This window comes from Rhizobium sp. GN54 (genome assembly GCF_021026345.1).
In the GTDB taxonomy this organism is placed as follows: Bacteria; Pseudomonadota; Alphaproteobacteria; order Rhizobiales; family Rhizobiaceae; genus Mycoplana.
The window spans coordinates 337,208-393,801 of sequence record NZ_JAJNCZ010000001.1 but is presented as its reverse complement, the minus strand read 5'-3'; the positions used below and the strand labels follow the sequence as shown (position 1 = coordinate 393,801).

Genomic DNA, 56,594 nt, shown 5'->3' with positions numbered 1-56,594 from the left:
GGGGAGGACGACCTGTGCGTCGGTGAAGACGTATTGCGCCGTGCCTTCCGGCGGGATCGTCACGCTGAACTTGCTGAGGTTGGAATAGAGCGTCTTGCTGCCGTCGGTGGCGGCGACGCGGATGGGCAGCGTGACGGCGCCGGAGGCGCCTGCGGGACCGGAAACGACGCGGCCCTGCGCCATGACGGTGACCGTCAGGTTGCTCTCGTTCTGCACGCACTGGCGCGTGGTGGCGGACAGCGTCGCCTGGTAGAGCAGCTTTTGCGGATCGTCCTTCGCGCCGCGGGCATAGGCCCGGTGCACGGCGGTGCCTTCGCGCAGGTAGACCTGCGGGCAGGCACCCTGGATGACCGACGGCTGCGAGGCCTGCTGTCCGATGCCGCCGGCGACGCCCATTTCGCCCGGCTTGTCGGTCTGGCTGCACCCTGCGGCGATGGCGAGTAGAGAGATGCCGAGAAGGCGGCGTGTCTTACCAATCACGTGTGTCTCACCCCTGCATTCGGACTTCTGGCGCCCGCTACAACTTATAAAAAACGGGCCTTTCTCGACCCTCGCGGATGCTCTATAGCAGCGGTGCGGCAAAAAATCGATTGTCCAAAACCGGCCTTCCACTTTTTGCTGCATCGGTCCGCATGGCAGGATTCCCCTTGGAGAAACATGCGACGGAGAAGGCTTCGGGCGAGCGGCTTTGCCATCGTCCGCCGCAACGGGAACCGCGCATGCCGCCCGGTTCGGATATGTCCAGAGGGCGCGGCAGGGACCGCGACCGAACAGAAGGATGTTTCGTGACCACCGTCCTGCACAGACCGGCTCCGCCGCCCGCCATGCCCGCCCTCCAGAAGCCTGCCCATCGCAGGCCTGTCGCTCACTTTCAGGGATGATCACGTGAAGTACATTTCGACGCGGGGCGAGGCCCCTACCCTCGGCTTCTGCGATGCGCTGCTGGCGGGACTTGCCAGCGACGGCGGGCTCTACGTGCCGAAGGAATGGCCCTCGTTCTCGAAGAAGGAGATCAGGGCGATGCGCGGCATGAGCTACCAGGAGGTCGCCTTCGCCGTGCTTTCGCCCTTCGTCGGCGGCGAGATCGAAGACGAGACGCTCAAGGCGATGATCGCCGAGGCCTATGCCACCTTCCGCCATCCGGCCGTGGCGCCGCTGGTGCAGACCGGGTCGAACGACTTCATCCTCGAACTCTTCCACGGCACCACGCTCGCCTTCAAGGACGTGGCGATGCAGTTGCTGGCACGGCTTATGGACCATGTGCTGGCCGAGCGCGGCGAGCGCGCCACGATCGTCGGCGCCACCTCGGGCGATACCGGCGGGGCCGCCATCGACGCCTTTGCGGGACGCGAGCGCACCGACATCTTCATTCTCTTCCCGCACGGAAAGGTCTCGCCGGTGCAGCAGCGGCAGATGACCACGTCGAGTGCCGGCAACGTGCATGCGATCGCGGTCAACGGCAACTTCGACGACTGCCAGAACCTCGTCAAGGCGATGTTCAACGACCGGGCGTTCCGCGAGAAGATGCAGCTTTCCGGCGTCAACTCGATCAACTGGGCGCGCATCATGGCCCAGATCGTCTACTATTTCACGAGTGCCGTCGCACTCGGCGCACCGGACCGGAAGATCTCCTTCACAGTTCCCACGGGCAATTTCGGCGACATCTTCGCCGGCTTCGTCGCCAAGCGCATGGGCCTTCCCGTCGACCGGCTGGTGATCGCCACCAACGACAACGACATCCTGGCGCGCACGCTCAAGACCGGGCGCTACGAGATGCGCGGCGTCATCGCCACCACCTCGCCGTCGATGGACATCCAGATCTCGTCGAACTTCGAGCGGCTTTTGTTCGAGGCCCATGGCCGCGATCCGCAGGCGGTCCGCTCCGCGATGGACAGGCTCAAGCAATCGGGCGCCTTCGAGATCGGCGAGAAGGCGCTGAAGACGATCCGCAAGGAATTCCGCGCCGGCCGCGCGACGCAGAAGCAGGTCGCCGCGACGATCGCCGAAACGCTTGAAAAGACCGGCTACCTGCTCGATCCGCACACGGCGACCGGCGTCTTCGTGGCGGCGAAGAACGCCCGCGCGGCGAGCCCGATGGTCACGCTTTCGACCGCCCATCCGGCCAAATTCCCCGCCGCGGTAAAATCGGCCAGCGGTATTGACCCGGCGCTTCCGTCGTGGCTTGCTGGCATGATGCAAAGGGAGGAGCGGTTCGAAATCCTGGATCCGGAACTGGATACCGTTGAAGCCTTCATCGGCAGACACTCCCGAATTCGGGCTTAGCGATCGCGGAAAGTCGGAACATGAAAGTTGAGTGCACCAGGCTGCCGTCAGGTCTGACGGTCGTCACCGAGACCATGCCGCATCTGGAGAGCGTCGCCCTCGGCGTGTGGATCAAGTCCGGCTCCCGAAACGAGACCACCGACGAGCACGGCATCGCCCACCTGCTCGAGCACATGGCCTTCAAGGGCACGGCGCGCCGCACTGCCCGCGAGATCGCCGAGGAGATCGAGAACGTCGGCGGCGAGGTCAATGCCGCCACCTCCACCGAGACCACCTCCTACTACGCCCGCGTGCTCAAGGACCACGTGCCGCTCGCCACCGACATCCTCGCCGACATCCTGACGGAATCGGAATTCGACGAGGAGGAACTGTCGCGGGAAAAGCACGTCATCCTGCAGGAGATCGGGGCGGCCAACGACACGCCTGATGACGTGATCTTTGACAAGTTCTCCGAGGTCGCCTATCGCGACCAGACGATCGGCCGGGCGATCCTCGGCACGCCGGAGACGGTGCTCTCCTTTCAGCCGGCGCAGATCCGCAACTATCTCGGCCGCAACTACACGACCGACCGCATGTTCGTGGTCGCCGCCGGCGCGGTCGAGCACGACAGCTTCGTCAAGGACGTCGAGAAACGCTTCGCGGCGCTGCCGCAGACCCCATCCGCGCCGCCGGTGCTCGAGGAAGCCCACTATACCGGTGGCGACGTGCGCGAGACGCGCGACCTGATGGACGCGCAGGTGCTGCTCGGTTTCGAGGGCAAGGCCTATCATGCGCGCGACTTCTACTGTTCGCAGATCCTGGCCAACATCCTCGGCGGCGGCATGTCCTCGCGGCTGTTCCAGGAGGTGCGCGAGCATCGCGGGCTTTGCTATTCCGTCTATGCCTTCCACTGGGGCTTTTCCGACACCGGCATCTTCGGCATCCATGCGGCGACCGGCGGCGAGAACCTGCCGGAACTGGTGCCGGTGATCGTCGAGGAACTGCGCAAGTCGGCCGACCGGATCGACCAGCAGGAGATCGACCGGGCCCGCGCCCAGATCCGCGCGCAGCTTTTGATGGGCCAGGAAAGCCCGGCGGCCCGCGCCGGCCAGATCGCGCGGCAGATGATGCTCTACGGCCGGCCGATCCCGAACGACGAACTGATGGAGCGCCTCGAAGGCATCACCGTCGATCGGCTGACCGACCTCGCCGGCCGGCTGTTCTTCGACACCCACCCCACCCTTTCGGCCATCGGCCCGCTGGAGCAGCTCGCTTCCGCCAGCGACATCATCGGCTCGCTGACCCGCAGCGCCCTGCCGCAGCGCGCCGCAGGCTGAGGCGCCGCCTCCGGGCCGGCAGTCGTCACGACAGGACCTGAGAGGACCGTCGCGGATCACCCCGCGACGGTCCTTTGACGTCATGCGCCGGCGACCGCCTACGGGAGGCCGTGCCCAAACGAACGACGGCGAGGGCGCAGGGCAACATCCGGTTTGACGGGATCGCCGGCATTGTCCTAGTGTTGGACACAAGGCGGCGCGGTCGGCGCAACGGAGAGAATGCATGGCACGATCGGTCTTTCGGTTCCTGTCGCGGCAGTCCGACACCGTGACGCTCGAAAGCGAAACGCATTTCCTGCGCCTTCCGCGATTTGCCGATTATCGCCAGTGGTATCCGCTTCGCTCCGAAAGCAGGCGTTTTCTCGAGCCCTGGGAGCCGACCTGGCGCAACGACGAGCTTTCCGAGAGTTCCTTCCGTGCCCGCGTCGTGCGCAACGAGCAGGAATTCGCCAGCGGCCAGGCGCTGCCGCTGTTTCTCTTCCTCAAGGCCGAAGAGCAGCAACTGCTTCTGGGCGGCCTGACGATCGGCTACATCCGCCGCGGCGCCTCGCAATGCTGCATGGTGGGCTACTGGATGGGCGAGCGCCATGCCGGCTGCGGCCACATGCTTTCCGCCCTGAAACTGGCCATCCCCTATATCTTTGGGGAGCTTCAGTTGCACCGTATCGAGGCAGCCTGTATTCCTGACAACGAGCGGAGCATCCGCCTCCTTGAAAAGGCCGGCTTTCAGCGCGAAGGCTACCTGAGGGAATATTTGAAGATAAACGGGGAGTGGCGCGACCACGTGATGTATTCGCTGCTGGCAGGGGACAGGGCCCAGCCGCGAATTCTGGCCGCGCCGGAGAGAGGGCTGCTGGACCCGCAGACGACAGGAAATTAGCGTTCCAATGACAATCCGTTTCGTGCCGACACTGCTGTTCGTCAGCCGGGTGCTCGCCCTTACCCTTCTGGCGGCGCTCTCGCTGGTCGGCCCGCTCGTGTCGACCGCGCAGGCGGTCGAGCCGGTGCAGATCTCCCGCGACGACACGGCACTCGACCTGACGGCGACGACGGAGATCTATACCGGGCGCGGCGACGCCTTCCAGGTCTCCACGGCGCCGGGCACAGACGGCATCGTGCGCCGCATCGAGGTGCGGGCGAGCAACCCCTCGCACGAGGGCGACTGGGCGGTGTTCGCGCTCGCCAACATCTCCGAGGAGCAGATCGACCGCGTGATCGTCGCGCCGCATTTCCGGCTGGTGCGCTCCAAGCTGTTCTGGCCCGACCTCGGCTCGCAGCGCATTCTCTCCATTACGCCCAGCGAAGGCTTCGCCCTCGACCGCCAGCAGAGCGAGGAGGCGGACGTGTTCCGCATCACGCTGAACCCGGGCACGGTCGTCACCTTCGTGGCGGAACTGGCGACGCCGGACCTTCCGCAGATCTACCTGTGGGAACCGGACGCCTACAAGGACACGGTCAACGCCTTCACGCTCTATCGCGGCATCGTGCTCGGGATCGCCGGCCTGCTCGCGGTGTTTCTCACCATCCTGTTCGTCGTCAAGGGCACCTCGATGCTGCCGGCGACGGCCGCCCTCGCCTGGGCGGTGCTCGGCTATATCTGCGTCGATTTCGGCTTCCTGTCGAAGCTCATCAGCATCACCGCCGGCGACGAGCGGATATGGCGGGCGGGGACGGAGGTTTCGCTCGCCGTCGGCCTCGTCGTGTTCCTGTTCACCTACCTGAACCTGAACCGCTGGCACGCCCACCTCTCCTACGCCACGCTCGCCTGGATCCTCGGCCTCGGGCTGCTGTTTGGGGTGGCTGTGTACGACCCGCCGATCGCCGCCGGCATCGCGCGTCTTTCGTTCGCGCTGACGGCTTCCGCCGGCATCATCCTGATCGCCTATCTCGGCTTCAACCGCTACGACCGGGCGATCCTGCTCGTGCCTGCCTGGGCGCTGATCCTCGTCTGGCTGTTCGGCGCGTGGATGACGGTGACCGGGCGGCTCGACAACGACATCATCCAGCCCGCACTCGGCGGCGGCCTGGTGCTGATCGTGCTCCTGATGGGGTTCACGGTGATGCAGCACGCCTTTGCCGGCGGCGCCTACCAGCAGGGCCTGTTCTCCGACCTCGAGCGCCAGTCGCTGGCGCTGACCGGTTCGGGCGACACGGTGTGGGACTGGGACGTGGCGCGCGACCGCGTCGTCACCATTCCCGACATTTCCGCCCAGCTCGGCCTTTCGCCCGGCGTCATGCACGGGGCCGCCCGCAACTGGCTGCCGCGGCTGCACCCCGACGACCGCGACCGTTTCCGCGCCACGCTCGACGTGCTCCTGGAGCACCGCCGCGGCCGGCTGAACCACCAGTTCCGAGTCCGCGCCGAGGACGGCCACTACCACTGGCTGGCGATCCGCGCCCGGCCGGTGCTGGGCGCCAATGGCGAGATCATCCGCTGCGTCGGCACGATCGTCGACATCACCGAGCAGCGCAATTCCGTCGACCGGTTGCTGCAGGACGCGCTGCACGACAACCTGACCGGCCTGCCCAACCGCCAGGTGTTCCTCGACCGGCTGCAATCGGTTCTGTCGATCGCGGGTTCCGGCGAGGCGGTACGCCCGACGGTGCTGGCGATCGACATCGACCGCTACAAGCAGGTGAACGACGCGCTCGGGATCGCCGCCGGCGACAACATCCTGGTAGCGCTGTCGCGGCGCCTGCGCCGGCTCCTGAAGCCGCAGGACACGCTATCGCGGCTTTCCGGCGACCAGTTCGGCCTGATCCTGCTTTCGGAGCGCGATCCGGCCAAGGTCGCCGATTTCGCCGATGCGGTCTCCAAGGCGATCACCGTGCCGATCAACTTCGCCAACCGCGAGATCATCCTGACCGCCTCGATCGGCCTCGTCTCCTGGCTCGATCAGCAACAGGACGCGGCAAGCCTGCTCAACGACGCCGAGCTTGCCATGTACCGGGCGAAGAAGGCCGGCGGCAACCGCGTCGAGCCGTTCCGCCCGGCCTTCCGCACCATGGGCACGGACCGGCTGCAGATGGAGACGGACCTGCGCCGCGCGATCGAGCGCAAGGAGCTTTCCCTCGTCTACCAGCCGATCGTGCGGCTGTCGGATGCGGAGGTCGCTGGTTTCGAGGCGCTGATGCGCTGGGAGCATCCCAAGCGCGGCAGCATCTCGCCGGAGGAATTCATCCCCGTCGCCGAGCAGTCCGACCTGATCAGCCAGCTCGGCGCATTCGCCTTCGACAAGGCGGCAAGCGACCTTATGGACTGGCAGTTGCAGACCGGCGACCTGCCGATCTTCGTCTCAGTCAATCTTTCGAGCGCGCAGCTCCTGAACAACGAGCTCTACAACGACGTCCGCGCCGTGCTGTCCAAGACGCGCTGCGAGCCGCACAAGCTGAAGTTCGAGCTGACGGAATCGGTCGTCATGGAAAACGCCGAGCAGGCGCGGCTCGTGCTCAACAAGCTGCGCGAGGCCGGGCTCGGGCTGGCGCTCGACGACTTCGGCACCGGCTATTCCTCGCTCGCCTATCTCACCCGCTTCCCCTTCGATACGATCAAGATCGACAAGGCGCTGGTGCGCGACAGTTCCGACAAGCGGACCGTCCTGCTGCGCTCGGTGATCTCGATGGCGCGGGAGATGGAGATGCAGGTCGTCGCCGAAGGCATCGAGACCGAGGAGGACGCGATCGAACTCGGGCGGATGGGCTGCGAATACGGCCAGAGCTACCTGTTCGGCCCGCCGATCAACTACGATTCGGTGCTGCGGCTTTTGAAGGAACGATTTCCCCTGATGAAGCGCGCCTGAGCGCGCTCACGCCCTGCCCCTCGCAGTCCGCCTCGTGCTGCGGTCAGCGGTGCGCCCTGGCGACGATGCCGCGGATGAATTCCAGCTTCTCGACCACCGGCTGGGAGAGAACGAAGGGATAGCTGTCCGGCTGTCCCATGGAGCGCTGGATCTCGTTGACGGCGACGCTGAGCGGGATCCAGGCATCGACCAGCCGGTCGGCGCTGATGACGCGATAGGGGTCGAAATCGACCGTCGCCTCCAGTTCGTCGTTCCCTCCCCGCGGATCCGTATTGAGCCCGAAGGCGCGGGCCGTCTCCAGCGTATCGACGATGTGCAGATAGTGCGCCCAGCATTCGGCGAAGTCTTCCGCCGCATGCGCGCTGGCATAGGTGCTGATGAAGCGCTGCTGCCAGTCGGGCGGCGGGCCGGCCTGGTAATGACGCTCGAGTGCCGCGCCATAGTCCTCGCGCTCGTCGCCGAAGAGTTCGCGGGCGCGCGCGAGGTCGGCCTCGTCGGCAAGAAGCTGGCCCCAGTAGAAATGGCCGATCTCGTGTCGCAGATGGCCGAGCAGCGAACGGTAGCGCTCGTCCATGGCGACGCGCACGGCTTCGCGCACGTCGTCGTCGGCCTCCGCCGCCCTGAGGCTGATCAGTCCGTCCTCGTGGCCGGTCATCGCCGGCACGACATTGCCGTTCGCATCGACATCGTCGGCGAGGAAGTCGAAGACCAGCCCGCCGTCGGGCTGCTGCTCGCGGGTCGGATGCGGCAGGTTCCAGCGCAGCAGCGAATAGAACAGGTGGTGCTGTGCGGCCGAGATCCGCCGCCAGCGCTCCAGCCCGACCGGATCGGTGGTCGGCACGATGCGGTTATGGATGCAGACGGCGCAGAAGGCGTCGCCGCTCTCGACCGGCACCAGCCAGTTGCAGACGTCGATTGCGGCATTGTCGCAGAAGCGGAAGCCCTGGCCCGCGCGGCCCTCGATCTCCCATGTCCCCTCCTCCGCCATCGGCGCCAGCGCATGGAGGCGCATGTCGCCGACATCGAAGCCGAGCCGGGAGCCGCAGCGCACGCAGGCGCGATTGCCGAAATGCAGGGTCTGCCCGCAGGATTCACATTGGAAGAGACGCATGGCGACCTCCGGGCACGATTGCTGTCGGAAAGGGTCCGCGCACAGCGCCCATCGACCGGACAGGTTCCGCCGCGGCGAACCGGGAACGCCTTGGGAGCCCGGAGGCGCGCAAGACGCTCAGGCGTGCCCGGCTTCCATGGACAGCATGGCCGGGGTGACGCCCATCAGCGCGAGCGCACGGTCGTACTTCGCCTCGACCGGCGTGTCGAAGATCAGGTCTTCGGATGCCGGGCAGGTCAGCCAGCCGTTGGAGACGATCTCGTTCTCCAGCTGCCCGGCGCCCCAGCCGGCATAGCCGAGCATCAGCAGCCCGCGTTTCGGCCCCTCGCCGCGCGAAATGGCGCGGACGATGTCGAGGGTGGCCGTCAGGCTCATATCGTCGCTGACCGGGATGCTGGATTCGGACGAATAGTCGTCTGAGTGGAGCACGAAGCCCCTGCCGCTCTCGACCGGGCCGCCGGAGCGGATTGGGAAATCGATGGTGCGTGACGGCAGGCGGATCACCTCGTCCTCCTCGACCAGCTGGAGGTGCAGCAGGACGTCGGTGAAGCTCATCTGCTGCGGGCGGTTGATGACGAAGCCCATGGCCCCGTCGTCGGAATGGGCGCAGATATAGACGACGGTGCGCTCGAAATTCTTGTCGAGCATGCCCGGCATGGCGATCAGGAATTGACCGTCAAGAAAGCCCCGTTCTCGTCTGTTTTTCAGGACCGACATCGCCATAATGCAAACAGCCTATCAATTCGCACCGAAATGAAAAGCGCCTTCTGGTCGCTCCGACGCTTTTGTTCGACGCTGCGGGAGGAACATTGTAAAGAACTGGGACAGCGGCTTCACCATTCAAGTGAGCATCTTCGAAAAGGCCGGCCGGAGCCACGCAATCGCCGCCGTGAACGCATAGATCGTGATCCCATGACAGGTTTTCAGACAGGCTTTCGCTTCCCTCTCCTTGCCCTCGCGCTGCTGGCGATCTCGCCGGGGGCGGGCTCGGCTGCAACCTCACCCTGGGCGGAGACGGAGGGCGGCCGCGTCAGGCTGATCGTGCTGCCGGAGGAGGCGGACGGGCGCATTCCCGCCCTCCTCGACATCGAGCTGCAGCCGGGCTGGAAGACCTACTGGCGCGATCCGGGCGAGAGCGGGATCTCGCCGACGGTCACGATGGCGCCGGAGAGCGGGCTGGTCGTGGAGGCGATCCGCTTTCCCCTGCCCAAGCGCTTTTCCGACGGCTTCACCGCCTATACCGGCTACGACCGCTCGCTCGCCCTGCCGCTGACGCTGAAGCGGCAGCAGGCGACGCAGGGCGATCGCATCACGGCCTCGGTCTTCCTCGGCGTCTGCGAGAACATCTGCATCCCGCTGCAGGCGGAGCTTTCGGTGGACATGGCCAAGGTGTCCGTCGCCAACCCGATCGAGGCCGCGATGGCGGCGGCTGCCGAGGCTGCCCTGCCGGCGGCTGCCTCGCCCGACTTCGCCGTCACAGAGGCCCGCTGGAACACCGAGGGCAGCGCCCTTTCCGTCACCTTCACCGCGCCGGAGCCTTCGGCGGAGAAGCCGCTGCAGGTGTTCGTTTCCGGGCCGGAGGGCTTCCAGTTCGAGACCGGGGCGGCACCGGTGCGCAGCGGCGAGTCCTACCGCGTTGACGTCCCGCTGCGGCACAAGCCGAAGGCGGCCAGCCTCGATGACGCTGCCCTTCTCTTCACCGCCGAGAGCGGCGGCCGGGCGATGGAAATGCCGCTTGTCATCGACTGACCAGCGCCTATTATCCGCGGCCGACCGCCGGCGCAATTCGCGCGGCGAAGACAAGCCAAGGAGAACGATCGTGACGATTGCCGTAGGAGAGAAACTGCCCGACCTGAAGCTCAAGGAACCGACCGCGGACGGCCCGGCGGAGGTCTCGACCGGCGATCTGTTCAAGGGCAAGCGCGTCGTGCTCTTCGCCGTTCCCGGCGCGTTCACGCCGACCTGCTCGCTGAACCACCTGCCCGGCTATCTGGAGAACCGCGACGCGATCCTCGCCAAGGGCGTAGACGAGATCGCCGTCATCGCCGTCAACGACCCGTTCGTCATGACCGCATGGGCCAAGGAGACCGGCGGCCTCGGCAAGATCCGCTTCCTCGCCGACGGCAGCGCCCAGTTCGCCAAGGCTGTCGGCCTCGACATCGACCTCACCCCCAACGGCCTCGGCGTGCGCTCCAAGCGCTACTCGATGCTGGTCGAGGACGGCGTGGTCAAGACGCTCAACATCGAGGAAAGCCCCGGCCAGGCGACCGTCTCGGCGGCGGCGGCGATGATCGGGCAGCTCTAAAAACCGAGCTCATCTGGCGGTAAAATTCCTCCTGCCGCGAAAGACGCAAGATGCGTCACGCGGCGGGAGCGACCGGTCCCCCATTCTCGTTTCGACCGTTAGGCAATATGCGAAAGCGCCGCCCGGTAGTCTTCTTCGCGATTGCACCAGATGACGGCGAAACAGGACGTCCAGCCCTTCAACTTCATCGCGGCATGGCGGTGGTTTCCGTCGCGGACAAGAAGACGCCCCCCTTGCCATTCGACGATCAGGGGCGGCAAGCTTTCCGCATCGACGAGGCCGTCGGAAATGACGTCGATCCGCTCGCTCCACACATCGCCGGGGACACGATAGGCCATTCCGGCCTCCGGTCCGCAACAGCGCTCCAGCCGTGAAAGCTCCAGGGAGACGGGACCGATCCAATGGCGCTCCTGAAGCAGGAGCCCGTCGCGAAGCCCATGGTTCGCCCAGTAGCCGCTTGCAAGATAGTCCAGCACCCAACACTGCAGCCGGCCTGACCGGGCACTCTCCGCGCATGCTTCGAGGTCAAACATCGTGCGCTCTCACCGCTTCTTGAACGGCTCCATGCCCATGCGCGCGAGTTCGTCGGCCCGTTCGTTTTCCGGGTGGCCGGCGTGGCCCTTGACCCAGTGCAGCGTCACCTTGTGGCGGCGGCGGGCTTCGTCGAGGGCCTGCCAGAGCTCGCCGTTCTTGACCGGCTTCTTGTCGGCTGTCTTCCAGCCGTTCTTCTTCCAGCCGTGGATCCACTTCTCGATGCCGTCCATGACGTATTTGGAGTCCGTGTAGAGATCGACCTCGCAGGGCGCCTTGAGAGCGTCGAGCGCGGAGATCGCGGCCAGAAGCTCCATGCGGTTGTTGGTCGTCTGCGGCTCGCCGCCGGAGAGCTCCTTCTCGACCTCGCCATAGCGCAGCACCGCACCCCAGCCGCCCGGCCCCGGATTGCCCGAGCAGGCCCCGTCGGTGAAAATATCGACATGCTTCATCTGTGCACCGTCATCGCACAAGGCCGTATTCTTCCGCCGACTTCACCTGGCGATGGAAGCGCAGCTTCCTCAGGTATTCGAGCGGATCCTTCTTCACGACGAGCGCGCCCGGCGGTGTCGTCAGCCAGTCGTAGAGGCGCGTGAGGAAGAAGCGCAGCGCCGAGCCGCGGGCGAGCAGCGGCAGCGAGCGCAGTTCTGCGCCGTTCAGCGGCCGCACCTGCTCGTAGCCATCCAGCAGCGCCATGCCCTTGGTCAGGTTGAACGAGCCGTCCTTCTCGAAGCACCAGGCGTTGAGGCAGATGGAGACGTCATAGGCAAAGGTGTCGTTGCAGGCGAAGTAGAAATCGATCAGGCCGGAGAGCTGATCGCCGATGAAGAAGACGTTGTCGGGGAAGAGATCGGCATGGATGACGCCGTGGGGCAGCGTCTTCGGCCAGTGGCTTTCGAGGAAGGCCAGTTCCTCGGCAATCTCGTCCTGCAGGCCTGGCTCGACCTCGTCGGCGCGGGCGGCGGACTTGTCCCAGAGCGGCCGCCAGCCGTCGACGGAGAGCGCATTCCTGCGGGTGAGCTGGAAGCCCGCGCCCGCGACATGCATCTCCGCCAGCGCCCGGCCGACCTCGCGGCAGTGCTTCGCCGCCGGCTTGCGCAGCCACATGCCCTCGAGAAAGGTGATCATGGCGGCGGGCCGGCCGGAAAGCTCGCCCAGCAACGCGCCGTCCTTGCGCGACAGCGGCAGCGGGCAGCTCAGGCCGCGATCGGCCAGATGATGCATCAGGCCGAGGAAGAACGGCAGGTCCTTCGGATCGACGCGCTTTTCGTAGAGCGTCAGGATGAAGGCGCCCTTGGTCGTGTGCAGCAGGAAATTGGAATTCTCGACGCCCTCGGCGATGCCCTTGTACGAGAGCAGCGTCCCCACCTCGTAGTCGGTCAGGAAGCGGGCGAGGTCGTCCTCGGTGATATCGGTATAGACTGCCAACGAGCCATTTCCCTTTACATTCCAGGCAAGTCACCGGCCAGTGACATTGCCAAATTTCCTATCGGCTGATTGCGCAAGCAAACGCTTGGAATCGTGAGCAGCACCCTACCTTTCCAATAAGACCGAGATGAAGACTACGGCTATGAAGTAGAAGAAGCATGCAAAGAAAAATTTCCAAGCTGTCCAGATTCGCTTTCGAGCCGTCGCCGTCTGCGCGTCGATGAGCGGACTGAACGTCGCCTCCAGTTTCTGTGCCTCGCTCTCCCCCCAGCGTTGTGTTGATCCGCCGGCCATGAAGCGTCGAACCAAGCCTTTGAAGAACAGATACTGAGTGCCACCGATCGCGACGACAAACGCGCATGTCATGACCAGAGCCACAGTTGCGTTGGCGAGGAAGAGCATCCATTGCCAAGACGTGAAGTCAGAATCAGCTCCCACTAACCCCATCCTATTCGCCGTTGACGAAGGCCATGTCGGCCGTCGTCAGTTCGACGTTGCGCAGTTCGCGGTTCACGAGGAAATTCTCCGTCTCCTCCACCGTGTCGGCCAGTTCGACCGTGGTGTCGTAGCGGGCGCGGAAGGCCTCGATGATCTCGTCGACGATAACTTCGGGGGCCGAAGCACCCGCCGACAGGCCAACGGTACGGATTTCGCCCAGCCCGTTCCAGTCGATTTCGGACGCGCGCTGGACAAGCAACGACTTTCTGGCCCCTGCCCTGAGTGCGACCTCGACGAGGCGCTTGGAATTGGACGAATTCGGTGCGCCGACGATGAGGAAGAGGTCGCAGCCGGGGGCTGCCTGCTTGACCGCCTCCTGCCGGTTGGTGGTGGCGTAGCAGATCGAATCGGCCGCCGGCGCCGTCAGGTTGGGAAAGCGCTCCTTCAGCCGCGCGATCACGCCGGCCGTGTCGTCCACCGACAGGGTGGTCTGGGTGACGAAGCCGAGATTGTCGGGATCGGCCGGCACGTAGACGTCGGCATCCTCGATCGTCTCGACGAGCGAGACGGTGCCTTCCGGCAGTTGCCCCATCGTGCCGATCACCTCGGGATGGCCGGCATGGCCGATCAGGATGACATGGCGACCGAGGCGCTGGTGGCGCATGGCCTGCTTGTGCACCTTGGAGACCAGCGGGCAGGTGGCGTCGAGGTAGAAAAGATTGCGGGAGACGGCATCCTCGGGCACCGATTTCGGCACGCCATGGGCGGAGAAGACGACCGGCTGGGCGCGGTGCTCCTCGGGGATCTCGTCCAGTTCCTCGACAAAGATCGCGCCCTTCGCCTCCAGCCCCTCGACGACGTAGCGGTTGTGCACGATCTCGTGGCGGACATAGACCGGCGCCCCATAGGCCTTCAGCGCCAGCACGACGATCTGGATCGCCCGGTCGACGCCGGCGCAGAAGCCGCGCGGGCCGCACAGGCGGATCGTCAGGGGAGAGAGGGCAGTCGAAGAAGCCATGTCAGGATGTCACCGGTGTCTGATTGATGTAGGTGCCCGCGGGCCTTGCCGCCAGCCGTCATTCGCATCTTTGCGAAGCCACTGGCATTTATCACAAATTGACGTCGATGAAAGCGCCAAGCCGCCACCCGGCCCCTCAGCGCCGCGACCGCCAGGCATAGAGCCCCGCGACCCCCACCAGCGCCAATGCCAGTCCGTACCACGTCAATGCGTATTGCAGATGATTGTTGGGCAGGTCGAACTGGGTCACCCCGCCCATGGGAAAGCCGCCCGGATTGGGCGTGGCGTCGGCATCGACGAAGAAGGGCACGAGGGTTTCGGGCGCGACACCCGCGCTCGCCGCCATGGCGTCGAGGTCCTTCCAGTAGAACACGTTCTTGGCAAGATCGTTGTCGGGGACGAGCGAGGACGGCTTGCCTACCAACCTGTCGCGGGCAAGCCCGGTGACGGTCCGCTCGCCCGCCGCCTGCCCGTCCGGCCGCGTCGCGGGCGCCTTCAGGTCATAGGGAACGAAGCCGCGGTTGACGAAGACGGCGCGGCCGTCGGCAAGGCGCAGCGGCGTGTAGACGTGATAGCCGGATCGCCCTTCGTGTGTCGCCAGGAAATGGCGTTCCCGGTCGTTCTCGAAGGTGCCGGTCACGGTCACGGGGCGGTATTCGATATCGGCGCCGCCTGCCTTCATCGCCTCGATGGCAGAGAGCGGAACGGCGGCCTCGGTGCGCCGCTCGGCGATGTCGGCGAGCAGCTTCTCCTTCCAGGCGAGCCGCTGCATCTGCCAGGTGCCGAGCGACAGGAGCACGGCGAGCGCGGCCAGAAGGACGAGGCCGGAAAGGACCGCCTGGAGCGGGCGGCGGCCGGGCTGCCGCACCGGCTCAGCCACGGTCGCCCTCGTGATCGGTTCGGCGGTCGATCTCGCCGGGGCGGGCGTTGTTCCTGTACTGCAGCGCGATCAGCACGCCCTTGAGCATGCGCGTCAGCGCCAGACCGAAAGCGATGGCGAGCGGGATCCACAGGATGAAATGCAGCCAGAGCGGCGGGCTGTAGCTGACCTCCATCCACAGTGCCGTGCCGACGACGACGAAGCCGACGATCAAGAGCACGAACACGACAGGCCCGTCGCCGGCATCGATGAAGGAATAGTCCAGCCCGCAGGCGGCGCATCGCGGCTTCAGCTTCAGATAGCCGTCGAAGAGCTTGCCCTGCCCGCACCGGGGGCAATGGCCGCGCAGTCCGGTCGAAACCGGGTCGACGGGCGGATAGAGGGCCTTGTCTTCATTCATGTCACGCTCCATTGCGGTCGTCTGTCAACGGTCCGCGAATACGAAAACGGCCGCATTGCTGCGGCCGTCACGTTCGATCGCATCACGCCCTCACATATGGGCGACCGGTGCGCCCCATCCGCCCCAGATGTAGATGGCGAAGAAGAGGAAGAGCCAGACCACGTCGACGAAATGCCAGTACCAAGCGGCGGCTTCGAGGCCGAAATGCTGCTTGGGCGTAAACGCACCGTTGATGGCGCGAAGCAGGCAGACCAGCAGGAAGACCGTGCCGACGAAGACGTGGAAGCCGTGGAAGCCGGTCGCCATGAAGAATGTCGCGCCGTAGATCGAATCCTTGAAGGCGAACGGCGCGTGCATGTATTCGTAGATCTGCACGAAGGAGAAGAGCAGGCCGAGCAGCACGGTCAGCGTCAGGCCGTTGACCAGGCCCTTGCGGTCGTTGTGCAGGATCGCGTGGTGCGCCCAGGTCACGCAGGTGCCCGAGAGCAGCAGGATGACGGTGTTGTAGAGCGGCAGGTGCCAGGGATCGAGGACCTCGATGCCCTGCGGCGGCCAGACGCCGCCGGTGTGCTCCACGCGGGTCGCCTGGATGGCTTCGCCGGGGAACAGGCTGGCGTCGAAGAAGGCCCAGAACCAGGCCACGAAGAACATCACCTCCGAGGCGATGAACATGATCATGCCGTAGCGCAGGTGCAGGGAGACGACACGGGTGTGGTGACCCTCGTTGCCTTCCTTGATCGTGTCCGCCCACCAGCCGAACATGGCATAGAGCGTGATCGCCAGCCCGATGATCATGATCCAGGGGTTGGCCATCTCGATGCCGAACAGCTTCAGCGAACCGCCGGCGTGATAGCGCATGTAGACGATGCCGCCGAGCGCAAGCACGAAGGCGCCGATCGACGACAGGAGCGGCCACGGGCTCGGATCTATGATGTGGTAGTCGTGATTCTTCTGATGCGCATCCGCCATGTCAGTCATCCCCGAATGTCTCCATTGTCGCTTCCGGCGTTGCCGCCGGAAACGCTTGTCTCCTAGAGCTTGTCCGTATCCTTGCCGCCCGCATCCGTCACCGAAGCCACGGGCTTCGTCCTCTCATGCGGGAAGAAGGTATAGGAAAGCGTTATCGTGTGGACGTTCTTCGTCTCCACCGGCTCGACGATCGCCGGATCGACGAAGAAGAGGACCGGCATTTCCATCTCCTCGCCGGGCTCCAGCGTCGTCTCGGTGAAGCAGAAGCACTGCACCTTGTTGAAATAGGCGCCGGTCGCCTCAGGCGTGACGTTGAAGGTCGCCTGCCCGGTCGTCGCGACCGTCGAATTGTTGCGGGCACGGTAGTTCACCATGACCGTCTCGCCGATCTTCAGCTCGATCTCGCGCTGCACCGGCTCGAAGGCCCAGGGCAGGCCCGGGCCGGTATTGGCGTCGAAGCGGACCTTGATCGTCTTGTCCAGGATGACGGAGGAGGCCTGCTCGACGCGCTGCGTCGTGCCGCCATAACCCGTCACCTTGCAGAACATCTCGTAGAGCGGCACGGCGGCATAGGCCATGCCGAGCATGCCGACGACGAAGGTCAGGCACACCGCGACGACCGTCCCGTTGCCCGACTTCTTCGTCCCGCCCGTCTCGTTGCTTGCCATGTCTCAGCCCACCATTCCGCCGGCGATCTTCACCAGCGTGATGACGTAGAAGAGTGCGACCAGAGCCGCGAGCACGACGGCAAGCGCGATGTTGCGGCCGCGCCGCGACTTCTTCTGCTTGTCGCTCAGGGTGACCATTTCCATCAGAGGCTCCATCCTGCGGCCATCAGGGCGCGATCGATCATCAGGCCGGCGAAGATGGCGAAGAGGTAGAAGATCGAATAGGCGAAGAGCTTCTTCGCCGGGACCATGGCGCGGTCGCCCTCCGGCATGCGCAGCACGCCGACCGAGTACCAGACGAAGGCGGCGCCCATGGCGGCGGCGAAGATCCCGTAGCCGAGGCTGGCAAAGCCAAGACAGCTCGGCACGACGGAGATGATCGCCGTCAGCACGGCATAGATCATGATCTGGTGCTTGGTCGTCTTCTCGCCGGCGACGTTGGGCAGCATCGGCACGCCGACGTCGGCATAGTCCTTCATCTTGAACAGCGCCAGCGCCCAGAAATGGGCCGGCGTCCAGAGGAAGGTGATCAGGAACAGGACGATGCTCTCGACCGAGACGCCGCCGGTGACGCAGGCCCAGCCGATCATCGGCGGGAAGGCGCCGGCGGCTCCGCCGATGACAATGTTCTGCGGCGTCGAGCGCTTCAGCCACATCGTGTAGATGACGGCGTAGAAGAAGATGGTGAAGGCGAGAAGGCCGGCCGACAGCCAGTTCACCGCAAGCCCGAGGATCGCGACAGAGAAGGCCGACAGCGTCAGCCCGAAGGCGAGCGCCTCGCGCGGACGGATCCGGCCGGAGGGAATGGGGCGCTTGGCGGTGCGCGACATGACCGCGTCGATGTCGGCGTCGTACCACATGTTCAGCGCACCGGAAGCACCGGCGCCGACGGCGATGCAGAGCAGGGCAATCACCCCGATGATCGGGTTGATGTGGCCGGGCGCCAGCACCAGGCCGGCAAGGGCGGTGAAGACGACGAGCGACATGACGCGCGGCTTCAGGAGCTCGAAATAATCGCGCGCAGTCGCCTCGGAGAGGACAAGGTCCCCGCCGTCGACAGCCGCTTCGTGATGATCGATGATTGCCATTTGCCTGTCGCTTTTCCTGGCCGGGTCATCCGGCCCCCAAGGTGCGAGGCCGCCGCGGGACGGCGGCCTCTTTGTTCGATCCGGATCCTACTTGATCTTCGGAAGCTGTTCCCACTGGTGGAACGGCGGCGGCGAGGACAGCTGCCATTCCAGCGTGTTCGCACCTTCGCCCCAGGGGTTGTCACCGGCGAGACGCTTCATGGCGAAGGCGTCGAAGACGCCGTAGAGGAAGATCAGGACGCCGATGCCCGAGATATAGGAGCCGTAGGACGATACCATGTTCCAGCCGGCGAAGGCATCCGGATAGTCGATGTAGCGGCGCGGCATGCCGGCGAGGCCGAGGAAATGCTGCGGGAAGAACACCAGGTTCACGCCGATGAACATGACCCAGAAGTGCAGCTTGCCGAGGAACTCGGAATACATGTAGCCGGTCATCTTCGGGAACCAGTAGTACCAGGCGGCGAAGATGGCGAAGACGGCGCCGAGCGACAGCACGTAGTGGAAGTGGGCGACCACGTAGTAGGTGTCGTGCAGCGAACGGTCGAGGCCGGCATTGGCGAGCTGGACGCCGGTGACGCCGCCGACGGTGAACAGGAAGATGAAGCCGATCGCCCAGACCATCGGCGTGGTGAAGCGGATCGAGCCGCCCCACATCGTCGCGATCCACGAGAAGATCTTGATGCCGGTCGGAATGGCGATGACCATCGTGGCGAAGACGAAGTAGCGCTGCGTGTCGAGCGACAGGCCGACCGTGTACATGTGGTGCGCCCAGACGATGAAGCCGACGGCGCCGATCGCCACCATGGCGTAGGCCATGCCGAGATAGCCGAAGATCGGCTTGCGCGAGAAGGTCGAGACGATGTGGCTGACGATGCCGAAGCCCGGCAGGATCAGGATGTACACTTCCGGGTGACCGAAGAACCAGAACAGGTGCTGGAACAGGATCGGGTCGCCGCCGCCTTCAGGCGCGAAGAATGCCGTGCCGAAGTTGCGGTCGGTGAGCAGCATGGTGATGCCGCCTGCCAGAACCGGCAGCGAGAGCAGAAGCAGGAAGGCGGTGATCAGAACCGACCAGGCGAACAGCGGCATCTTGTGCAGCGTCATGCCGGGAGCGCGCATGTTCAGGATCGTGGTGATGAAGTTGATCGCGCCGAGGATCGACGAGGCGCCGGCGATGTGCAGGCCGAGGATGACGAAGTCCATCGCGGGACCGGGCATGCCTGATGTCGAGAACGGCGGATAGATCGTCCAGCCGCCACCCGCACCGTAGGCGCCTGCCGGACCTTCGACGAACATCGACAGGAACACCAGCAGGAAGGCCGGCGGCAGCAGCCAGAAGGAGATGTTGTTCATGCGCGGGAAGGCCATGTCCGGCGCGCCGATCATGATCGGCACCATCCAGTTGGCAAAGCCGCCGATCAGCGCCGGCATGACCATGAAGAAGATCATGATGAGGGCGTGCGCGGTGGTGAACACGTTGAACATGTGCTTGCCGCCGTCGATGGCGGCATCGCCTTCGAAGCCGTAGACCATCTGGGCCAGACCGTGGAAGATCTGGATTCCCGGCTCCTGCAGCTCGGCGCGCATGGCGATCGAGAGCGCGCCGCCGATGATGCCGGCGATGATCGCGAAGATCAGATAGAGCGTCCCGATGTCCTTGTGGTTCGTGGAGAGGAACCAGCGGACGAAGAACGAGGGCTTGTGGTCGTGATGACCGTGGTGGTCATCGTGGGCAGCGGTTGTTCCGGCCATGGAAGGCTCTCCCTTGAATTACTGCGCGGCGTTCTGGGCGACGTCGACGGACTTCTTTTCTCCGTCGATGGATGCCATCAGAGCCTTGTTGGCCTCGCCGACATTGGTGGCCGCGGCAGCGAGCCAGGTGTCGAACTTCTCCTGCGAGACGACGCGGATCGCGATCGGCATGTAGGCATGGTCCTTGCCGCACAGCTCGGAACACTGGCCGTAGAACAGGCCTTCGCGGTCGGCCTTGAACCAGGTCTCGTTCATGCGGCCCGGGATGGCGTCGATCTTGACGCCGAAGGACGGCATGGCGAAGGCGTGGATCACGTCGGCGCCGGTGACGAGAAGACGAACGTGCTTGCCGACGGGAACGACGACTTCGTTGTCGACGGCGAGCAGCCGCGGATAGGTGGCGCGGTCTTCCTTGCCGAGTGCGGCGCGGTCGCCGTCCTGCAGCAGCAGGCTGTCGAACGAGACCGGGGCTTCGCCGACCTGGTACTCGTAACCCCAGTACCACTGGTAGCCGGTGGCCTTGACGGTCAGTTCCGGTTCACCGGTCGGGGCGAGCTGCCGGGTCAGGAGCTGGAACGAGGGAACGGCCAGAAGCAGCAGGATGATGACCGGGCCGATGGTCCAGATCACCTCGATTGTTGTGTTATGGCTGGTGCGCGAGGGAACCGGATTGGCACGCTCGCGGAACTTGACCACGATAATGATAAGGAGAACGAGGACGAAGAGCGTGATCGGAACGATGAACCACAGGGTATACTGCTCGAACCAGCGAATTTCCTCCATGATGGAGGTGGCTGCGGGCTGCAGTCCCCTCTGCCAGTCGACCGGCTGGTCGGCGAGGGCGCCCGAGCCAAACAGCAGACAGCTCAAAGCCGCCAGCGCTGCAAAAACCTTGTTTATCACGTCATATCTCCCCAAAGCGTTTGATAGGGATCAAACGATTGCCGCAGAATCCCCGCTATGCTGACTGCTTAAAATCATAGTTTCCGGTTTGCCGCAACAGCGACAGGACTTTGCGCATGCGGCATTTTTGCGCAAAATCAAGTCTGCGGCGCAGCCATTCGGATTTTTGCCGGATTGTCTCTTAAAACGCGCGCGACCGATGCAGGAACACCCCTGCACGCACGCCCGTGGCGGTGCGGACGGGCGGAACCGATGGCAAAGGCGCCGGAAAGCATGTGGGCGTCCAATTTCCGCCGTATAGACTGGAAAAGACGGCGGAGGGCTTTTCATTTTCGCCGGCGCTATTCAAGAATGGCGCGTGTGATTCGAGATTTCGAGGTATTCATGGGTTCCCGCTCCCCTTCGCGTCTGGCACGGGCGGTCCGCGCAATCGCCGCACTCGCCATCCTGGCGACCGGCACGCCGGCCCTGTCGCAGGCGCCCCAGCAGCCGGGCACGGTGAAGGCCAACCATGGCGCATGGTCGATCGTCTGCGACCAGCCGGCCGGTGCTTCGGGCGAGCAGTGCGCACTGATGCAGAACGTCATCGCCGAGGACCGTCCCGAGGTCGGGCTCTCCGTCGTCATCCTCAAGACGGCCGACCGCAAGGCGAAGATCCTGCGCGTGCTGGCCCCGCTCGGCGTGCTGTTGCCCAACGGGCTCGGCCTGAACGTCGACGGCAAGGACATCGGCCGCGCCTACTTCGTGCGCTGCTTCTCCGACGGCTGCTATGCCGAAGTGGTGCTCGAGGACGAACTCCTGAAGACCTTCCGCTCCGGCGCCACCGCCACCTTCATCGTCTTCCAGACGCCGGAGGAAGGCATCGGCATCCCCGTCGACCTAAAGGGCTTCGGCGAAGGCTACGACGCGCTGCCGTAAGCGGCGGCGACGAGGCAGGAAAAATCAAAGCGCGGCCTAACCGGCCGCGCTTTTTGTTATCGAAGCCGGCGCAACTGTCAGCGCACCGGAGCGATCGGCCAGTCGGTCAGGTCGGCCTTGCCGCCTGCGAGCACGCCGCGCGTCTTGCCGACGACATCGAAGGGGAAACCCAGCGGGATGTCGCTTGCCGCATCCAGGCGGGCGATCTGCGCCTCCGTCAGCCGGACGCCGAGGGCTGCGAGGTTGTCCTCCAGTTGCTCCGGCGTGCGCGGACCGATGATCGGCAGCGTCGCGCCTTTTGCCAGCACCCAGGCGATCGCGACCTGGCCGGCAGGCAGGCCGGTCTCCTCGGCAACGGCAAGGACCGCATCGAGGGTTGCGGTCTTGCGCGCGTCGCTCTCGGCATGGATGACGGCACCGAGGCCCTGCGCCCTGCCCTGCTCACCCTTGCGATACTTTCCGGTCAGAAGCCCGCCGCCGAGCGGCGACCAGCTGACGGTGCCGAGCCCGAAGGCAGATGCCATCGGCAGAAGCTCGCGCTCGACGGTGCGCTCGACGAGGCTGTATTCCACCTGCAGGGCGGCAACCGCTGCCCAGCCGCGCAGTTCGGCGATCGTCGCCGCCGTCGCCACGCGCCAGGCAGGGAAGTCCGACAGGCCGGCATAGAGGATCTTGCCGCTACGGACGAGATCGTCGAGACCGCGGGCGATCTCGTCGATCGGGGTGACGTCGTCGGGCATGTGCACCCAGAGGAGATCGATGCGGTCGGTGCCCAGACGCTTTAAGCTGGCCTCGACCGACTGGACCATCGCCTTGCGGCTGTTGCCGGTGCGCTGCAGGCCGGCGCCGTGGCTGTCGCCGAGCGAGAACTTGGTGGCGAGCACCACGTCGTCGCGCTCTGAGGCGATGAAGTCGCCGGTCAGCGTCTCCGACTGGCCGAACTGGTACTGGTCGGCGGTGTCGATGAAGTTGCCGCCGGCGGTCCGATAGCCGTCGTAGATGGCCCTTGCCGCGTCGCGGTCGGCACCATAGCCCCAGCCGGTACCGAAGTTGCCGGTGCCCAGTGCCAATTGCGAAACGCGAAGGCCGGTGCGGCCAAATATCCGATAGCGCATGCTCATGTCCGTGATCCTTCCTGACGGTTGCGATTTTAAATGACGATCGTCATGTATTGATTATGAATGACGGTCGTCATATAATTTGTCAAGCGCAATCTCAGAGGACGATGACATGCGGCCAACCAAGGAGCAGGCGAAGGAGAACAGGAAGCGGATCCTGGAGACGGCAGCGAGGCTGTTCCGCGAGAACGGAATCCACGCCGTCGGCGTCGATGCGGTGATGAGCGGCGCCGGGCTGACGCATGGCGGCTTCTACGGTCATTTCAAGTCGAAGAGCGAGCTGGCCGACCAGGCGCTTGCGGATGCGATGCAGGGTGCACTCGCCGCCGAACCGGACACGCTGACCCTCTCCGATTTCACCGGAACCTATCTTTCCCCTGAACATCGCGACCACGCCGGCGCCGGCTGCGCGATCGCAGCGCTCGGCCCGGAAATGGCGCGGCTGCCGGAGAAGGAGCGGCAGGCGGCCACTGACTACATCCGCGCCCGGATCGCCCGGATGGAGGATCTGCAGCAGCGGCAAGGAGACGCGCCGGACCGCAAAAAGGCAATCGCCGATCTCACCAGCCTGGTCGGGGCCCTCGTCATGGCTCGCCTCGTCAACGACGAAGCATTGTCGGACGAGATCCTGGCGGCCGCGCGGGAGACGGTGACGGCGGCCTGAGGCCACCGCTCCGCCTCCGCCCCTCCTCTCCTTCTTCCGCCCTGCCCCGCAGACCCGCATCGCTTGCCCTGCGGTGGTCGAGCCTCTACATAAGCTGCCAATTGCCAATCCAGGAGCAGCCCATGAACACCGACCTGACCTCCCTGTTCGATGCCGACGAGGCGGCAGTGCGGGCGGTGCTCGCGCAGACGGTGAAGAACGCGGACGACGGCGAGCTCTATCTGGAGCACGCGCAGGCGGAATCGCTGACCTTCGACAACGGGCGCCTGAAGGGCGGCAGCTTCAACACCGACCAGGGCTTCGGCCTGCGCGCCGTCGCCGGCGAGGCCGTGGGCTACGCCCATTCCGGCGAGATGTCGCTTGCGGCGCTGAAGCGCGCCTCGGAGGCCGCCGGTGCGGTCACCCGCGGCTATGCCGGCAGCTATGCCGCCGCACCACAGGGTACGAACCGCAGGCTCTACGGCCCAGAAAACCCGATCGGCAGCCCCGGCTTCGAGGAAAAGGTCGCGCTGCTGCAGGATATCGACGCCTATCTGCGCGGCAAGGACGCCAAGGTCCGGCAGGTGACGGCATCGATCTCCGCCAGCTGGCAGGTGGTCAACATCCTGCGCGCCGACGGTCACCGGGTCACCGACGTCCGGCCGATGACGCGCGTCAGCATCTCCGTCGTGGTCGGTGAAGGCGACCGGCAGGAAAGCGGCTCCTTCGGCATGGGCGGGCGGCGCGGCTTCGGCGAGTTCCTGACGACCGAGAGCTGGCAGCAGGGCGCCGACGAGGCGCTGCGCCAGGCGCTCGTCAACCTCGAGGCGATCGAGGCGCCGGCAGGCACCATGGACGTGGTGCTGTCCTCCGGCTGGCCCGGCGTGATGCTGCACGAGGCGGTCGGCCACGGGCTGGAGGGCGACTTCAACCGGAAGAAGACCTCGGCCTTTTCGGGCCTGCTCGGCCAGCAGGTGGCCGCCAGGGGCGTCACCGTGGTCGACGACGGCACGATCGAGAGCCGGCGCGGCTCGCTGACCGTCGACGACGAGGGCACGCCGTCCGGCTACAACGTGCTGATCGAGGACGGCAAGCTCGTCGGCTACATGCAGGACCGGCAGAACGCCCGGCTGATGGGCATGGAAGCGACCGGCAACGGCCGCCGCCAGTCCTATGCCCACACGCCGATGCCGCGCATGACCAACACCTACATGCTCTCCGGCGACAAGACGCCGGACGAGATCATCGCCTCGGTGAAGAACGGCATCTACGCCGTCTCCTTCGGCGGCGGCCAGGTGGACATCACCTCCGGCAAGTTCGTGTTCGGCTGCACCGAGGCCTACCTGATCGAGAACGGCAAGGTCGGCGCGCCGGTCAAGGGCGCGATGATCATCGGCAACGGGCCCGACGCGATGCGCCGGGTGACCATGGTCGGCAACGACACGAAGCTCGACACCGGCATCGGCATGTGCGGCAAGGCCGGCCAGAGCGTCCCCGTCGGCGTCGGCCAGCCGCACCTGCGCATGGACCAGATCACGGTGGGCGGCACCAAGGCGTGAGCGGGTCCGCATGAGGCGCCGGAGGCCGCAACGAAGCGTTAACGGTCCGGATACCATGATGCTCCATAAAGGCGGCTGGGAGATCTGCCTACGGGAGCGCCGATGCCGACATTGAAAAATGTTATGCGCCGCAGCCTCAAGCATGCGGCCATAGCCGGTGGACTGGAACTGTCGAGCCTGGCCGGGCGGGCCGGGCTGATGTCGTCGGCGCGCGGGCGCGGCGCGATCTTCACGCTGCACCACGTCCGCCCGAAGACCGAACAGGCCTTCGATCCGAACGCCCACCTCGAAATCACCCCCGAATTCCTCGACGAGACGCTGACGCTGCTGGCCGCCGAGGGCTACCAGTTCGTGCCGCTGCACCACATGGAAGCGCGGATGGCGATCGCCCGGCCGGAGGAGCGCTTCGCCGCCTTCACGCTCGACGACGGCTACCGCAACAACGCCGTCCATGCCCAGCCGGTCTTCACCGAGCACCGCGTTCCCTTCACCGTCTTCGTCACCGGCGGCTTCTGCTGCCGGACGCACAGCATCTGGTGGGAGACGCTGACCGATCTCTTGCGGGCGCTGCCGCATATCGAGTTCGACTTCGGCTCCGGCCCGGTAACCCTGCCGCTGGCGACGATCTGGCAGAAGGACGCGGCCTTCAAACGCTTTGCCGCCTTCATCCAGTCCGGCGACGAGACGAGCCGCGTGGCGAGCCTCGACAAGGCGGCCAGGGCGCACGGGATCGATCCGCTGCTGATCACCGAACGGCTGATCATGCGCGAGCCGGAACTGAAGAGCCTGGTACTGAACCCGCTCGCCAAGCTCGGCGCGCACACGATCAGTCACCGGGCGCTTGCAAGGCTGGAAGAGCACGAGGCGCTGGAGGAGATGCAGGCCTCGGCCGAGCGCATCGAATGCATCACCGGCGTGCGTCCCCTCACCTTCGCCTTCCCCTATGGCTTCGGCGGCACGGTGACGCCGCGCGAATACAGGCTGGCGGCCGAGGCGGGCTTCAAGCTGGCGGTGACCACCATGCCCGGCACGCTGAGCCATCGCAGCTTCGACACGCCGACGGCGCTGCCGCGCATCTCGGTGAACGGGCTCTATCAGAAGCGCAAGTATGTCGCAGCGCTGGCGTCGGGCATCCCCTTCCGGCTGATGGGCCGCTAATACCAACCTGCACTGATATTGACCGATTGCGCCGGAGCCGCCGTCCGCAGGCGGTCCCACGCAATCGGTCAATATCAGTGCAGGTTGGTATGAGGCGGGCGGGCGCCGGCCCGCGCGCCTGCATCCGCCCGGCTCTCGTCAGGCTACCTTGAGGGCACCGGATATCTCGGCCACGGTCGCCTTCTCGGCATCGCTCACCGGCGTGCCGCCGAAGCCCATGAACCCGCCTTCCTTGGCCGCTTCCGCCACGCTCTGGCTGATCTGCAGCAGCCAGCTCTTGAAGCCTGCCGCGTCGGCCGGCGCCTTGGCGTCGACGATCGCCGCCGCCTGCCGCACCGCCTCGATGCAGCGCGTCTTGATCTCGTCGGGCTTGGCGCCCTTCAACGTCGCCGAAAGCCCGTCGCGGGCGGCATTGCGGTCCTCCGAGCGCTCGAAGGCTTCCACGATCGCCGTCGAGAGCGGCGTCGCGCCCGTCCCCTCCTTGGCTCCGAGCAGGGCGCGGCTGCTGGCCATCCCCTCCTTCAGCATGCCCCAGAGCCCGCTCGGATCGGCTGCGGTCACCGCGATCCCGGCCGCCATCACGCCCTGCATCAACTGGTTCCATTCCTCGGCACTGAACGTCGACTTGTCAGCCATGGCTGAGCCTCCTTCTGTGGTGTCCTGGTCTCGGGAACGGCGCAAGGGAAGGACCGCCGGCCAGAAGGCCGGCGGTCATCCGTCATCGCCTCAGGGCGCCAAAGCTGCGAGCTTCGGCTTCAGCGCATCGATCGCGGGCTTGAGGATGTCCGAGACGCCGGGGATCGCCAGCACCTTCTCGAACAGCGCGTCGAGCTGCGTCATCGCCGGCTTGACGATGCCGGAGAGGGCAGTTTTCTGCTCGGCCGTCATCTGGCCCAGCATGCCGTTGATCCTGTCGAAGGTCGAGGACGCGGTCTGGATCTGCGTCGCCGCGGCCTGCGCGGTCGTCGCATCGGTCACGCCGTTCAGGGTCGTCTGCAGGCCCGACAGCGTATCGGTGACCTCCTTGCCGACATCGACCCCGCCGATCATGAGGCCGCCGGCCGGCGCCGGCATGGCCGGGGCTTCGGTCTGGGTCGGAGCGGTCGGGGCGGGTTCGGCCGGCGCAGGCTCGGCCGCAGGCTCCGGCGCGGGCGCGGGTTCGGGCGCCGGCTGGGTCTCGGTCTGGGCCGGAGGGGTGGGTTCCGGTGCGGTCTCCGCCACCCGCTCCGCCGGACGGCCGAACAGATAGTAGAGGATCGCCAGCAGCGCGAGGGCCGCGATCAGCCAGTAGAGCCAGTTGCTGCCGCTGCGGGTGGCCGTGGCCGCTGCCGTCGAGGTCTGCCGGGCGGCCGCGGACGCGGCTGCCGCCGAACGGGCGGCGGCGTCGCCTGTCGCAGCCGCTGCCGTGCGCGCCGATCCGCCGAGCGAATCGAGCAGGCCGGTGCCGCCCAGCAGGTCCTTTAGGCCGGAGGGCATCGCGGCGGCGATATTGTCCTTCTCGCCGGCAAGCAGGCCGGCAATCCCGTTGGCGCTGAGATCGCCGCCGACCTTCTTGGCGATGCCGCTCATGACGAGGGGGGCGACCATGCCGAGCAGCGAACCGCCGGCGTTCGGCCCGAGGCCGGAATAGTTGCCGACCGCGTTCGCCAGCGTGCCGCTGGTGCTGCCGCCGAACAGCGACGAAAGCAGCTGTACGCCGCTCTGCGTGAGCGAACCGGGGCTGCCGCCGCCCGAAAGGAGGCCGCCGAGATTATCGAGCACGCCGCTCTGCTGCCTGGCCGCATCGGCGAGCTTCTGCGCTCCGCCCGGCTGTGCCGCGACACCCGCGAGCCCCGCCAGCACCGCCGGCACGGCGGCCGCCACGCCCCGCTGCACCTTGTCCGTATCGAGGCCCAGCGCGGCCGCAATCCGGGCGATCGTGTCGGGGGTCAGAAACTGCATGAGATAGGAAACGAGATTGCTGGCCATTGAACTCTCCTCCGCGCCACGTCTTGGGCCCATGCCTTGGGTCCATGTCTTGGATTGAGTCTCGCCCTTCGATGCGTGCGCCCGCTTCACGACGGGAAACGCGCGCACGGTCCTCCCGACCGCGGGCCTGTATCGCCTTGCTGCTGCACGAAAATATAGCACACCAATGGGAGTTGTATACCTGCCGCCCGCAGGCGCGGCGCGGCCGGCTCGAGGCACGGGCGTCACGGGAGAAGGACGCGGCCGATCGACGGCCGCCCTCCGATCGTCAGGCGGGCGGGGAGGCTTTCGCCGCCGTCACGGGTACATCCGCACCTTTTCCCAGCCCTCGCCCTCGGCCGCGATACGGCGGAACTCCACCCGGTCGTGCAGGCGGAAGGGGCGGTCGTGCCAGAACTCGATCGACACCGGCCTTATGCGGAAACCGGACCAGTAGGCCGGGCGGGGAATGTCGCCGATGGCATAGCGGGCGGTATATTCGGCCACCGCCTTTTCCAGCGCGAAGCGGCCCTCGAGCGGCCGCGACTGCTTCGACGCCCAGGCGCCGATGCGGCTGCCGCGCGGGCGGGAGGCGTAGTATTCGTCGGCCTCGGCGTCGGAGACGACCTCGACGGGGCCGCGCAGGCGCACCTGCCGGCGCAGCGACTTCCAGTGGAAACACATGGCCGCCTTGCCTGCACCCACGATTTCCTGGCCTTTCTGGCTCTCGAAATTCGTGTAAAAAACGAATCCGCGTTCATCGAATCCCTTCAGGAGAACCATGCGGACATTCGGCAAGCCTGAGGCGTCCACGGTCGCAAGCGCCACGGCGTTCGGATCGTTCGGCTCGCTTTTTCCGGCATCGGCAAGCCACTTCGCAAACAGGGAAAAGGGCTCGCTTTCCTCGGTGAAGTCACCGGTTGTTAACTCAATATCGCTCATATTTGAATCCAATGCCGACTTTCCGGTCCGTTGGGCTTGCGGGAGTTGAAGTCATAGCAAAGTCGCGACGGGAGACAATGACATTGTGGACGATGCGGTCACGGCTGCCGATACTGGCACTCTGTGCCCTGCCGCTTGCGGGCTGCATGGCGGGGGGATTGGACCTCGCTTCCGACATGAAAGTGGACAAGGCCGTCAAGACCGGCGCCGTTCCGGGGCAGAAGAGCGACAACACCTCCGATGCCGCGACGGTGCGCAACGCCGTCTCCTCTGCCGATCTCGCCCGCAATGACGGCGGCCCGATTCCCTGGGCGAACACGGTTTCCGGCAGCGCCGGCGTGGTGACCGGGCTCGCCGAACTCAACGACGATGCCGGCCGGACCTGCCGGGACTTCACGACGACGCTTCATTCCTATGCCGGGATCGCCAACTACGACGGCCGCGCCTGCGTCGGCGGCGACGGCATCTGGACGCTGACGCGCTTCGACCGGCAGGGATAGCGCCGCCCGGCCCCTGCCCTGCCCACGCGCCCGACGCCGACGCGCATATGCCGCCCCTGGCGCGCTAACGACTTGTACACCATATGCGATATGCGCCTCTTTCCCGTAACCAACGGTTAGGGCGTTGCCCGCATCATCGATCCCCGCGGGTGGAACGGGAGCCCGGACAACGGGCTGGAAGGCTCCGAAGGATTGAGGCAGGGACGGGTATATGTTGATGCGTGATCCGTATGCGGTGCTGGGCGTCAAGCGCGACGCGGGGCAGGAGGAGATCAGGGCCGCCTGGCGGGTCCTCGCCAAGTCCGTCCATCCCGACCAGAACCAGGACGACCCCTTCGCCACCGTCCGCTTCACCGAAGCCGGCAGGGCCTACGACCTGTTGCGCGACCCGGAACGGCGCAGCCGCTACGACCGCGCCCATCGCGACGCGGAGGTCCGCCGCGAGATGGAACTGCGCCGGATGGAGCAGATGCGCCGCCAGCAGACCGCCCGCAAGGCGCAGCCCGAGCCGGCGGCAGCGGCCACCGAGAGCGCGGAAGACATGGTCTCGCGCATCTTCGGCGTCGATGCGCGGCAGCAGCCATCCGGCAAGGCGGCCAATCCCTCCCCTTCCGCGCAGCCCGCAGCTCCCGCCCCGCGGCAAGCCGCCGCCAAGACGCAGCCGGAACCTGCGGCCGACGAGCCCGAGGCAAAGCCGGTCGCCCCGCGGCGCACCGTCGCCGCCGCCGACATCTTCACCGGCATCATCCGCCGCATCCGCGGCTCGCGGGCGGCCATTGAAAAGGCGCCGGACCTCGCCTGCGACGTCACCGTAACGGTTTCCGACCTCCTGAAGCAGGCGCGCATGCCGCTGGAGGTCAACGGCGAAACGCTGCGGGTCCATCTCGCCCCGGGCACCACCGAGGGCACCGCCGTCCGCCTGCGCGAGCAGGGCCACCGCATCAACGACCTCAAGCGCGGCGACGCCGTCGTCACCGTGCGCCTCGCCCCCGGCCCGTTCCGGGTCGACGGTTTCGACCTTCGCACGGCACTGCCGGTGACGATCGAGGATGCCGTGCTCGGCTGCGAGACGAGCATCGAGGGGCCGGACGGGGAGACGCTTACGGTCACCGTTCCCGCCTGGACCAGTTCCGACCAGGTGATCCGCCTGGAGGGCCTCGGCCTGTTCGACGCGGAGGGGGGGCGCGGCCATATCCTGGTCGAAACGCGGCTCCAGCTCTGGGACAAGCCGGACGCGAAGATGATCGACCTGATGCGCAGCCTGCGCGAAGGCCTCTATCTGTGACGTTTCGATGAAATCGCACCCATTGTTACGGGCGCTAACAGTTCCTGAACCGGGCCAGCTTGAACCACAATGCGGCGTGTGCCATAGGCTCAAATCGAATTAAATGAGCAAGGGACATTCCATGGTTCAGGTATCCGGTCTGATGAGCGGGAAGCGCGGCGTCATCATGGGCGTGGCAAACAACCGCTCCATCGCGTGGGGTATCGCCAAGGCCGTTCGCGCGCAGGGTGCAGAAGTTGCCCTCACCTATCAGGGCGACGCGCTGAAGAAGCGCGTCGAACCGCTCGCAGCGGAACTGGGCGGCGTGCTCGCCGGCCACTGCGACGTCAGCGACGAGGCATCGATCGATGCGGTCTTCGACAACCTTGAGAAGATGTGGGGCAAGATCGACTTCCTCGTGCACGCGATCGGCTTTTCCGACAAGGACGAGCTGACCGGCCGCTACGTCGACACGACGCCCGAGAACTTCGCCAGGACGATGCAGATCTCCGTCTATTCCTTCACCGCGGTCGCGCGCCGCGCCGAGAAGCTGATGACGGACGGCGGCTCGATGCTGACGCTGACCTATTACGGCGCCGAGAAGGTCATGCCGAACTACAACGTCATGGGCGTCGCCAAGGCGGCGCTCGAGGCGAGCGTGAAGTACCTGGCCGTCGACCTCGGCCCGAAGAACATCCGCGTCAACGCGATCTCGGCCGGCCCGATCAAGACGCTGGCTGCCTCCGGCATCGGCGACTTCCGCTACATCCTGAAGTGGAACGAGTACAATGCGCCGCTGCGCCGGACCGTGACCATCGAGGAAGTGGGCGACGTCGGCCTCTATATGCTGTCGGACCTCGCGCGCTCCGTCACCGGCGAAGTGCACCATGCCGACAGCGGCTACCACGTCGTCGGCATGAAGGCGGTCGACGCGCCCGACATCTCGGTCATCAAGGACTGAGGCAGACCCCCGGAGCGCCATCGTGCTTGTCTACATGATCCGCCACGGCCAGACCGACTGGAACGCAGAGGGTCGCCTGCAGGGTCAGAAGGACATTCCGCTGAACGATACCGGGCGCCGCCAGGCGTCCGGCAACGGGCTTGCGCTGAAGGAGATCCTCGGCGACGCGGCTTCCGGCTTCGACTATGTCGCAAGCCCGCTCGGGCGCACGCGCGAAACGATGGAACTGGTCCGGGCGGCGATGGGTCTCGATCCCCTCGCCTACCGCACCGACGACCGGCTGGTCGAGGTCTGCTTCGGCGACTGGGAAGGCTTCACCATCTCCGAGCTCAAGCAGACCGTGCGCGACAAGGTCAAGGCGCGGGCGCGCTCGAAATGGGACTTCATCCCGCCCGGCGAGAACGCCGAGAGCTACGAGATCCTGTCCTGGCGGGTGGGCTCGTGGTTCAACAACATCGAACGGCCGACGGTCTGCGTCAGCCACGGCGGCGTGTTCCGGGCCCTGTTCAAGTTCGCCGGCATGCCGCTCGTCGACGCCGCCAACGCGGCGATCCACCAGGACCGCATCCTCAGGGTCGACGACAGCGGCGCGGCCTGGCTCTGACCGGCCCCATCAGCGGAACTGAGACCCTTACTTCCGGTGAAACGGCCTTCGGCGGCTACTGGATGATTTCCAGGTCGTCGATGACGCGCTTGCCTTCGACCTCGGTGTAGAACACCAGCACCTTCACGCCCGGCTGCAGGCCTTCGAAATTGAACTCCTCCGGCGCCTGGTACTTCTTGCCGTCGTCGAGCGACAGGCTGAGCCCGTTGGTATCGACGCCGGTGATGACGGCCTCGACGTCTGCGCTTTCGGCATACACCGCCGTCAGCGGCGCAAGGATGCCGGCCGCTGCGAGCAGCACGGCCACTACATAACGCATCTTGTGACTCCTCTTTCCGGAATCGTTGTTCCTGTCAGGCACGCTTGATGCCCCTCGAATATGGCGAAATTCGCCCCCCGCGGCCCCCGAAGCCTGATGGATGCCCGCAAACGGGCCGGACCACAACCCCTCGCGGCGACGATCCACGTCCGAATTTCAATGGCTTGCGATGCCCAGAAGCCGCGTCGTGCATCAATGCAATCTTAATCGACGCTTGCATACTGTGCTGCAACGCAAGGGGAACCGGGCTTGACGCAGCCGACAACCACAAGACGCAGACTGAAGACCGTCGCCGATTGGGCCAGGCCGTCGCTGCTGCCGGCGGCGATTGCCGCAACCGTCATCTTCGTCGCCGGCCACGCCTACGAGAAACAGGACGAACGGCTCTATCGCAACGAACTGCACGCGCGCGTCGCCAACGAGCTGACGCTGATCAGCGCAAGGCTCGAAGGCGAGATCGACAAGAGCGTGTCGGCCCTTCGCGGGCTTGCCAACATGTTCGCCGTCTCGCCGCACCAGGCCGCGTCGCAGTTCGACGTGGTGGCGCGCAAGCTGATGGTGCAGAACGTGCAGCTCCGACGGGTTGCGGCAGCGCCGGACGGCGTGATCGCGCAGACCTTCCCGGAGGCCGGCAACGAGCGCTACCGGGGTACGGACCTCAACCGGTTCCGCTCCTTCCGCGTGGCGGCCGAGACCAACCGCGCCTTCGGCCGGCCGCTGATGCTGGGCCCGGTGCAACTGCCGGACGGCAGCCGGGCCTTCAACCTGTTCATCCCCGTCTTCGGCACCGACAGGGGCGCCTTCAACTTCTGGGGCTATATCGAGGGCGTCATCGACGAGCGCCGGATCTATACTGACGCCGGCCTCGTCACGCCCTCCGACGGGCGCAAGAGCGAGCAGTGGCGGGGCGGCGCCACCATCAGCCTTTCCATCCGCGACGTCAGCGTCGCCGGCAACGTCCAGGACCCGTTTTTCGGCGATCCCGAGATCTTCAACGGCGAATCGGTGCGCCGCACCGTCGATTTTCCGGGCGGCAACTGGGAACTGGCCGCGGTTCCGGCCGCGGGCTGGGAGACGCCGCCGGGCAATACCAGCTACGTGCGTGCGCTCACCGCCGGCGCCGCCCTCGTCATCATCCTGCCGATCTTCATCACCGGCGGCCTCGTCAGCGAGCGACAGCGCCATCTTGCCGGCATGAGGGCGCGCGAGACGGAGATCCGCGCCCTGTCGCAGCGGCTCGACCTCGCGCTGGCGGCGTCGAAGACGGGCATCTGGGAAATCTCGCTGGACGCGCAGCGCCGCACCTGGGACCGCCAGATGTTCTGTCTGCACGGGCTTGCCGAAGGGGAGCCGCCGAGCGACGAACTCTGGCGTTCGGTCGTCCATCCCGACGACCTCGCGGCGGCAGACGCGGCGGCCATGTCGGCCATTCACGGCCAGTCGGGATACTTCTCACAGTACCGGGTGTTGCTGCCGGACGGCGGTATCCGCCATATCCGCAACGTCGGTTCGCTCCTGACGATCGACGGCCAGGCGAAGCTGCTCGGCATCAGCTGGGACGTGACCGAGGACGTGCTCCTCAACGACCGGCTGAAGGCGGCGAAGGAAGAATCCGAGCGCGCCAAGGCGCTGGCCGATGCGAAGAACACCGAGCTGGAACTGGCCAAGAACCGCATCGAGCACAACGCCCTGCACGATCCCCTCACCGGCCTCGGCAACCGCCGCAAGCTCGACGAGCATCTCGGCGCGATCGCGATCCGCAGCGTCGCCGGGGACGTCGGCATCGGCATCCTGCACATCGACCTGGACCGGTTCAAGCAGATCAACGACACGCTCGGCCATGCCGCCGGCGACGCGCTGCTGGTGCATGTCGCCAGGATCCTGAGCGAGGCGGTGGCGCCGGGCGACCTGGTCGCCCGCATCGGCGGCGACGAGTTCGTGGTCGTCGTCGGCGACCGCAACAGCCGCGCCGACCTCTCCACCCTGTCCATGCGCGTGATCGAGCTGATGCGCCAGCCGGTCGAATATAACGGCCACATGTGCCGCTTCGGCGTCAGCATCGGCATCGCGGTCGGCAGCGGCAGGCGGATCGACACGCGCAAGCTGCTCGTCAACGCCGACATCGCCCTCTACCGGGCCAAGGCCCAGGGGCGCAACCGCCACGAGTTCTTCGATGCCGTCATCGAGGCGGAGATCGTGCGCAACAAGCGGACAGCCGACGACATCCTCAGCGGGATCGAGAACAACGAGTTCATCCCCTACTACCAGCCGCAGATCTGCGCCCGCACGCTCGAGCTCGTTGGCGCCGAGGCGCTGATCCGCTGGCGCCACCCCGAGAGCGGCATCCTGGCGCCGGCCCGGTTCCTGGCGATCGCCGAGGACCTGAACGTGACGGCGACGCTCGACCGCATCGTGCTGGAAAAGGCGCTGATCGACCGCAGCCGCTGGCTGGCGAAGGGCGTGCCGCTGCCGAAGATCTCCGTCAACGTCTCCGCCCGCCGGCTCCGCGACGAGACGCTGGCCGACAGCCTCTCGGGGCTCTCGATCCTTCCCGGCCAGATCTCCTTCGAACTCGTGGAGGCGATCTTCCTGGACGAGACCGACGACATCGTGCTGAAGAACCTCGAGCGCATCAAGGAACTCGGCATCGACATCGAGATCGACGACTTCGGCACCGGGCACACCTCCATCGTCAGCCTGCTGAAACTGAGGCCGAAGCGGCTGAAGATCGACCGGCAGCTCGTCGCGCCGATCCTGAGCTCGCGCCACGAGCAGGCGCTGGTGCGCTCGATCATCGAGATCGGCCGCTCGCTCGGCATCGAGATCGTCGCCGAGGGCGTGGAGACGATGGCGCATGCCGAAATGCTGAGCGCGCTCGGCTGCGACCTCCTGCAGGGCTACGCCTTCGCCAGCCCGCTGTCGCGGGAGGACTTCCAGTCCTACGCGCTGGAGGAGCGCTGGAGAGCGGCATCCTGAGCGGGTCCGTCCGGGTCTTTGCCGTAGATCGCCGCCTTACTCTCAAGAAACGCTTCAACTTTGCCGCAATCGGCACTATGAGTGCCGCCGGAAGGTCGGCTGCCGGCGGCGGCCGCGCAAGACCGCTTGCATCGGGCAGGAATTCATGTCGCACAATACTTTCGGCCAATTTTTCCGCGTCACCACCTGGGGTGAAAGCCACGGACCGGCGCTCGGCTGCGTCGTCGACGGCTGCCCGCCCGGCCTGCGCTTCACGCTTGCGGAGATCCAGGCCTGGCTCGACAAGCGCAAGCCCGGCCAGTCGCGCTTCGTCACCCAGCGCCGCGAGGACGACCTGGTGCGGGTGCTCTCGGGCGTGATGGCGGACGAGGACGGCGAGACGCTCGTCACCACGGGTACGCCGATCTCGATGATGATCGAGAACACCGACCAGCGCTCCAAGGACTATTCGGAGATCGCCAAGCGCTATCGCCCCGGCCACGCCGACTATACCTACGACCTGAAATACGGCATCCGCGACTACCGCGGCGGCGGGCGCTCTTCCGCGCGCGAGACGGCGGCACGGGTGGCGGCCGGCGGCATCGCCCGCAAGGTCGTGCCGGGCGTGACGGTGCGGGCGGCGCTGGTGCAGATCGGCAAGCACAGGATCAACCGCGACAACTGGGATTGGAGCGTGGTCGGCACCAATCCGTTCTTCGCGCCGGACCCGGCAATCGTCCCGGTCTGGGAGGAATATCTCGACGGCATCCGCAAGGCCGGGTCCTCGGTCGGGGCCGTCGTCGAGGTGGTGGCGGACGGCGTTCCCGCCGGGATCGGCGCGCCGATCTACGCCAAGCTCGACCAGGACATCGCCGCCAACCTGATGTCGATCAACGCGGTCAAGGGCGTGGAGATCGGCAACGGCTTCGGCGCCGCCGAAATCACCGGCGAGGAAAATGCCGACGAGATGCGCATCGGCGCCGATGGCAAGCCGGTGTTCCTGTCCAACCATGCCGGCGGCATCCTCGGCGGCATCGCCACCGGCCAGCCGGTGGTGGCGCGGTTCGCGATCAAGCCGACCTCGTCGATCCTGACCGAGCGCCGCTCGATCGACAGCGACGGCAACGAGGTCGACGTGCGCACCAAGGGGCGGCACGACCCCTGCGTCGGCATCCGCGCGGTGCCGATCGGCGAGGCCATGGTTGCCTGCGCGATCGCCGACCACTATCTGCGCGACCGCGGCCAGACCGGCCGGCTGAAATAGACACGACACGATCAGGAGAGACCAGGATGTCCTTTGACCAGAAGCGCGTAGTCGATGCCATCCGGGCGTTCGAGGCGGGCGAGATCGTCGTCGTCACCGATGATGGCGGCCGGGAGAACGAGGGCGACCTGATCGTCGCCGCCGTCCACTGCACGCCCGAGAAGATGGCCTTCATCGTCCGGCACACTTCCGGCATCGTCTGCACGCCGATGCCGCGCGAGGAGGCCAAGCGGCTGAACCTTGCGGCCATGGTCGCCGACAACGATTCGGCGCACACGACGGCGTTCACGGTCTCGGTCGACTTCAAGCACGGCACGACCACCGGCATTTCCGCCGACGACCGGACGCTGACGGTGCGCAACCTCGCCAACCCGAACGTCGGCGCGGCCGACTTCGTCCGCCCCGGCCACATCTTCCCGCTGGTCGCCCGCGAGGGCGGGGTGCTGATGCGCTCCGGGCATACCGAGGCCGCCGTCGACCTGTGCAAGCTCGCGAGCCTGCCGCCGATCGGGGTGATCTGCGAACTCATCAACGACGACGGCACCGTGATGCGCGGGCCGCAGGTCGAGGCGTTCGCCGACACGCACGGCCTGAAGCAGATCTCCGTCGCCGACCTGATCGCCTACCGCCAGCGCAAGGAGACGCTGATCGAAAAGGGCACTACCTTCGAGATCGACACCCCGTTCGGCAAGGCCAAGGCCACCACCTACTCGCTGCCCTGGGATCCGATGCAGCACATGGCCGTCGTCTTCGGCGACATCCGCGACGGGATCGACATCCCAGTGCGGCTGCATCTGGAGAATGTCGGCGAGGACGTCTTCGGCGCCGGCCGGGCCATCGAGGCCATCATGAAGCGCATCGCCGAGCACGGCCGCGGCGTGGTCGTCTATCTGCGCGAAGGCTCCGTCGGCGTCGGCGTGTCGCGGACGGCCCGCAAGGGCCATGCCGACCGCGAGGGGCACAGCGAGGCTGCGGCGCGCGAGCACGAATGGCTGGAGATCGGCCTCGGTGCGCAGATCCTGAAGGATCTCGGCATCGGCTCGATCCGGCTGATGGCGTCGCGCGAACGTCACTATGTCGGGCTGGAAGGGTTCGGCATCCGGATCGCCGCCACGGACATCTGCTGACGAAATACCCCCTCGCTCGATCGCTCCAGAGTCTGCATGAAGCACGACCGCCCCCTTCGTCTAGTGATGCACATCGGTCCTCACAAGACCGCGACCACCTATATGCAGGCGAACTTCCACGACAATGTCGAGGCGCTCCTGAAGCGCGGCTGGCTCTATCCGGTGATCGGCGAGCGGGTGGGCATCGCCCATCACGACCTCTCCGACCACGAGACCCAGTTCGTGAAGCGGGAAGGCCCCGCCTATGCCGACTTCATGAAGGTGCTGCAGCGGGCGGACCGCGAGGGGCTCGACATCCTGCTCTCCTCTGAAGGGTTCCGGCGGTGGAAGAAGGAGCACTTCCAGGCGATCGGCGACATCATCGGCAGCCGCCGGCTCTCGGTCGTCTATACGCTTCGCGACCCGCTCGACACGATCTATTCGTTCTGGGCGCAGAAGGCGAGCATGGGCTCCGCACCGAGCCTGCCGAAATGGATGGAGAAACCGCTGCGCTCGCCGCTGCGCGCGACCTTCATGAACCCGCTCAGGGAGATCCGCCCCGTCGCCTCGCTGCCCGGCGTGGACTACAAGGTCCTGCTCTACGAGGAGATCCGCCGGGACAAGCTGGACATCTATTCCTATTTCCTGCAGACGGCGCTCGATATCCACGACATGCAGCCGACCCGCCCCTCGACGAACGAGCGGCTGCCGATCGAACTGACCGAGTTCATCCGGCTCCTGGCCAAGGAGAGCAACTTTCCCACCGGAAAGGCGAACAGCCGCAGGGCGGTCCATATCGGCGTGGTCATGCGCTTCCTGTTCACGCCGGAGGAAAAGGCGCGGATCATCGAGACGATGTCCAAGGCCGGGGCGCCGGCACGGCGCACGCTGTCCCTGCCGCGCAAGTCGCGCAGTTTCCGGACGGTCGAGCGGCGGCTGATGACGGTGCTGCGCGGCCGGATGCATCCGCGCCCCTCCGGCAAATCGCTGTTCGGCAGGGGAACGGCCACCTTCACCTATTATGACGACGAGGCGCTGCGCGCCATTCCGGATGTGCAGGAACTCCTCCAGGCGGCGTTGAAGAAGACGAAGAAGAGCTATCCGCCGCTTGCCGCGCTCAACATGGGAAAGCGCCTGCTTGTGCGCTGGCGCAAGATCCGCAAACGGGTGCGGTTCTGAAGATGAGGCCCGGGCTGGCGTTGAATCTATCGCCAGCCGTCGAGGTAGCGCACCTCTTCCACCCCGGTGAAACGGGCGAGGCGCGCGAGTTCCGCTTCCAGCCGCTCCAGCCGGCCCGCCGAGGCCCTGACACCGGGCTCCAGCCAGAGCTTCCGGACGGTCAGTTCGCCCGCCTTGCGATCCGCCTTCATGTCGATGCGGCCGATCAGGCGATCGCCTTCCAGAAGCGGGAAGACGTAGTAACCGTATTGCCGTTTCGGCTCCGGGACGAAGACCTCGATGCGGTAGACGAAGGCGAACAGCCGTTCCGTGCGGTTGCGGTCCCGGATCAGCGGATCGAAGGGGGAGAGCACGCGCAGCCGGCCCGGCGGCTCCGGCGCGGTCTCCAGCAGCCCTGCGAAATCGGCAAAGGCGTGGGACGGTCGCGGCTTGCCGCCGTCGACAGGCTCGACCAGGATCGGCCGCAATTCGTCGGCATGGGCTCCGACCCAGGCCTTCGCCTCGTCCGGCGTGACGAGGTCCCAGAAGGCGGCAATCTCGCCGTGGGTTGCAAAGCCGAGCCGCGTCAGCGCGCTGCGGCAGGCCCAGTCGACGAACGCCTCGTGATCCACCTCATGCTCGTGATGGTGCTGCGGCAGCACCCGCTCGGCGAGATCGTAGACCTTCTGGAAATTCTCCCGCCTTGCGATCGCCACCTTGCCGGTGCGCCAAAGATATTCCAGCGCGGTCTTGCTCGGATGCCAGTTCCACCAGCCGCCGGATTCGTGCTCGGCTGCCTTCAGTTCGCGCGAGAGCACCGCGCCGCGCTCGGCGATATGGCGATAGGTCTCCTCGAAACTCGCATCGAACCCCTCCCCCTGCCAGCGGCGCCAGCGGTTCAGGATGGCGTCGTTCTCGCGGCGAAACTTGTGCTTCCAGTAGGGATAGAAGGCGCTCGGGATGATCGAGGCGTCGTGCGTCCAGTTCTCGAAGAGTTCACCGTCCTTCTCGAGCAGGTCGGCGAGATGTTCACGGCGATAGGTCTGGTTGCGCGAAAACAGGATCTGGTGATGGGCGCGCTCGACGGTGGCGATGCTGTCGACCTGCACGAAGCCGATGTCGTGGATGAGCTGCAGCAGCCCGGGCTTACCCAGCATGCGGCCCGGCGCCGCACAGAGCCCCTGCTTGGCCAGGAAGATCCGCCGCGCGTCGCTGTTCTTCACCAGAATCGTCATGCCTGCATGATAGGCTTATTTTCCCACGCCTTCCAACCCGGTTTCCTTCGCCCGGTGAAGTGGCTATAGCTCCGTCACCTCAGCGGCGCGGGAGTGGCTCTTGGACATCGTATTCAGCGGGGCTTCGGTCAGCTTTGCCGGGCGGCCGGCGCTGCATCCGCTCTCGCTCCGGCTCTGCGAACGGCGCATCGGCATCATCGGGCTGAACGGCTCCGGCAAGACCACGTTCGCCCGGCTGATCAACGGGCTCCTGCGCCCCACCGCCGGTCAGGTCACCGTCGGCGGGCTCGACACGGTGAAGGACGAGGCTGCGGTGCGCGGCCGGGCCGGCTTCATCTTCCAGAACCCGCAGCACCAGATGATCCTGCCGGTGCTGTCCGAGGACATCGCCTTCGGGCTGAAGAACCGCGGGCTGTCGAAGGAAGAGATTTCGGCGCGGACGGAGGCGGTGCTCGAGCGCTTCCGGATCACCCACCTGGCCGGGCGCCGCATCCATGAGCTTTCCGGCGGGGAGACGCAGCTTGCGGCCATCGCCAGCGTGCTCGTCACCGGCCCCGACGTGCTCATCCTCGACGAGCCGACTAACCAGCTCGACCTGAAGAACCGCCGCCTGATCGAGAAGACCATCGCGGACCTTCCCGAACAGGCGATCGTGATCACCCACGACCTGCCGCTTCTCGACGGCTTCGACCGCGTGCTCCTGTTCCACGAGGGCCGGCTCGAAGCGGACGCCTCGCCATCGGAGGCGGTGCGCGCCTATCGCGGGATCGTCGGATGCTGACGGGCCTCGACATTGCCGGCGACACGCCGCTTCACCGCGCCTCGGCCCGGCTGAAACTGATCCTGCTGTTTCTGGCGGCAGTGGCGCTGTTCCTCGTCGAAAATCCCTGGGCGCTGGCGGCGGCGGCCATCATCGCTGCCGGGCTCTATGCCTCGACCGGTATCGCGCGTTCCGAAGCCTTCCGCCGTGTGCGGTTCGTGCTCTTCACCGTCCTTCTCGTCGCCGTCGCCAATTACGTCTTTCACAGCCTCGCCGAAGCGCTCGCCGTGCTGTTCCGGCTCGGGGCGCTGGTGCTGCTGGCCGCGGCGGTGACGGCGACGACGACGATCTCCGCCTTCATGGACGAGATCACCCGCCTGCTGCGCCCGCTCGAGCGCTTCGGCTTCGTTCGCGCCGCCGACGTCAGCCTTGCGGTCGGACTGGTGCTACGGTTCGTGCCGGAGATCCTGGCGCGCTACGGCGACATCCGCGAGGCCCATCGCGCCCGCGGCCTGCGCGTGCGCCCGCTCGGCGTCCTGGTGCCGTTGATCATCCTGACGCTGAAGGACGCCGACACGATCGCGATGGCGATTGACGCTCGCGGCTTTCGGCGGCAATAGACGCAGAGCAACAGCGAAGGGATTTTCACCATGAGCACCAGGGATCTCGTCCTCGTCGCGCTGTTCGCCGCGATCATCGTGGCGCTCGGCCTCGTGCCGCCCTTCACGCTCGGCTTCATCCCGGTTCCGATCACCGCGCAGTCGCTGGGCGTCATGCTGGCCGGGTGCATCCTCGGCGCCAGGCGCGGAGCGGCGGCTGTGCTGCTGGTGCTGCTGCTGGTCGCGATCGGCCTGCCGGTGCTTTCGGGCGGACGCGGCGGGCTTGCGGTCTTCGTCGGGCCGACCGCCGGATATCTCGCCGGCTGGGTCGCCGGCGCCTTCGTCACCGGGCTGATCGCCGAGCGGCTCGAGCGCGAGGCGCAGCCGGAACTGGCGCAACTGCTCTCCTTCCTCACCGCCGCCATCGTCGGCGGCATCGGCGTCGTCTATCTTCTCGGCATCGCCTGGCTGGCCCATTCGAGCGGCAAGGCCTTCATGGAGATCGCCGCGGCCTCGCTCATCTTCATCCCCGGCGACCTGATCAAGGCTTTCGTGGCGATGCTGGCGGGACGCGCCGTCCTTGCCGGCTATCCGCTGCTGCCGGCGCGCACCTGAGTGCGGGCGCCGCGGATAGGACGGGCACGGGCTATTGTTGAAAAGCACGTGCCGCTGCGCCATTTCCCGTGGACCGGTCCCGGGACAAAGGGTAGCGTCTGACGATGACGACGATCCTCTTCGAGAACCCGATCTTCCTCCAGCACGAGACGCCGGAAGGGCATCCGGAGCGGCCCGACCGCCTGCGGGCGCTCAACCTCGCGCTCGAGCACGACCGGTTCCAGCCGCTGGTGCGGCGGAAGGCCGAGCAGGCGAACGAGGATTTCGTGCTGCTCGCCCATCCGGAAGCGCACCTGCGCTCCGTGATGGACGTGATCCCGGAGGAAGGCATCAACCATTTCGAGGCCGACACCTATGCGAGCCCGGCGAGCCTGCAGGCGGCGCTGAGCGGCGTCGGCGGGGCGATCGCGGCGGTCGACGCGGTCTTTTCCGGCGAGGCCGACAACGTCTTCGTCGCGGCACGGCCGCCCGGCCACCACGCCGAGAAGAACAGGGCGATGGGCTTCTGCTTCTTCAACAACGCCGCCATCGCCGCCCGCCACGCCCAGAAGGCGCACGGCGCCGAGCGCGTCGCCATCGTCGACTGGGACGTCCATCACGGCAACGGCACGCAGGACATCTTCTTCGACGATCCCTCGGTGCTGTTCTGCTCCACCCACCAGATGCCGCTCTATCCCGGCACCGGCGCGAAGGACGAGACGGGAGCCGGCAACATCGTCAACGCGCCGCTTTCACCCGAGACCGGCAGCGACCATTTTCGCGAAGCCTTCCGCAGCCGCGTGCTGCCGCGGGTCGCGGATTTCCGGCCGGACCTGATCGTGATCTCCGCCGGCTTCGACGCCCACCACCGCGACCCCCTCGCCCAGCTCCATCTCGTCGCCGACGACTTCGACTGGGCGACCGCGAAGCTGATGGAGATCGCGGAGCGTTCCGCGTCGAACCGGGTGGTCAGCGTGCTGGAGGGCGGCTACGACCTGCAGGGACTGGCCGAATCGGCGGCCACCCACATTTTCCGGTTGATGAGAGGCTGACCATGACATCGTCCATCCCCGCAGCGGAGGTCTCCGCGCTGTCGTTCGAGCAGGCCGTGGAAGAGCTGGAGAAGATCGTGGCGGCGCTGGAACGCGGCGACGTGCCGCTCGACAAGTCGATCGAGATCTATGAGCGCGGCGAAGCGCTCAAGAAGCACTGCGAGACGCTCCTGAACGCAGCCGAGAACCGGATCGAGAAGATTCGGATCGACCGCGCCGGAAACCCGCAAGGCGTCGAGCCCCTCGACAACGGCTGACGCGCTTCGGGCGCAGAACGGCCCGAGTCACAGAATCGTGACCCTGTGTCATTCGTACGCCGAAGTCTCCGTTTCGACGCCTGGGCACTCCGGATCGAAGGCCAGATTTTCGAGCGTTCCGCGCGATCCCGCGGCCGTGATCGCACCCCTGCCCGGCCGGCTTCCGGCTACGCTAAATTTGCCTCTTGCCATTTCGGGGGCTTGCAAAACCTGTCCGGAAATCTCATGTAGTACCCACATATGGAGTCCCCTCATTAAATGGGTGTGCTCTAATGGATTGCATCCGGGAAACCGGTGCACGCAATAAACGCAATGTTTCGGGGAACTAAACGACGGCTGGAAAGGATGGATGCATTCAGCAGAAAATCCGGCGACCTCCCAAGCTGGACCGACAGCAAGGCATACCGTTCCGATCCGACCGTCACGCCTATTTCAAACCGCCCAATTCGTCTCAAGCCATTCACAAGGCCACAGCATGCTTTCTCATCACCCCTCTTCCGAACGTCGCAATGTCGTCGCCGCCCGCAGCGGCAGCCGTGAAATTCTGGACCGCGTGGGCGACAAGTGGTCGCTCTCGGTCATCGAGACGCTCAGCGATGGCGCCCTTCGCTTCAACGAACTAAAGAAGCTGGTGAACGGCATTTCCCAGCGGATGCTGACGCTGACCCTGCGCCACCTGGAGCGCGACGGTCTGGTGACGCGGACGATGTTCGCGACCATTCCGCCGCGTGTCGACTATGCGCTGACCCCGCTCGGGTTCAAGCTCCTGAAGCCGGTCAGCGAACTCGTCGACTGGGTGCGCGAGAACAGCGACGAGATCGAAAAGGCGCAGCAGAGCTTCGACCAGCAATCGGTGCCGCAGCCCTCCGCCTGACGTAAAGGCGAAGGGCAATCGCCGGCAAGTCCCTTGCAACGGTCGGCAGGGTCCTGTTGACTGCAGGCAGACCGTGGCAAGGGAGCAAACATCATGAGCTTTTTCCCGGGGCCGGACCCCGTCGCTGGCGACGCAGCCGCCTGCAACGCGCTGGAACACCTGATCATTCCGCGTACGAGCGATCTCGGCGGCTTCGAAGTGCGCCGGGCGCTGCCCACCGCCAAGCGGCGGCTCGTCGGCCCCTTCATCTTCTTCGACCGCATGGGGCCGGCGCTCTTCAAGGCAGGCGACGCGATCGACGTGCGTCCGCATCCCCATATCGGCCTTTCCACCGTCACCTATCTCTTCGACGGCGAAATCAAGCACCGGGATAGCCTCGGAACCGAGATGGTCATCCGGCCGGGCGACCTGAACCTGATGACCGCCGGCCGCGGCATCGTGCATTCCGAGCGTTCGCCCGAAAACGTGCGCGGCCATCCCCACGGGCTCTCCGGCCTGCAGACCTGGCTGGCGCTTCCCGACGGCCAGGAGGAAATCGATCCCGCCTTCGTCCACTCGACCCGCGACGAACTTCCGGTTTTCGACACCGACGGCATGCAGGGACGCGTCATCATCGGCCACTACGAGGGCTACCGCTCTCCGGTGAAGGTGCCCTCCGACACGCTCTATACCGACCTGATGCTGGCCCCCGGCGCGAGCGCGCCGCTTGCCGCCGACTGGGAGGAGCGCGCGGTCTACGTGCTGTCGGGCGAACTCGACGTTGCCGGCGACGTCTTCGGCGCCGACAGGCTCCTGGTCTTCAGGCCGGGCGATGCGATCACGCTGAAGGCGGGCCCGGCGGGCTGTCACCTGTCGCTGTTCGGCGGTGCCGCGCTCGGCTCCCGGCGCCACATCTGGTGGAACTTCGTGTCCTCTTCCAAGGAACGGATCGAACAGGCGAAGGAGGAGTGGCGGACGGGCCGCTTCGACATCGTGCCTGGTGACGACGAGGAATTCATCCCGCTGCCGCAGAGCTAACATCTGCCCCAAGGGAGCGCCCGAGCGCCCTGCCCCTATAATCCGGGGCTGGCGCTTTGCCCCGACAATGCCTACTTGTGGCTCCAGGAAGCATCCGCCGCCGCGACGCGCTGTCATGTTTCCTTGGCCGCCATAAGCATCTATTCTGGCTCCAAGGTTGCAAACCCCGCCGCATTCGGCAATGACAGACAAGAGAGAATTCCAGGTGGTGCGGCCCGTGCCGGGCGCAGGATACCGCCGCCCCGCAACAGCGCATCAAGAGTGAGACAATTGCCAGCCACCCCACTGCTCGATCAGGTACACATCCCGGCAGATCTGAAGAAGGTGGACGATCGCGACCTGCCCCAGCTCGCCGCCGAGCTGCGCAGCGAGATGATCGACGCCGTCTCGGTGACCGGCGGCCATCTCGGCGCGGGTCTCGGCGTCGTCGAACTGACGATCGCGATCCACAAGGTCTTCAACACACCGCATGACCGGCTGATCTTCGACGTCGGCCACCAGTGCTATCCGCACAAGATCCTGACCGGCCGTCGCGACCGGATCCGCACATTGCGCCAGGAAGACGGGCTTTCCGGCTTCACCCGCCGCGCCGAGAGCGAATACGATCCCTTCGGCGCAGCACACTCCTCGACCTCCATCTCCGCCGGTCTCGGCATGGCGGTGGCCTCCGACCTCTCCGGCGCCGACCGCAACGTGATTGCGGTGATCGGCGACGGGGCGCTGTCGGCCGGCATGGCCTACGAGGCGCTGAACAATGCCGGCGCGCTCGATGCCCGCCTGATCGTGATCCTGAACGACAACGACATGTCGATCGCCCCGCCGACCGGCGCCATGAGCGCCTATCTGGCAAGGCTGGCCTCGGGCCGCACCTATATGGGCTTCCGCGAACTCGGCAAGAAGATGACCGCCTATCTCGGCAAGTCGGTCGACCGGGCGATTACCCGCGCGGTCGAACACGCCCGCGGCTATGTCACCGGCGGCACGCTGTTCGAGGAGATGGGCTTTTACCATATCGGCCCGATCGACGGCCATTCCTTCGAGCACCTGCTGCCCGTCCTGCGCAATGTCCGCGAGAACGCCCGGGGGCCGGTGCTGATCCATGTGGTGACGCAGAAGGGCAAGGGCTATGCGCCCGCCGAAGCCGCCGCCGACAAGTATCACGGCGTCAACAAGTTCGACGTGATCACCGGCGCCCAGGCCAAGGTCAAGCCGAACGCCCCCTCCTACACCTCGGTCTTCGCCGAGGCGCTGATCGGGGAAGCGGCGCAGGACGACAGGATCGTCGCCATCACCGCGGCCATGCCGAACGGCACCGGGCTCGACAAGTTCGGGGACATCTATCCCGCCCGGCTGTTCGACGTGGGGATTGCCGAGCAGCACGCGGTGACCTTTGCGGCGGGGCTCGCGGCGGAAGGCTGCAAGCCGTTCGCGGCCCTCTACTCCACCTTCCTGCAGCGCGCCTACGACCAGGTGGTGCACGACGTGGCGATCCAGGGCCTGCCGGTCCGCTTCCCGATCGACCGCGCCGGCTTCGTCGGGGCCGACGGGCCGACCCATGCGGGCTCGTTCGACACGACCTACCTCGCCTCGCTGCCCGGCTTCGTCGTGATGGCGGCCGCCGACGAGGCGGAGCTGAAGCACATGGTGCGCACGGCGGCGGCCTATGACGAGGGCCCGATCTCCTTCCGCTATCCGCGCGGCGAGGGCGTCGGCGTCGACATGCCGGTGCGCGGCGAAATCCTTCAGATCGGCAAGGGCCGCGTCGTCAAGCAGGGCTCCAAGGTGGCGCTGCTGTCGTTCGGCACGCGCCTTGCGGATTGTCTTTTGGCGGCCGAGGACCTCGACGCCGCCGGGCTGCCGACGACCGTCGCCGACGCCCGCTTCGCCAAGCCGCTCGACCACGACCTCATCCGCCAGCTCGCCCGCCACCACGAGGTGCTGATCACCATCGAGGAAGGTTCCGTCGGCGGCTTCGGCAGCCACGTGCTGCAGTTCCTCGCCCTCGAGGGCCTGCTGGAGACCGGCCTGAAGGTGCGGCCGATGGTTCTGCCCGACCTCTGGATGGAACAGGCCAAGCCGGAAGCGATGTATGCGAAAGCGGGCCTTGACCGCGCCGGCATCGTCTCGACGGTGTTCAGGGCGCTCGGCCAGAAGGGCATCGACGTCGGCGTCGCCGGCTGAACGGCGGCCTCACCGCATTCAACCGGGATCCCGTCATCCCCACGGAAATGAAAACGGAAAAGAAAAAGGGGCGGTGCCATCGGCACCGCCCGTTTCCGTTGTTCGATCGGTGAAGCGACCTCAGAACTCGGTCCACTCCTCCTTGACTGCGACCGCCGCAGCGGATTGGCCGCCGCCGAAGGCGCGTCCTACCTTGCCTGCCAGCGCGCGCGCCGGCGAGGCGACGGGGCGTGACGCCGGGGTCGCCACCGCTGCCTTGTGCATCGGAGCTGCCTGGCCGCCGCCGAGCTTGAACTGCGTCAGGAGCTCGTTGAGGGCTGCGGCCTCCTGGGCGAGGCTGTGGCTGGCGGCCGTCTGCTCCTCGACCATGGCGGCGTTCTGCTGCGTGCCCTGGTCCATCGTGTTGACGGCGGTGCTGATCTCCTGGAGGCCGGTCGCCTGCTCGCGCGTGGCGACCACGATCGAGGCGACGTGGCGGTTGATCTCCTGGACCTCGCCGACGATCGTCTCCAGCGCCTTACCGGTATCGCCGACCAGCGAGACGCCGGACTGGACCTGTTCGCCCGAGGTGGTGATCAGCGCCTTGATCTCCTTGGCGGCCTTGCCGGAGCGCTGCGCCAGTTCGCGGACTTCCTGGGCGACGACGGCGAAGCCCTTGCCGGCTTCACCGGCGCGCGCCGCCTCGACGCCGGCATTCAGCGCCAGAAGGTTGGTCTGGAAGGCGATGTCCTCGATGACGCCGATGATGTTGGAGATCTCGCCGGAAGACTTCTCGATCGCCTGCATGGCCGCGACCGCGTTGCGGACGATCTCGCCGGAATGCTCGGCGCCCTTGCGGGTGCGCTCGACGAGGCGACCGGCCTCCTCGGCGCCCTTGGCGCTATCGCGGACGGTCGAGGTGACTTCCTCGAGCGCTGCGGCGGTCTCCTCGACGGAAGCCGCCTGCTGCTCGGTGCGGCGCGCCAGGTCGTCGGCGGCCGACAGGATCTCGGAGGCGCCGGCGTGGATGGCGGCGGCATTGCTGCCGACCGACTGCAGCGCGCCGCGCAGCTTGTCGAGCGAGGCGTTGAAGTCGAGCCGCAGGCGATCGAGATGCGGGGAGAACGGCGTCTCGATGCGGTAGGCGACATCGCCGTCGGCAAGGCCCGCGAGGCCGGCGGCAAGCGCTTCGACCGCCTGGTTGATCTCCTGCGCCTCCCGCTTCTTCTGCTCGTCGGTGTCGCGGCGCTGGCGCTCCGCATCGTCGCGCATCCGCTCGGTCTCGCCGGACAGGCGCAGCTTTTCGACCGCCGCCTCCTTGAACACCAGGACGGCATTGGCCATGCGGCCGACCTCGTCGCTGCGGTCGAGCGCCGGAACGTCGATGTCGCTGTCGCCGCCGGCGAGCTTGTCCATGGCGGCGGTCATGCCGACGATCGGCCGGACGATTGCCTTCGACAGGGTCCAGGCGAGGAGCACGGCGATGGCGATGGCGGTGAGCGCGCCGACGACGAGGGCGAGCACGAGGCCGGAATTGGCAGCCTTCTGCGCGGCCACCTGCGCGGCCGCCCATTCGCCGGCCTGGGCCTTGATCGTGGCCGCCGAGACGCGGAACACGTCGAGCTGCCCCTTGGACTGGTTGCGGCCGATCTCGATGACCTCGGAGATCGGCGCCTCGGTGGTCTTGCGCGCTTCGAGCTGCGGCACGGTCAACTGTTCGTGGAAGACGTTGGCGGCCGCCAGCATGGCGTCGATCGACGTCAGCATCTCCGGCTGACCGGCCGCGAGCGCCTTGGCCTCGTCGATGAAGGTCAGCATCTTGTCGCGGTTGGCGAAGACGTCGCCATAGGTGCTGTCGCTGCGAAACAGCAGGAAGCCGCGCTGGTTGACGGCCTGTTCGAGCATCGCATGCAGGGCGTTGTCGATGGTGTTGACCAGCCGCTCGGAACGAAGCTGGACCTCGGAGGCCAGCATCGATTCACGCGCCTTGACATAGACGACGCCGGAGACGGCGAGAAAGACGAGGATCAGACCGGCGAACGTGATGCTGAGCTTCCCGCTCAGCGAGATATTCTTGAACTTCATGATGGAACTCCTACTGAGCGGCCGCATGCGGGCAGTCGCAGGGGACCGCAGCCGCGCGCTCCGTCATGGCGCTGGAAGACATGATTGGGGACACAACGATGGGCGCCGGTCATGGCACGCGGGAGGAAGTCGTCAGCCTCGAAAATCAATATCGGCTATAACCATTCTCCATAAAAAATTGGTGAATCTGGTCCTCCACCAACGGGGGCTTCGGGAATTCGCGCGACGCTAGGTCCCGGCGGGAAAGGCGTTCCGGGCGAAATCGATGAAGGCACGCAGTCCGGCCGGGACGAGGCGATGGCCGGAATAGAAGATCGCAAGGCCGGGAAACGGCGCGGTCCAATCGTCGAGCACGCGCACGAGCGCTCCGCTGGCGATGGCGGCTTCGGTGTCGCGTTCCGTCAGATAGGCAAGGCCCACGCCGGCAAGCGCCGCTTCCAGCCTCAGGTTCTGGTTGTCGAGCGTGAGCCTGCCCGACACGTCGAGCACCACCTGTTCCCCATGCTTCTCGAACTCCCAGCGGAAGACGGCTCCGCTCGGCAGGCGACTGCGGATGCAATCGTGGTGCAGCAGGTCGGCGGGGGTCTCCGGGCGGGGATGGCGGGCGAAATAGCCGGGTGCGCCGACCACGACGAAGCGCTGCATCGGGCCGATCGGCACGGCGATCATGTCCTTCGGCACCGCCTCGACCAGCCGCACGCCGGCATCGAAGCCGTCGGCGACGATGTCGACCAGCCTGCCTTCGGCGACGAGATCGATGCGCATATCCGGATAGCGCTCGAGGAAGCCGAAGATCACGGGCGCCAGGAACTGGCGCGCCGCCCCTTCGGAGGTGTTGATCCGCAGCAACCCGGCCGGACGGTCGCGGAACGCGTTCACCGCCTCGACCGCCGCCCCCAGTTCCCGCAGCGCCGGGCGGACGCGCGCGACGAATGCTTCGCCTGCTTCCGACAACGAGACGCTGCGGGTGGTGCGGTTGAACAGGCGCACGCCGATCCGCCGCTCCAGCGTGGTGATCGCATGGCTCAGCGCCGAGGCAGACATGTCGAGCTCGCGGGCGGCACGGCGGAAGCTGCCGTGCTCGGCGACCGCGACGACGGCGTTGAATTCGGCAAGGCCGGCCCTGGTCATTGTTCGATCTACCTCATCTGTTCATGCCAGAATAGCCGGATTATCAGAACAGTCCAACCACCCTATCTCCCGGTCGCAGACAGACAAACGATCCGGAGACATCGACCATGACCTCGACCATTCTCATCACAGGCACTTCGTCCGGCATCGGCAAGGCGGCAGCGCGGCTCTTTGCCGATAAGGGCTGGAACGTGATCGCAACGATGCGCGACCTTGCGAACGCCGACAGCCTGCCGAAAGGCGACAACGTGCTCGCCACGCGGCTGGACGTGCAGGATGCGGACAGCATCCGCGCGGCGATCGACGCCGGCATCGCCCGCTTTGGCCGCATCGACGCCCTCGTCAACAATGCCGGCTACGGTCAATGGGGGCTTTTCGAGGCGCTGACGCCCGCGCAGATCCAAGCGCAGTTCGACGTCAACCTGTTCGGGGTGATGAACGTCACCCGCGCCCTGCTGCCGCACTTCCGAGCGAATGGCGGCGGCGCCGTCCTCAACGTCTCCTCCGGCGCCGGCCTCTTCACCCTGCCGATGATCTCGCTCTACTGCGCCAGCAAGTTCGCCCTCGAAGGCTTCACCGAGGCACTCTCCTACGAACTCGCCTCGCAGGACATCAAGGTGAAGCTCGTGATCCCGCACGGCGGCGTCACCGCGACCCGCTTCGGGGAGAACCAGGCGGCGCGCGGCGCGGACGCCTCGTCGCTCTCCGACTACCAACCCTTCGTCGAGCGCACGCTCGCAACCTTCGGCCGCATGGCTTCGGAAAGCAACATCGCGGCAGACGACGTCGCAGCGCTGATCCACGAAGCGCTGACCGACGGCACCGACCGGCTGCGCTACCTGATCGGCGATGACGCCCGCGGCTTCGTCAGGGCACGGCGCACCCTGCCCGACCAGGACTATGTCGACACCATGCGCGGGTTCTTTTCCGCCTGAACGGCAACAGGCCGGGTCGGGATCGAGGCGTCAGCCGCAGCAGGATCTGGCGCCTGGGCTCCCGATTCCGGCCTGCATCTGCCCCCGCCCGGACTGCCGTGGCGGCGGCGCAAACGGGCAATTGCTGCGGCGTGCCCTTGCCAGCGGCCGCGGCAGGCGTCATTGAGGGGCGATGTCCGACCACGCCCCTTCGACCCGCCTCGACCAGTTGCTCGTCTCGCGCGGGCTTTTCGACAGCCGTTCGCGCGCCCGCGACGCGATCGCGCGCGGCACCGTGACCGTGGACGGCAGGACGGTGACCAAGGCCGGCGCCGGCGTCGGGGAGAATGCCGAAATCGCGATCGATGATCCGGCGCAGGCCTATGTCTCCCGCGCGGCGTTGAAACTTGCGGCCGCATTCGACCGGTTCGGGCTCGATCCCGAAGGCCGGAACTGTCTCGACATCGGCGCCTCGACCGGCGGCTTCACCGAGGTGCTGCTCGCCCGCGGGGCCGCGCATGTCATAGCCGTCGACGTCGGCCACGGGCAGTTGCATCCCCGCATCGGCGGCGATCCGCGCGTCACCAGCCTCGAAGGCCTGAACGCCCGCGAACTCTCCGCCGATCACCTCGTCGGGCGGACGATCGGCTGCGTCGTCTCCGACGTCTCCTTCATCTCGCTGAGGCTGGCGCTGCCGCCGGCCCTTTCGCTCGCCGCTGCCGGCGCGGTCTGCGTGCTTCTGGTGAAGCCGCAATTCGAGGCTGGGCGCACGGCGATCGGCAAGGGCGGGCTGCTGAAGGATCCTTCGGCAGGTCCGGAGATTGCCGCCGTACTGGAGCGCTGGCTCACCGCCGAGATGGGCTGGGAAAGCCTCGGCGTCATCCCCGCCCCGATCGCCGGCGGCGACGGCAACCAGGAATATCTTCTTTCAGGACGCAAGCCATGAGCACGGAAACGGTGACGATCAGCAGGCTCGGCAGCGGCGGGGACGGGATTGCGAGCGGCCCGGAGGGGCCCCTCTACGTTCCCTTCACGCTGCCGGGGGAAACGGTGGCGATCGCCAGGGTGAAGAACCACGGCACGGTGATCTCCACGTCTGCGGCCTCGCCCGACAGGATCGCGCCCGCCTGTCCGCATTTCGGCCCCGACGGGAGGAACGGCACCTGCGGCGGCTGTTCGCTGCAGCATGCCTCGGACGGGCTCTATCACGCCTTCAAGCGCGGCCTCGTGGCCGATGCGCTGAAGTCCAAGGGGATCGCCGCGGAGATGGCGCCGCTCGTCATCGCCCGTCCCGGCGAGCGCCGGCGGGTGGTCTTCACCGCGCGCCGGACCGAGAAGGGCCTGCTGCTCGGCTTCAACCAGGCGGGCAGCCACCACATCGTCGATATCGACCAGTGTCCGATCAGCCGGCCGGGCATCGTCGGGAAGCTGGATGCGATCCGCGCGGTCGCCACGGCGCTTTCGACCGACAGCCAGGGTTTCCGGCTCACCGTGCTCGAGACGCTCTCCGGCCTCGACCTCGCCTTCGAGGGGGTGCGCAAGGTCGGCGACCGGCAACGGCGGGCGGTGACGGAATGCGTGCTCGGCCTGCGCGGCATCACCCGCGTGTCCCATGACGGCGAGATCCTGATCGAGCCGCAGAAGCCACAGATCGATTTCGGCGGCGTTCTCGTCTCGCCGCCGCCGGGCGGCTTCACCCAGGCGACGAAGGAGGCGGAGGACGCGATGGCAGCCCTGGTGCTCGGCCACATCGGCAAAGCCAAGCGGGTGGCCGACCTCTTCGCCGGCTCCGGCACCTTCGCGCTCAGGATGGCCCGTTCCGCCCGCGTCCATGCGGTCGAGGGCGACGAGAAGGCGTTGAAGGCGCTCGACCATGCCGCCCGCCACGCCCAGGGGCTCAAAGGCGTCACCGTCGAGAAGCGGGACCTTTTCCGCCGGCCGCTGATGGCTTCGGAACTGAAGGTGTTCGACGCCGTCGTGTTCGATCCGCCACGGGCCGGCGCCGAGGACCAGTGTCGCGAGCTGGCGCGCTCGGGCGTCAAGAAGATTGCCGCCGTCTCCTGCAATCCGGTCACGCTCGCCCGCGATCTCGCGATCCTGACCGCCGCCGGCTACCGCATCACCGGCGTCACCCCGATCGACCAGTTCCTCTGGTCGTCGCATGTGGAGACGGTGGCGACGCTGGAGCTTTCGAAATGAGGCTGGCGGCGCAGCTCAACTTTTGACTGTTGCGAAGTTGTTTACACTCTTCTGGCTGTATAGAGCGGCCAGAAGGAGATTGTAACGTGAGTGCACCGGGCGTCTCGGATACCGGCGACCGTGCGGGCGTCGCCCGGAACTATGCCTATATCCTTTTCGGCCTGTTGTTCTTTCCGCTTCTGATCGTGGCGCACTTCATCGCGCGAAAGGGCCGGGCGCATCCCGAGGGGTTCGAACAGAGCCACTATTGCCTGCAATTCCGGACGACCACGGTCGCTCTTCTATGCCTGCTGGCCATGGTCGGCGTCGCTTTGAGCCTGTTTTTCTGGCTGCAGCCGTCCACGGCATTCCAACCCGTCCACATAGCGACGCTTTTCAGTTTCCTGAACAACCTCGTGCTGATCGCCATGTTCTGGGTTGCCGTGCGGAGTATTCGCGGCCTTTACATGTGCGGTGCTCTGCGACCAATCTGCAATCCGAAAACGCTCTGGCTCTGGCCGCGATGACAGGCCGTAATGCCGACCTGCTCAATCGGCAGACCGGCCCCATCCTCACTTCCTCGCCATGAAGGCCTCGAAGGCGGCGCGGGCTTCGGCGCTGCGCAGCCTGACAGAGAACTGGTGCGCCTCGTCGTCGATGCGGCCGGCGACCTCTTCGCGGTCGCCGCGCATCAGGTCGCGTGCCGCCCGGAGCGCCTCCGGCGGCTTGGCGGCAAGGCGGGTCGCGATCTCGAGCGCTTCGGTCTCGACGGCATCCGTCACCTTCCAGATCAGGCCGGCGGCGCGCGCCTCCTCGGCGGTGAACCCTTCGCCGGCCACGAGCAGGGCAAAGGCGCGCTGATGGCCCATCAGTCGCGGTGCGATCAGGCTGGAGGCGGCCTCGGGCACCAGCGCCAGATCGACGAAGGGCGTTTTGAACAGCGAGCGCGGCGAGGCGATCGTCATGTCGCAGTGGAGGTGGATCGTGGTGCCGATGCCGATCGCAAGGCCATCGACGCCGGAGACAATCGGCTTGTTGTGGGCCGCAAGCGCATGGAGGAAATCCACCACCTCCCGGCCCATCGTGCCGCCCATGGCAACGGCGAGGAAATCGGTCATGTCGTTGCCGGCGGAAAAGCAGCCCTCCGAGCCGAGCAGCAGGGTCGCGCGCACCGCCGGATCGACATCCGCGCTGCGCATCGCCGCCGTCAGCGTCTGGTACATGGCGCGGGTGATGGCGTTCTTCTTCTCCGGCCGGTTCAGCCGGATCACCTGCACGCCGGGGGCGGATTGCGGTCGTTCGATCAGGACGTGATCGCTCATGCGGTCTTTCTCCTTCCGGGCGCGGATGGCGCCTGATGTTCGTTCCGTGCCGCTGCGTCGAGGGCTCGTGGGGCGCCCACCTCCCCCATGAGGGGGGAGGTCGCAGCAAAGCTGCGGGTGGGGGTGACCTGCGGCGGTCGCGACCACCACCATGCGACTGTTGCCGCGGCATCACCCCACCCCGGCGCTTCGCGCCGACCCTCCCCCTCAAGGGGAGGGTTGATCCCCGTCGCCGGCTTCCTGTTGCCGGCGAGTATTTAGCCCAGCGCCGCCCTGGCGGCTTCCAGGCTGGCGGCGCCGTTGACGACGCGGTCCTTCAGGGCTGCGGTTTCGGCGATGATGTTCTCGGCGGCGAAGCGGCAAAGCGCGGTGCGCTCGCCCTTCCTGCCGTCGCCGGCGTCGGCCAGCGCGCCCCAGGCGAGATAAATCCCCGTCAGCACGAGCCCGAACAGCCGCTGGTAGGGCGTGGCGCCGGCGAGCGCTTCCGGCTGCCGCCCCTCGACCAGGGCCGTGCCGAGCCATGCGGTGGCCGCCTCGAGATCGGCGAGGCTCGCCTCCAGCCGGACGGCCGTGTCGCCGAAGGCCGGATCGTTGGAGGCGCGGACGGCGTCGGCGATGCCGCGCAGTTCGGCGATGAAGCCGCGCATCTGCGCGCCGTCCGAGAGCGGCAGCTTGCGGGTGACGAGATCGATCGCCTGGATGCCGTTGGTGCCCTCGTAGATGGGCGCGATCCGGGCATCGCGGTAGAGCCGGGCGGCCCCCGTCTCCTCGATGAAGCCCATGCCGCCATGCACCTGCACGCCGAGCGAGGCGACCTCGACGCCGGCATCGGTGGCGAAACTCTTGGCGACCGGCGTCAGCAGGCTGGCGCGCTCCGCCCAGTGGCGGGCCTCCTCGCCCTGCGTCGCATGCGCCATGTCGACCGCATGCGCGCAGGCATAGGTGATGGCGCGCGCACCCTGCGTCAGCGCCTTCATCGTCAGGAGCATGCGGGCGACGTCCGGATGCTCGATGATCGGGCTCATGCCGGATCCCTGCCATCCCGGCGCCCTGCCCTGCGTGCGCTCCCTTGCATAGGCGATCGCCTTCTGCGTGGCGGCCTCGGCGATC

Annotated in this window: 56 protein-coding genes (2 of these 56 running past the window's edge); 30 read left to right on the top strand and 26 right to left on the bottom strand. The window is 66.4% G+C overall.

Features of this window, described 5'->3' with window-relative positions:
• Positions 1-480: the 5' portion of a hypothetical protein gene (locus LQK81_RS01860; RefSeq protein WP_230802971.1), read on the bottom strand. 66 nt of this gene lie to the left of the window's left edge; only the first 480 of its 546 coding nucleotides appear in the window; it begins with the start codon at positions 478-480; its stop codon lies off the left edge, out of view.
• A 405-nt stretch (positions 481-885) separates the two neighbouring features.
• On the opposite strand from LQK81_RS01860, the gene thrC reads away from it, so the two are divergent.
• The 4 genes from thrC (at position 886) to LQK81_RS01840 (ending at position 7,399) form a co-directional block, all read left to right on the top strand.
• Positions 886-2,283 carry a threonine synthase gene (gene thrC, locus LQK81_RS01855; RefSeq protein ID WP_230802970.1) on the top strand — a complete coding sequence of 466 codons (1,398 nt, stop codon included), beginning with the start codon at positions 886-888 and terminating at the stop codon, positions 2,281-2,283.
• A gap of 20 nt (positions 2,284-2,303) precedes the next feature.
• Entirely contained in the window at positions 2,304-3,599 is a 1,296-nt protein-coding gene (locus tag LQK81_RS01850) for a M16 family metallopeptidase (protein ID WP_230802969.1), read from the top strand.
• Between the two features lie 223 nt (positions 3,600-3,822).
• Positions 3,823-4,479: a GNAT family N-acetyltransferase gene (locus LQK81_RS01845; protein WP_230802968.1), complete on the top strand. Its 657-nt coding sequence runs from the start codon at positions 3,823-3,825 to the stop codon at positions 4,477-4,479.
• Positions 4,480-4,486: 7 nt separating this feature from the next.
• On the top strand, positions 4,487-7,399 hold the full coding sequence (locus LQK81_RS01840; RefSeq protein ID WP_442967048.1) for an EAL domain-containing protein: 2,913 nt from the start codon (positions 4,487-4,489) through the stop codon (positions 7,397-7,399).
• Positions 7,400-7,442: 43 nt separating this feature from the next.
• On the opposite strand, the gene LQK81_RS01835 is transcribed toward LQK81_RS01840, so the two are convergent.
• On the bottom strand, positions 7,443-8,510 hold the full coding sequence (locus LQK81_RS01835; RefSeq protein ID WP_230802967.1) for a zinc-binding metallopeptidase family protein: 1,068 nt from the start codon (positions 8,508-8,510) through the stop codon (positions 7,443-7,445).
• Between the two features lie 117 nt (positions 8,511-8,627).
• Positions 8,628-9,233 (bottom strand): YqgE/AlgH family protein, encoded by a 606-nt coding sequence (locus LQK81_RS01830; protein ID WP_230802966.1) that lies wholly within the window; start codon positions 9,231-9,233, stop codon positions 8,628-8,630.
• A 189-nt stretch (positions 9,234-9,422) separates the two neighbouring features.
• On the opposite strand from LQK81_RS01830, the gene LQK81_RS01825 reads away from it, so the two are divergent.
• Positions 9,423-10,259, top strand: a complete 837-nt coding sequence (locus LQK81_RS01825) for a protein-disulfide reductase DsbD domain-containing protein (RefSeq protein WP_230802965.1) — start codon at positions 9,423-9,425, stop codon at positions 10,257-10,259.
• Positions 10,260-10,329: 70 nt separating this feature from the next.
• Positions 10,330-10,815 (top strand): peroxiredoxin, encoded by a 486-nt coding sequence (locus LQK81_RS01820; RefSeq protein WP_230802964.1) that lies wholly within the window; start codon positions 10,330-10,332, stop codon positions 10,813-10,815.
• 98 nt (positions 10,816-10,913) lie between these two features.
• Here the strand turns inward: LQK81_RS01820 and LQK81_RS01815 are convergent, their stop codons facing one another.
• From LQK81_RS01815 to coxB, 13 genes are all read right to left on the bottom strand, one after another.
• On the bottom strand, positions 10,914-11,291 hold the full coding sequence (locus tag LQK81_RS01815; protein WP_230802963.1) for a hypothetical protein: 378 nt from the start codon (positions 11,289-11,291) through the stop codon (positions 10,914-10,916).
• A gap of 66 nt (positions 11,292-11,357) precedes the next feature.
• Complete coding sequence (rnhA, locus tag LQK81_RS01810; protein WP_112615298.1) at positions 11,358-11,798, bottom strand: ribonuclease HI; 441 nt, start codon at positions 11,796-11,798, stop codon at positions 11,358-11,360.
• Positions 11,799-11,808: 10 nt separating this feature from the next.
• Positions 11,809-12,774: a homoserine kinase gene (locus tag LQK81_RS01805; protein WP_230802962.1), complete on the bottom strand. Its 966-nt coding sequence runs from the start codon at positions 12,772-12,774 to the stop codon at positions 11,809-11,811.
• A 105-nt stretch (positions 12,775-12,879) separates the two neighbouring features.
• Positions 12,880-13,212 (bottom strand): hypothetical protein, encoded by a 333-nt coding sequence (locus LQK81_RS01800; protein WP_230802961.1) that lies wholly within the window; start codon positions 13,210-13,212, stop codon positions 12,880-12,882.
• 10 nt (positions 13,213-13,222) lie between these two features.
• The gene (gene ispH / locus LQK81_RS01795; protein ID WP_230802960.1) at positions 13,223-14,230 is read right to left on the bottom strand and encodes a 4-hydroxy-3-methylbut-2-enyl diphosphate reductase; all 1,008 of its coding nucleotides are present in this window, start codon (positions 14,228-14,230) and stop codon (positions 13,223-13,225) included.
• Between the two features lie 136 nt (positions 14,231-14,366).
• A complete protein-coding gene (locus LQK81_RS01790) occupies positions 14,367-15,110 on the bottom strand; it encodes an SURF1 family protein (RefSeq protein ID WP_230802959.1) in 744 nt (247 codons plus the stop codon).
• Positions 15,103-15,510, bottom strand: coding sequence for a DUF983 domain-containing protein (locus LQK81_RS01785; protein WP_230802958.1), 408 nt, complete (start codon positions 15,508-15,510; stop codon positions 15,103-15,105). The genes LQK81_RS01790 and LQK81_RS01785 overlap by 8 nt, the downstream gene beginning before the upstream one ends.
• 90 nt (positions 15,511-15,600) lie before the next feature.
• Positions 15,601-16,479, bottom strand: a complete 879-nt coding sequence (locus tag LQK81_RS01780; protein WP_230804373.1) for a cytochrome c oxidase subunit 3 — start codon at positions 16,477-16,479, stop codon at positions 15,601-15,603.
• Between the two features lie 62 nt (positions 16,480-16,541).
• On the bottom strand, positions 16,542-17,147 hold the full coding sequence (locus tag LQK81_RS01775) for a cytochrome c oxidase assembly protein (protein ID WP_230802957.1): 606 nt from the start codon (positions 17,145-17,147) through the stop codon (positions 16,542-16,544).
• A gap of 3 nt (positions 17,148-17,150) precedes the next feature.
• A complete protein-coding gene (locus LQK81_RS01770) occupies positions 17,151-17,291 on the bottom strand; it encodes a hypothetical protein (RefSeq protein ID WP_230802956.1) in 141 nt (46 codons plus the stop codon).
• A complete protein-coding gene (locus LQK81_RS01765) occupies positions 17,291-18,235 on the bottom strand; it encodes a heme o synthase (RefSeq protein WP_230802955.1) in 945 nt (314 codons plus the stop codon). The genes LQK81_RS01770 and LQK81_RS01765 overlap by 1 nt, the downstream gene beginning before the upstream one ends.
• 87 nt (positions 18,236-18,322) lie before the next feature.
• Complete coding sequence (gene ctaD, locus LQK81_RS01760) at positions 18,323-19,987, bottom strand: cytochrome c oxidase subunit I (protein ID WP_230802954.1); 1,665 nt, start codon at positions 19,985-19,987, stop codon at positions 18,323-18,325.
• Positions 19,988-20,005: 18 nt separating this feature from the next.
• Positions 20,006-20,890, bottom strand: a complete 885-nt coding sequence (gene coxB / locus LQK81_RS01755) for a cytochrome c oxidase subunit II (RefSeq protein WP_230802953.1) — start codon at positions 20,888-20,890, stop codon at positions 20,006-20,008.
• A gap of 384 nt (positions 20,891-21,274) precedes the next feature.
• Here coxB and LQK81_RS01750 point away from each other — a divergent pair, with 384 nt between their 5' ends.
• The gene (locus LQK81_RS01750) at positions 21,275-21,808 is read left to right on the top strand and encodes an invasion associated locus B family protein (protein ID WP_230802952.1); all 534 of its coding nucleotides are present in this window, start codon (positions 21,275-21,277) and stop codon (positions 21,806-21,808) included.
• 77 nt (positions 21,809-21,885) lie between these two features.
• Here the strand turns inward: LQK81_RS01750 and LQK81_RS01745 are convergent, their stop codons facing one another.
• A complete protein-coding gene (locus LQK81_RS01745) occupies positions 21,886-22,923 on the bottom strand; it encodes an aldo/keto reductase (protein WP_230804371.1) in 1,038 nt (345 codons plus the stop codon).
• Positions 22,924-23,038: 115 nt separating this feature from the next.
• Between LQK81_RS01745 and LQK81_RS01740 the strand changes: the two genes are divergently transcribed.
• The 3 genes from LQK81_RS01740 to LQK81_RS01730 all read left to right on the top strand — a co-directional run bounded on the left by LQK81_RS01740 (position 23,039) and on the right by LQK81_RS01730 (position 26,286).
• Entirely contained in the window at positions 23,039-23,590 is a 552-nt protein-coding gene (locus LQK81_RS01740) for a TetR/AcrR family transcriptional regulator (RefSeq protein WP_230802951.1), read from the top strand.
• Positions 23,591-23,712: 122 nt separating this feature from the next.
• Complete coding sequence (gene tldD, locus LQK81_RS01735) at positions 23,713-25,128, top strand: metalloprotease TldD (RefSeq protein WP_230802950.1); 1,416 nt, start codon at positions 23,713-23,715, stop codon at positions 25,126-25,128.
• A gap of 102 nt (positions 25,129-25,230) precedes the next feature.
• Complete coding sequence (locus LQK81_RS01730; RefSeq protein ID WP_230802949.1) at positions 25,231-26,286, top strand: polysaccharide deacetylase family protein; 1,056 nt, start codon at positions 25,231-25,233, stop codon at positions 26,284-26,286.
• A 138-nt stretch (positions 26,287-26,424) separates the two neighbouring features.
• Here the strand turns inward: LQK81_RS01730 and LQK81_RS01725 are convergent, their stop codons facing one another.
• From LQK81_RS01725 to pdxH, 3 genes are all read right to left on the bottom strand, one after another.
• Positions 26,425-26,922 (bottom strand): hypothetical protein, encoded by a 498-nt coding sequence (locus tag LQK81_RS01725; RefSeq protein ID WP_230802948.1) that lies wholly within the window; start codon positions 26,920-26,922, stop codon positions 26,425-26,427.
• A 90-nt stretch (positions 26,923-27,012) separates the two neighbouring features.
• Positions 27,013-28,254, bottom strand: coding sequence for a DUF937 domain-containing protein (locus LQK81_RS01720; RefSeq protein ID WP_230802947.1), 1,242 nt, complete (start codon positions 28,252-28,254; stop codon positions 27,013-27,015).
• Positions 28,255-28,551: 297 nt separating this feature from the next.
• Positions 28,552-29,175, bottom strand: a complete 624-nt coding sequence (gene pdxH, locus LQK81_RS01715; protein ID WP_230802946.1) for a pyridoxamine 5'-phosphate oxidase — start codon at positions 29,173-29,175, stop codon at positions 28,552-28,554.
• A gap of 11 nt (positions 29,176-29,186) precedes the next feature.
• Here pdxH and LQK81_RS01710 point away from each other — a divergent pair, with 11 nt between their 5' ends.
• The 4 genes from LQK81_RS01710 to LQK81_RS01695 all read left to right on the top strand — a co-directional run bounded on the left by LQK81_RS01710 (position 29,187) and on the right by LQK81_RS01695 (position 32,504).
• Positions 29,187-29,675, top strand: a complete 489-nt coding sequence (locus tag LQK81_RS01710) for an RT0821/Lpp0805 family surface protein (protein ID WP_330166528.1) — start codon at positions 29,187-29,189, stop codon at positions 29,673-29,675.
• Positions 29,676-29,892: 217 nt separating this feature from the next.
• A complete protein-coding gene (locus tag LQK81_RS01705; RefSeq protein WP_442967047.1) occupies positions 29,893-30,960 on the top strand; it encodes a DnaJ C-terminal domain-containing protein in 1,068 nt (355 codons plus the stop codon).
• A 121-nt stretch (positions 30,961-31,081) separates the two neighbouring features.
• Positions 31,082-31,900, top strand: a complete 819-nt coding sequence (gene fabI, locus LQK81_RS01700) for an enoyl-ACP reductase FabI (RefSeq protein WP_230802943.1) — start codon at positions 31,082-31,084, stop codon at positions 31,898-31,900.
• Positions 31,901-31,922: 22 nt separating this feature from the next.
• Entirely contained in the window at positions 31,923-32,504 is a 582-nt protein-coding gene (locus LQK81_RS01695) for a histidine phosphatase family protein (protein ID WP_230802942.1), read from the top strand.
• Positions 32,505-32,559: 55 nt separating this feature from the next.
• Here the strand turns inward: LQK81_RS01695 and LQK81_RS01690 are convergent, their stop codons facing one another.
• The gene (locus LQK81_RS01690; RefSeq protein ID WP_230802941.1) at positions 32,560-32,823 is read right to left on the bottom strand and encodes a DUF1344 domain-containing protein; all 264 of its coding nucleotides are present in this window, start codon (positions 32,821-32,823) and stop codon (positions 32,560-32,562) included.
• A gap of 249 nt (positions 32,824-33,072) precedes the next feature.
• On the opposite strand from LQK81_RS01690, the gene LQK81_RS01685 reads away from it, so the two are divergent.
• The 4 genes from LQK81_RS01685 to LQK81_RS01670 all read left to right on the top strand — a co-directional run bounded on the left by LQK81_RS01685 (position 33,073) and on the right by LQK81_RS01670 (position 39,327).
• Entirely contained in the window at positions 33,073-35,799 is a 2,727-nt protein-coding gene (locus tag LQK81_RS01685; RefSeq protein WP_230802940.1) for a bifunctional diguanylate cyclase/phosphodiesterase, read from the top strand.
• 145 nt (positions 35,800-35,944) lie between these two features.
• Complete coding sequence (gene aroC, locus LQK81_RS01680) at positions 35,945-37,042, top strand: chorismate synthase (RefSeq protein WP_230802939.1); 1,098 nt, start codon at positions 35,945-35,947, stop codon at positions 37,040-37,042.
• 26 nt (positions 37,043-37,068) lie between these two features.
• Positions 37,069-38,169, top strand: coding sequence for a 3,4-dihydroxy-2-butanone-4-phosphate synthase (gene ribB / locus LQK81_RS01675; protein WP_230802938.1), 1,101 nt, complete (start codon positions 37,069-37,071; stop codon positions 38,167-38,169).
• A 36-nt stretch (positions 38,170-38,205) separates the two neighbouring features.
• On the top strand, positions 38,206-39,327 hold the full coding sequence (locus LQK81_RS01670; RefSeq protein WP_230802937.1) for a hypothetical protein: 1,122 nt from the start codon (positions 38,206-38,208) through the stop codon (positions 39,325-39,327).
• A gap of 26 nt (positions 39,328-39,353) precedes the next feature.
• Here LQK81_RS01670 and LQK81_RS01665 read toward each other — a convergent pair whose 3' ends face one another.
• Positions 39,354-40,541 (bottom strand): winged helix-turn-helix domain-containing protein, encoded by a 1,188-nt coding sequence (locus LQK81_RS01665; protein WP_230802936.1) that lies wholly within the window; start codon positions 40,539-40,541, stop codon positions 39,354-39,356.
• Positions 40,542-40,641: 100 nt separating this feature from the next.
• Here LQK81_RS01665 and LQK81_RS01660 point away from each other — a divergent pair, with 100 nt between their 5' ends.
• From LQK81_RS01660 to dxs, 8 genes are all read left to right on the top strand, one after another.
• Entirely contained in the window at positions 40,642-41,322 is a 681-nt protein-coding gene (locus LQK81_RS01660; RefSeq protein WP_230802935.1) for an energy-coupling factor ABC transporter ATP-binding protein, read from the top strand.
• Complete coding sequence (locus LQK81_RS01655; protein ID WP_230802934.1) at positions 41,316-41,921, top strand: energy-coupling factor transporter transmembrane component T family protein; 606 nt, start codon at positions 41,316-41,318, stop codon at positions 41,919-41,921. The genes LQK81_RS01660 and LQK81_RS01655 overlap by 7 nt, the downstream gene beginning before the upstream one ends.
• A 30-nt stretch (positions 41,922-41,951) precedes the next feature.
• Positions 41,952-42,515 (top strand): biotin transporter BioY, encoded by a 564-nt coding sequence (locus LQK81_RS01650; protein WP_230802933.1) that lies wholly within the window; start codon positions 41,952-41,954, stop codon positions 42,513-42,515.
• Positions 42,516-42,619: 104 nt separating this feature from the next.
• Positions 42,620-43,546, top strand: a complete 927-nt coding sequence (locus LQK81_RS01645) for a histone deacetylase family protein (protein WP_230802932.1) — start codon at positions 42,620-42,622, stop codon at positions 43,544-43,546.
• 2 nt (positions 43,547-43,548) lie between these two features.
• Positions 43,549-43,803, top strand: a complete 255-nt coding sequence (locus LQK81_RS01640) for an exodeoxyribonuclease VII small subunit (protein WP_230802931.1) — start codon at positions 43,549-43,551, stop codon at positions 43,801-43,803.
• Positions 43,804-44,278: 475 nt separating this feature from the next.
• A complete protein-coding gene (locus tag LQK81_RS01635) occupies positions 44,279-44,677 on the top strand; it encodes a winged helix-turn-helix transcriptional regulator (RefSeq protein WP_230802930.1) in 399 nt (132 codons plus the stop codon).
• A 93-nt stretch (positions 44,678-44,770) separates the two neighbouring features.
• Positions 44,771-45,694 carry a pirin family protein gene (locus LQK81_RS01630; RefSeq protein ID WP_230802929.1) on the top strand — a complete coding sequence of 308 codons (924 nt, stop codon included), beginning with the start codon at positions 44,771-44,773 and terminating at the stop codon, positions 45,692-45,694.
• A 261-nt stretch (positions 45,695-45,955) separates the two neighbouring features.
• A complete protein-coding gene (gene dxs, locus LQK81_RS01625; RefSeq protein ID WP_230802928.1) occupies positions 45,956-47,875 on the top strand; it encodes a 1-deoxy-D-xylulose-5-phosphate synthase in 1,920 nt (639 codons plus the stop codon).
• Positions 47,876-47,995: 120 nt separating this feature from the next.
• On the opposite strand, the gene LQK81_RS01620 is transcribed toward dxs, so the two are convergent.
• Together LQK81_RS01620 and LQK81_RS01615 are read right to left on the bottom strand one after the other, a co-directional pair.
• Complete coding sequence (locus LQK81_RS01620; RefSeq protein ID WP_230802927.1) at positions 47,996-49,939, bottom strand: methyl-accepting chemotaxis protein; 1,944 nt, start codon at positions 49,937-49,939, stop codon at positions 47,996-47,998.
• Positions 49,940-50,167: 228 nt separating this feature from the next.
• A complete protein-coding gene (locus LQK81_RS01615) occupies positions 50,168-51,070 on the bottom strand; it encodes a LysR family transcriptional regulator (protein WP_230802926.1) in 903 nt (300 codons plus the stop codon).
• Between the two features lie 107 nt (positions 51,071-51,177).
• Between LQK81_RS01615 and LQK81_RS01610 the strand changes: the two genes are divergently transcribed.
• From LQK81_RS01610 to LQK81_RS01595, 4 genes are all read left to right on the top strand, one after another.
• Positions 51,178-52,005, top strand: coding sequence for an SDR family oxidoreductase (locus LQK81_RS01610; RefSeq protein ID WP_230802925.1), 828 nt, complete (start codon positions 51,178-51,180; stop codon positions 52,003-52,005).
• A 172-nt stretch (positions 52,006-52,177) separates the two neighbouring features.
• Positions 52,178-52,930 carry a TlyA family RNA methyltransferase gene (locus tag LQK81_RS01605; protein ID WP_230802924.1) on the top strand — a complete coding sequence of 251 codons (753 nt, stop codon included), beginning with the start codon at positions 52,178-52,180 and terminating at the stop codon, positions 52,928-52,930.
• Positions 52,927-54,183 (top strand): class I SAM-dependent RNA methyltransferase, encoded by a 1,257-nt coding sequence (locus LQK81_RS01600; protein WP_230802923.1) that lies wholly within the window; start codon positions 52,927-52,929, stop codon positions 54,181-54,183. The genes LQK81_RS01605 and LQK81_RS01600 overlap by 4 nt, the downstream gene beginning before the upstream one ends.
• 86 nt (positions 54,184-54,269) lie before the next feature.
• Positions 54,270-54,689 carry a hypothetical protein gene (locus LQK81_RS01595; RefSeq protein ID WP_230802922.1) on the top strand — a complete coding sequence of 140 codons (420 nt, stop codon included), beginning with the start codon at positions 54,270-54,272 and terminating at the stop codon, positions 54,687-54,689.
• A 45-nt stretch (positions 54,690-54,734) separates the two neighbouring features.
• Here the strand turns inward: LQK81_RS01595 and LQK81_RS01590 are convergent, their stop codons facing one another.
• Together LQK81_RS01590 and LQK81_RS01585 are read right to left on the bottom strand one after the other, a co-directional pair.
• Positions 54,735-55,484 (bottom strand): crotonase/enoyl-CoA hydratase family protein, encoded by a 750-nt coding sequence (locus tag LQK81_RS01590; protein ID WP_230802921.1) that lies wholly within the window; start codon positions 55,482-55,484, stop codon positions 54,735-54,737.
• A 257-nt stretch (positions 55,485-55,741) separates the two neighbouring features.
• Positions 55,742-56,594 carry the 3' end of an acyl-CoA dehydrogenase gene (locus tag LQK81_RS01585; protein WP_230802920.1) on the bottom strand. The gene runs 929 nt beyond the window's last position, so the window shows 853 of its 1,782 coding nt (coding positions 930-1,782); its start codon lies beyond the right edge, outside the window; the stop codon is at positions 55,742-55,744.

Bases quoted from the DNA above. Each gene is read 5' to 3' on its own strand.
- LQK81_RS01850 (WP_230802969.1), top strand. From the start codon at position 2,304: ATGAAAGTTGAGTGCACCAGGCTGCCGTCAGGTCTGACGGTCGTCACC.
- LQK81_RS01845 (WP_230802968.1), top strand. From the start codon at position 3,823: ATGGCACGATCGGTCTTTCGGTTCCTGTCGCGGCAGTCCGACACCGTG.
- LQK81_RS01840 (WP_442967048.1), top strand. From the start codon at position 4,487: ATGACAATCCGTTTCGTGCCGACACTGCTGTTCGTCAGCCGGGTGCTC.
- LQK81_RS01835 (WP_230802967.1), bottom strand. From the start codon at position 8,510: ATGCGTCTCTTCCAATGTGAATCCTGCGGGCAGACCCTGCATTTCGGC.
- LQK81_RS01830 (WP_230802966.1), bottom strand. From the start codon at position 9,233: ATGGCGATGTCGGTCCTGAAAAACAGACGAGAACGGGGCTTTCTTGAC.
- LQK81_RS01825 (WP_230802965.1), top strand. From the start codon at position 9,423: ATGACAGGTTTTCAGACAGGCTTTCGCTTCCCTCTCCTTGCCCTCGCG.
- rnhA (WP_112615298.1), bottom strand. From the start codon at position 11,798: ATGAAGCATGTCGATATTTTCACCGACGGGGCCTGCTCGGGCAATCCG.
- ispH (WP_230802960.1), bottom strand. From the start codon at position 14,230: ATGGCTTCTTCGACTGCCCTCTCTCCCCTGACGATCCGCCTGTGCGGC.
- LQK81_RS01785 (WP_230802958.1), bottom strand. From the start codon at position 15,510: ATGAATGAAGACAAGGCCCTCTATCCGCCCGTCGACCCGGTTTCGACC.
- LQK81_RS01780 (WP_230804373.1), bottom strand. From the start codon at position 16,479: ATGGCGGATGCGCATCAGAAGAATCACGACTACCACATCATAGATCCG.
- LQK81_RS01775 (WP_230802957.1), bottom strand. From the start codon at position 17,147: ATGGCAAGCAACGAGACGGGCGGGACGAAGAAGTCGGGCAACGGGACG.
- LQK81_RS01770 (WP_230802956.1), bottom strand. From the start codon at position 17,291: ATGGAAATGGTCACCCTGAGCGACAAGCAGAAGAAGTCGCGGCGCGGC.
- LQK81_RS01765 (WP_230802955.1), bottom strand. From the start codon at position 18,235: ATGGCAATCATCGATCATCACGAAGCGGCTGTCGACGGCGGGGACCTT.
- ctaD (WP_230802954.1), bottom strand. From the start codon at position 19,987: ATGGCCGGAACAACCGCTGCCCACGATGACCACCACGGTCATCACGAC.
- LQK81_RS01750 (WP_230802952.1), top strand. From the start codon at position 21,275: ATGGGTTCCCGCTCCCCTTCGCGTCTGGCACGGGCGGTCCGCGCAATC.
- LQK81_RS01745 (WP_230804371.1), bottom strand. From the start codon at position 22,923: ATGCGCTATCGGATATTTGGCCGCACCGGCCTTCGCGTTTCGCAATTG.
- LQK81_RS01740 (WP_230802951.1), top strand. From the start codon at position 23,039: ATGCGGCCAACCAAGGAGCAGGCGAAGGAGAACAGGAAGCGGATCCTG.
- tldD (WP_230802950.1), top strand. From the start codon at position 23,713: ATGAACACCGACCTGACCTCCCTGTTCGATGCCGACGAGGCGGCAGTG.
- LQK81_RS01730 (WP_230802949.1), top strand. From the start codon at position 25,231: ATGCCGACATTGAAAAATGTTATGCGCCGCAGCCTCAAGCATGCGGCC.
- LQK81_RS01725 (WP_230802948.1), bottom strand. From the start codon at position 26,922: ATGGCTGACAAGTCGACGTTCAGTGCCGAGGAATGGAACCAGTTGATG.
- LQK81_RS01720 (WP_230802947.1), bottom strand. From the start codon at position 28,254: ATGGCCAGCAATCTCGTTTCCTATCTCATGCAGTTTCTGACCCCCGAC.
- pdxH (WP_230802946.1), bottom strand. From the start codon at position 29,175: ATGAGCGATATTGAGTTAACAACCGGTGACTTCACCGAGGAAAGCGAG.
- LQK81_RS01710 (WP_330166528.1), top strand. From the start codon at position 29,187: ATGCCGACTTTCCGGTCCGTTGGGCTTGCGGGAGTTGAAGTCATAGCA.
- LQK81_RS01705 (WP_442967047.1), top strand. From the start codon at position 29,893: ATGCGTGATCCGTATGCGGTGCTGGGCGTCAAGCGCGACGCGGGGCAG.
- fabI (WP_230802943.1), top strand. From the start codon at position 31,082: ATGGTTCAGGTATCCGGTCTGATGAGCGGGAAGCGCGGCGTCATCATG.
- LQK81_RS01690 (WP_230802941.1), bottom strand. From the start codon at position 32,823: ATGCGTTATGTAGTGGCCGTGCTGCTCGCAGCGGCCGGCATCCTTGCG.
- aroC (WP_230802939.1), top strand. From the start codon at position 35,945: ATGTCGCACAATACTTTCGGCCAATTTTTCCGCGTCACCACCTGGGGT.
- ribB (WP_230802938.1), top strand. From the start codon at position 37,069: ATGTCCTTTGACCAGAAGCGCGTAGTCGATGCCATCCGGGCGTTCGAG.
- LQK81_RS01670 (WP_230802937.1), top strand. From the start codon at position 38,206: ATGAAGCACGACCGCCCCCTTCGTCTAGTGATGCACATCGGTCCTCAC.
- LQK81_RS01665 (WP_230802936.1), bottom strand. From the start codon at position 40,541: ATGACGATTCTGGTGAAGAACAGCGACGCGCGGCGGATCTTCCTGGCC.
- LQK81_RS01655 (WP_230802934.1), top strand. From the start codon at position 41,316: ATGCTGACGGGCCTCGACATTGCCGGCGACACGCCGCTTCACCGCGCC.
- LQK81_RS01650 (WP_230802933.1), top strand. From the start codon at position 41,952: ATGAGCACCAGGGATCTCGTCCTCGTCGCGCTGTTCGCCGCGATCATC.
- LQK81_RS01645 (WP_230802932.1), top strand. From the start codon at position 42,620: ATGACGACGATCCTCTTCGAGAACCCGATCTTCCTCCAGCACGAGACG.
- LQK81_RS01640 (WP_230802931.1), top strand. From the start codon at position 43,549: ATGACATCGTCCATCCCCGCAGCGGAGGTCTCCGCGCTGTCGTTCGAG.
- LQK81_RS01635 (WP_230802930.1), top strand. From the start codon at position 44,279: ATGCTTTCTCATCACCCCTCTTCCGAACGTCGCAATGTCGTCGCCGCC.
- LQK81_RS01630 (WP_230802929.1), top strand. From the start codon at position 44,771: ATGAGCTTTTTCCCGGGGCCGGACCCCGTCGCTGGCGACGCAGCCGCC.
- LQK81_RS01620 (WP_230802927.1), bottom strand. From the start codon at position 49,939: ATGAAGTTCAAGAATATCTCGCTGAGCGGGAAGCTCAGCATCACGTTC.
- LQK81_RS01615 (WP_230802926.1), bottom strand. From the start codon at position 51,070: ATGACCAGGGCCGGCCTTGCCGAATTCAACGCCGTCGTCGCGGTCGCC.
- LQK81_RS01610 (WP_230802925.1), top strand. From the start codon at position 51,178: ATGACCTCGACCATTCTCATCACAGGCACTTCGTCCGGCATCGGCAAG.
- LQK81_RS01605 (WP_230802924.1), top strand. From the start codon at position 52,178: ATGTCCGACCACGCCCCTTCGACCCGCCTCGACCAGTTGCTCGTCTCG.
- LQK81_RS01600 (WP_230802923.1), top strand. From the start codon at position 52,927: ATGAGCACGGAAACGGTGACGATCAGCAGGCTCGGCAGCGGCGGGGAC.
- LQK81_RS01590 (WP_230802921.1), bottom strand. From the start codon at position 55,484: ATGAGCGATCACGTCCTGATCGAACGACCGCAATCCGCCCCCGGCGTG.